This window comes from Snodgrassella sp. B3800 (genome assembly GCF_026535865.1).
In the GTDB taxonomy this organism is placed as follows: domain Bacteria; phylum Pseudomonadota; class Gammaproteobacteria; order Burkholderiales; family Neisseriaceae; genus Snodgrassella; species Snodgrassella alvi_E.
This window is the reverse complement of the sequence record NZ_JAFNPH010000002.1, coordinates 230,686-288,356: the sequence shown is the minus strand read 5'-3', so window position 1 is coordinate 288,356 and position 57,671 is coordinate 230,686. Positions and strand designations below refer to the sequence as shown.

General features: G+C 44.4%; 53 protein-coding genes and 2 tRNA genes (1 of these 55 running past the window's edge). 37 read left to right on the top strand and 18 right to left on the bottom strand.

Annotated elements, in window-relative coordinates; translation table 11 throughout:
* The 10 genes from J3U64_RS05385 to accD form a co-directional block, all read left to right on the top strand.
* A protein-coding gene (locus J3U64_RS05385) for a FimV/HubP family polar landmark protein (protein ID WP_267408551.1) crosses the window boundary here: on the top strand, positions 1–1,590 show its 3' portion. It extends 822 nt beyond the left edge of the window; the window shows 1,590 of its 2,412 coding nt (coding positions 823–2,412); its start codon lies beyond the left edge, outside the window; its stop codon occupies positions 1,588–1,590.
* 169 nt (positions 1,591–1,759) lie between these two features.
* Complete coding sequence (locus J3U64_RS05380) at positions 1,760–1,897, top strand: hypothetical protein (protein WP_267392128.1); 138 nt, start codon at positions 1,760–1,762, stop codon at positions 1,895–1,897.
* Positions 1,898–2,014: 117 nt separating this feature from the next.
* Positions 2,015–2,866 (top strand): tRNA pseudouridine(38-40) synthase TruA, encoded by an 852-nt coding sequence (gene truA / locus J3U64_RS05375; RefSeq protein ID WP_267408550.1) that lies wholly within the window; start codon positions 2,015–2,017, stop codon positions 2,864–2,866.
* A 39-nt stretch (positions 2,867–2,905) separates the two neighbouring features.
* On the top strand, positions 2,906–3,550 hold the full coding sequence (locus J3U64_RS05370; protein ID WP_267408549.1) for a phosphoribosylanthranilate isomerase: 645 nt from the start codon (positions 2,906–2,908) through the stop codon (positions 3,548–3,550).
* 723 nt (positions 3,551–4,273) lie between these two features.
* The gene (trpB, locus tag J3U64_RS05365; protein WP_100157328.1) at positions 4,274–5,476 is read left to right on the top strand and encodes a tryptophan synthase subunit beta; all 1,203 of its coding nucleotides are present in this window, start codon (positions 4,274–4,276) and stop codon (positions 5,474–5,476) included.
* 47 nt (positions 5,477–5,523) lie between these two features.
* Positions 5,524–6,705 carry an MFS transporter gene (locus J3U64_RS05360; RefSeq protein WP_267408548.1) on the top strand — a complete coding sequence of 394 codons (1,182 nt, stop codon included), beginning with the start codon at positions 5,524–5,526 and terminating at the stop codon, positions 6,703–6,705.
* Between the two features lie 51 nt (positions 6,706–6,756).
* Entirely contained in the window at positions 6,757–7,032 is a 276-nt protein-coding gene (locus J3U64_RS05355) for an ACT domain-containing protein (protein WP_100140493.1), read from the top strand.
* A 9-nt stretch (positions 7,033–7,041) separates the two neighbouring features.
* The gene (locus tag J3U64_RS05350) at positions 7,042–8,403 is read left to right on the top strand and encodes a PFL family protein (protein ID WP_100140492.1); all 1,362 of its coding nucleotides are present in this window, start codon (positions 7,042–7,044) and stop codon (positions 8,401–8,403) included.
* Positions 8,404–8,562: 159 nt separating this feature from the next.
* Positions 8,563–9,348, top strand: coding sequence for a tryptophan synthase subunit alpha (gene trpA, locus J3U64_RS05345; RefSeq protein WP_267392132.1), 786 nt, complete (start codon positions 8,563–8,565; stop codon positions 9,346–9,348).
* Positions 9,349–9,415: 67 nt separating this feature from the next.
* A complete protein-coding gene (gene accD / locus J3U64_RS05340) occupies positions 9,416–10,288 on the top strand; it encodes an acetyl-CoA carboxylase, carboxyltransferase subunit beta (RefSeq protein WP_267392133.1) in 873 nt (290 codons plus the stop codon).
* A gap of 948 nt (positions 10,289–11,236) precedes the next feature.
* On the opposite strand, the gene J3U64_RS05335 is transcribed toward accD, so the two are convergent.
* On the bottom strand, positions 11,237–11,593 hold the full coding sequence (locus tag J3U64_RS05335; protein ID WP_267408547.1) for a DUF488 domain-containing protein: 357 nt from the start codon (positions 11,591–11,593) through the stop codon (positions 11,237–11,239).
* Positions 11,594–11,796: 203 nt separating this feature from the next.
* Positions 11,797–12,648 carry a DsbC family protein gene (locus J3U64_RS05330; RefSeq protein WP_267408546.1) on the bottom strand — a complete coding sequence of 284 codons (852 nt, stop codon included), beginning with the start codon at positions 12,646–12,648 and terminating at the stop codon, positions 11,797–11,799.
* Positions 12,649–12,973: 325 nt separating this feature from the next.
* On the opposite strand from J3U64_RS05330, the gene J3U64_RS05325 reads away from it, so the two are divergent.
* The 3 genes from J3U64_RS05325 to J3U64_RS05315 all read left to right on the top strand — a co-directional run bounded on the left by J3U64_RS05325 (position 12,974) and on the right by J3U64_RS05315 (position 15,606).
* Positions 12,974–13,774, top strand: a complete 801-nt coding sequence (locus J3U64_RS05325) for a 3'-5' exonuclease (protein WP_100157322.1) — start codon at positions 12,974–12,976, stop codon at positions 13,772–13,774.
* A 64-nt stretch (positions 13,775–13,838) separates the two neighbouring features.
* Positions 13,839–14,735 carry a prephenate dehydrogenase gene (locus J3U64_RS05320; protein ID WP_267408545.1) on the top strand — a complete coding sequence of 299 codons (897 nt, stop codon included), beginning with the start codon at positions 13,839–13,841 and terminating at the stop codon, positions 14,733–14,735.
* A 475-nt stretch (positions 14,736–15,210) separates the two neighbouring features.
* The gene (locus J3U64_RS05315) at positions 15,211–15,606 is read left to right on the top strand and encodes an ACT domain-containing protein (protein WP_267392138.1); all 396 of its coding nucleotides are present in this window, start codon (positions 15,211–15,213) and stop codon (positions 15,604–15,606) included.
* A 425-nt stretch (positions 15,607–16,031) separates the two neighbouring features.
* Here the strand turns inward: J3U64_RS05315 and J3U64_RS05310 are convergent, their stop codons facing one another.
* Positions 16,032–16,535, bottom strand: coding sequence for a phenolic acid decarboxylase (locus J3U64_RS05310; protein WP_267408543.1), 504 nt, complete (start codon positions 16,533–16,535; stop codon positions 16,032–16,034).
* Between the two features lie 121 nt (positions 16,536–16,656).
* Between J3U64_RS05310 and J3U64_RS05305 the strand changes: the two genes are divergently transcribed.
* Positions 16,657–17,532, top strand: a complete 876-nt coding sequence (locus J3U64_RS05305) for a LysR family transcriptional regulator (protein ID WP_267408542.1) — start codon at positions 16,657–16,659, stop codon at positions 17,530–17,532.
* A gap of 44 nt (positions 17,533–17,576) precedes the next feature.
* Here the strand turns inward: J3U64_RS05305 and J3U64_RS05300 are convergent, their stop codons facing one another.
* On the bottom strand, positions 17,577–18,041 hold the full coding sequence (locus J3U64_RS05300; RefSeq protein WP_100140483.1) for an Lrp/AsnC ligand binding domain-containing protein: 465 nt from the start codon (positions 18,039–18,041) through the stop codon (positions 17,577–17,579).
* Positions 18,042–18,220: 179 nt separating this feature from the next.
* Here J3U64_RS05300 and J3U64_RS05295 point away from each other — a divergent pair, with 179 nt between their 5' ends.
* The 10 genes from J3U64_RS05295 (at position 18,221) to metG (ending at position 29,691) form a co-directional block, all read left to right on the top strand.
* On the top strand, positions 18,221–19,477 hold the full coding sequence (locus tag J3U64_RS05295; protein ID WP_100151806.1) for a D-amino acid dehydrogenase: 1,257 nt from the start codon (positions 18,221–18,223) through the stop codon (positions 19,475–19,477).
* A gap of 147 nt (positions 19,478–19,624) precedes the next feature.
* The gene (locus tag J3U64_RS05290) at positions 19,625–20,533 is read left to right on the top strand and encodes a hypothetical protein (protein ID WP_267404148.1); all 909 of its coding nucleotides are present in this window, start codon (positions 19,625–19,627) and stop codon (positions 20,531–20,533) included.
* A 30-nt stretch (positions 20,534–20,563) separates the two neighbouring features.
* Positions 20,564–21,622, top strand: coding sequence for an alanine racemase (gene alr / locus J3U64_RS05285; protein ID WP_267404150.1), 1,059 nt, complete (start codon positions 20,564–20,566; stop codon positions 21,620–21,622).
* Positions 21,623–21,743: 121 nt separating this feature from the next.
* Positions 21,744–22,901, top strand: coding sequence for a succinyl-diaminopimelate desuccinylase (gene dapE / locus J3U64_RS05280; protein ID WP_416384981.1), 1,158 nt, complete (start codon positions 21,744–21,746; stop codon positions 22,899–22,901).
* Between the two features lie 10 nt (positions 22,902–22,911).
* Positions 22,912–23,910, top strand: coding sequence for an ornithine carbamoyltransferase (gene argF / locus J3U64_RS05275; protein ID WP_267408541.1), 999 nt, complete (start codon positions 22,912–22,914; stop codon positions 23,908–23,910).
* Between the two features lie 34 nt (positions 23,911–23,944).
* Positions 23,945–25,168, top strand: a complete 1,224-nt coding sequence (locus J3U64_RS05270) for a multidrug effflux MFS transporter (protein WP_267404154.1) — start codon at positions 23,945–23,947, stop codon at positions 25,166–25,168.
* A gap of 67 nt (positions 25,169–25,235) precedes the next feature.
* The gene (gene pheA / locus J3U64_RS05265; RefSeq protein ID WP_267404156.1) at positions 25,236–26,312 is read left to right on the top strand and encodes a prephenate dehydratase; all 1,077 of its coding nucleotides are present in this window, start codon (positions 25,236–25,238) and stop codon (positions 26,310–26,312) included.
* Positions 26,313–26,375: 63 nt separating this feature from the next.
* Positions 26,376–26,981, top strand: coding sequence for a TIGR00730 family Rossman fold protein (locus J3U64_RS05260; protein ID WP_267408540.1), 606 nt, complete (start codon positions 26,376–26,378; stop codon positions 26,979–26,981).
* Positions 26,975–27,538, top strand: coding sequence for a ubiquinone biosynthesis accessory factor UbiJ (locus J3U64_RS05255; RefSeq protein WP_267408539.1), 564 nt, complete (start codon positions 26,975–26,977; stop codon positions 27,536–27,538). Before J3U64_RS05260 ends, J3U64_RS05255 begins: the two co-directional genes overlap by 7 nt.
* A gap of 95 nt (positions 27,539–27,633) precedes the next feature.
* The gene (gene metG, locus J3U64_RS05250) at positions 27,634–29,691 is read left to right on the top strand and encodes a methionine--tRNA ligase (protein ID WP_267408538.1); all 2,058 of its coding nucleotides are present in this window, start codon (positions 27,634–27,636) and stop codon (positions 29,689–29,691) included.
* A 135-nt stretch (positions 29,692–29,826) separates the two neighbouring features.
* Here the strand turns inward: metG and J3U64_RS05245 are convergent, their stop codons facing one another.
* The 4 genes from J3U64_RS05245 to J3U64_RS05230 all read right to left on the bottom strand — a co-directional run bounded on the left by J3U64_RS05245 (position 29,827) and on the right by J3U64_RS05230 (position 32,909).
* Positions 29,827–31,116, bottom strand: coding sequence for a dicarboxylate/amino acid:cation symporter (locus J3U64_RS05245; protein WP_100140473.1), 1,290 nt, complete (start codon positions 31,114–31,116; stop codon positions 29,827–29,829).
* Between the two features lie 331 nt (positions 31,117–31,447).
* Positions 31,448–31,524: transfer RNA gene (locus tag J3U64_RS05240), tRNA-Pro, on the bottom strand.
* A gap of 84 nt (positions 31,525–31,608) precedes the next feature.
* Positions 31,609–32,322 carry an SAM-dependent methyltransferase gene (locus J3U64_RS05235; protein WP_267404162.1) on the bottom strand — a complete coding sequence of 238 codons (714 nt, stop codon included), beginning with the start codon at positions 32,320–32,322 and terminating at the stop codon, positions 31,609–31,611.
* Entirely contained in the window at positions 32,319–32,909 is a 591-nt protein-coding gene (locus tag J3U64_RS05230) for a Maf family protein (protein WP_267404164.1), read from the bottom strand. Before J3U64_RS05230 ends, J3U64_RS05235 begins: the two co-directional genes overlap by 4 nt.
* 51 nt (positions 32,910–32,960) lie before the next feature.
* Between J3U64_RS05230 and J3U64_RS05225 the strand changes: the two genes are divergently transcribed.
* From J3U64_RS05225 to fabG, 8 genes are all read left to right on the top strand, one after another.
* The gene (locus J3U64_RS05225) at positions 32,961–33,464 is read left to right on the top strand and encodes a YceD family protein (RefSeq protein WP_267392152.1); all 504 of its coding nucleotides are present in this window, start codon (positions 32,961–32,963) and stop codon (positions 33,462–33,464) included.
* A 31-nt stretch (positions 33,465–33,495) separates the two neighbouring features.
* Positions 33,496–33,675, top strand: a complete 180-nt coding sequence (gene rpmF / locus J3U64_RS05220) for a 50S ribosomal protein L32 (RefSeq protein ID WP_100140470.1) — start codon at positions 33,496–33,498, stop codon at positions 33,673–33,675.
* Between the two features lie 163 nt (positions 33,676–33,838).
* Complete coding sequence (locus tag J3U64_RS05215; protein WP_100140469.1) at positions 33,839–34,366, top strand: phosphoribosyltransferase; 528 nt, start codon at positions 33,839–33,841, stop codon at positions 34,364–34,366.
* Positions 34,367–34,369: 3 nt separating this feature from the next.
* On the top strand, positions 34,370–35,395 hold the full coding sequence (gene plsX / locus J3U64_RS05210) for a phosphate acyltransferase PlsX (protein ID WP_267392154.1): 1,026 nt from the start codon (positions 34,370–34,372) through the stop codon (positions 35,393–35,395).
* Positions 35,396–35,471: 76 nt separating this feature from the next.
* On the top strand, positions 35,472–36,434 hold the full coding sequence (locus J3U64_RS05205) for a beta-ketoacyl-ACP synthase III (RefSeq protein WP_267392155.1): 963 nt from the start codon (positions 35,472–35,474) through the stop codon (positions 36,432–36,434).
* 22 nt (positions 36,435–36,456) lie between these two features.
* Positions 36,457–37,320, top strand: coding sequence for a hypothetical protein (locus J3U64_RS05200; protein WP_267404168.1), 864 nt, complete (start codon positions 36,457–36,459; stop codon positions 37,318–37,320).
* Positions 37,321–37,358: 38 nt separating this feature from the next.
* The gene (fabD, locus tag J3U64_RS05195; protein WP_267408537.1) at positions 37,359–38,303 is read left to right on the top strand and encodes an ACP S-malonyltransferase; all 945 of its coding nucleotides are present in this window, start codon (positions 37,359–37,361) and stop codon (positions 38,301–38,303) included.
* 8 nt (positions 38,304–38,311) lie between these two features.
* Positions 38,312–39,058 (top strand): 3-oxoacyl-ACP reductase FabG, encoded by a 747-nt coding sequence (gene fabG, locus J3U64_RS05190; protein WP_180295831.1) that lies wholly within the window; start codon positions 38,312–38,314, stop codon positions 39,056–39,058.
* 71 nt (positions 39,059–39,129) lie between these two features.
* Here fabG and J3U64_RS05185 read toward each other — a convergent pair whose 3' ends face one another.
* Positions 39,130–40,080 (bottom strand): LysR substrate-binding domain-containing protein, encoded by a 951-nt coding sequence (locus tag J3U64_RS05185; RefSeq protein WP_100140464.1) that lies wholly within the window; start codon positions 40,078–40,080, stop codon positions 39,130–39,132.
* Between the two features lie 465 nt (positions 40,081–40,545).
* On the opposite strand from J3U64_RS05185, the gene J3U64_RS05180 reads away from it, so the two are divergent.
* Together J3U64_RS05180 and J3U64_RS05175 are read left to right on the top strand one after the other, a co-directional pair.
* A complete protein-coding gene (locus J3U64_RS05180) occupies positions 40,546–41,274 on the top strand; it encodes an OmpA family protein (protein WP_100140463.1) in 729 nt (242 codons plus the stop codon).
* 327 nt (positions 41,275–41,601) lie between these two features.
* Positions 41,602–42,441, top strand: a complete 840-nt coding sequence (locus J3U64_RS05175) for a hypothetical protein (RefSeq protein ID WP_267404198.1) — start codon at positions 41,602–41,604, stop codon at positions 42,439–42,441.
* A gap of 279 nt (positions 42,442–42,720) precedes the next feature.
* Here the strand turns inward: J3U64_RS05175 and J3U64_RS05170 are convergent, their stop codons facing one another.
* The 4 genes from J3U64_RS05170 to ychF all read right to left on the bottom strand — a co-directional run bounded on the left by J3U64_RS05170 (position 42,721) and on the right by ychF (position 47,829).
* The gene (locus tag J3U64_RS05170) at positions 42,721–43,398 is read right to left on the bottom strand and encodes a phytanoyl-CoA dioxygenase family protein (protein WP_267408536.1); all 678 of its coding nucleotides are present in this window, start codon (positions 43,396–43,398) and stop codon (positions 42,721–42,723) included.
* A 329-nt stretch (positions 43,399–43,727) separates the two neighbouring features.
* Complete coding sequence (gene argG / locus J3U64_RS05165) at positions 43,728–45,080, bottom strand: argininosuccinate synthase (protein WP_267404200.1); 1,353 nt, start codon at positions 45,078–45,080, stop codon at positions 43,728–43,730.
* A 40-nt stretch (positions 45,081–45,120) separates the two neighbouring features.
* On the bottom strand, positions 45,121–46,386 hold the full coding sequence (tyrS, locus tag J3U64_RS05160) for a tyrosine--tRNA ligase (RefSeq protein WP_267408535.1): 1,266 nt from the start codon (positions 46,384–46,386) through the stop codon (positions 45,121–45,123).
* A 351-nt stretch (positions 46,387–46,737) separates the two neighbouring features.
* The gene (gene ychF, locus J3U64_RS05155; protein ID WP_100157306.1) at positions 46,738–47,829 is read right to left on the bottom strand and encodes a redox-regulated ATPase YchF; all 1,092 of its coding nucleotides are present in this window, start codon (positions 47,827–47,829) and stop codon (positions 46,738–46,740) included.
* Positions 47,830–48,084: 255 nt separating this feature from the next.
* Between ychF and J3U64_RS05150 the strand changes: the two genes are divergently transcribed.
* Positions 48,085–48,161 (top strand) — tRNA-Met (locus J3U64_RS05150).
* 333 nt (positions 48,162–48,494) lie between these two features.
* Here J3U64_RS05150 and cysE read toward each other — a convergent pair.
* The 4 genes from cysE to sppA all read right to left on the bottom strand — a co-directional run bounded on the left by cysE (position 48,495) and on the right by sppA (position 53,396).
* Positions 48,495–49,289 carry a serine O-acetyltransferase gene (cysE, locus tag J3U64_RS05145; RefSeq protein ID WP_267408534.1) on the bottom strand — a complete coding sequence of 265 codons (795 nt, stop codon included), beginning with the start codon at positions 49,287–49,289 and terminating at the stop codon, positions 48,495–48,497.
* A 29-nt stretch (positions 49,290–49,318) separates the two neighbouring features.
* Complete coding sequence (rng, locus tag J3U64_RS05140) at positions 49,319–50,815, bottom strand: ribonuclease G (protein ID WP_267392165.1); 1,497 nt, start codon at positions 50,813–50,815, stop codon at positions 49,319–49,321.
* Between the two features lie 284 nt (positions 50,816–51,099).
* The gene (locus tag J3U64_RS05135; RefSeq protein WP_267392166.1) at positions 51,100–52,152 is read right to left on the bottom strand and encodes a quinone-dependent dihydroorotate dehydrogenase; all 1,053 of its coding nucleotides are present in this window, start codon (positions 52,150–52,152) and stop codon (positions 51,100–51,102) included.
* A 284-nt stretch (positions 52,153–52,436) separates the two neighbouring features.
* Complete coding sequence (gene sppA, locus J3U64_RS05130) at positions 52,437–53,396, bottom strand: signal peptide peptidase SppA (RefSeq protein WP_267408533.1); 960 nt, start codon at positions 53,394–53,396, stop codon at positions 52,437–52,439.
* 453 nt (positions 53,397–53,849) lie between these two features.
* On the opposite strand from sppA, the gene J3U64_RS05125 reads away from it, so the two are divergent.
* Together J3U64_RS05125 and galU are read left to right on the top strand one after the other, a co-directional pair.
* Positions 53,850–55,496: a dihydroxyacetone kinase subunit DhaK gene (locus J3U64_RS05125; RefSeq protein WP_267408532.1), complete on the top strand. Its 1,647-nt coding sequence runs from the start codon at positions 53,850–53,852 to the stop codon at positions 55,494–55,496.
* A gap of 156 nt (positions 55,497–55,652) precedes the next feature.
* On the top strand, positions 55,653–56,534 hold the full coding sequence (gene galU / locus J3U64_RS05120) for a UTP--glucose-1-phosphate uridylyltransferase GalU (protein ID WP_267408531.1): 882 nt from the start codon (positions 55,653–55,655) through the stop codon (positions 56,532–56,534).
* Between the two features lie 34 nt (positions 56,535–56,568).
* On the opposite strand, the gene J3U64_RS05115 is transcribed toward galU, so the two are convergent.
* Positions 56,569–57,558, bottom strand: a complete 990-nt coding sequence (locus J3U64_RS05115; RefSeq protein WP_267408530.1) for an RluA family pseudouridine synthase — start codon at positions 57,556–57,558, stop codon at positions 56,569–56,571.
* Positions 57,559–57,671 lie beyond the last annotated feature (113 nt).

The following is a 57,671-nucleotide window of genomic DNA, read 5'->3' as shown; positions in this document are numbered from 1 at the left end:
GAATCTATAGCTCCAACTAAGCCAGAAGTAGCTAAAACGCAAGATGCAGGTAAAACTGAAGCCGTTGCTGCCTCCGCATCTGCGCCAGCCGCTTCTGCTGCTTCTGTAGTGAAAGCGAAACCAGTGCAGCCTAAGGTCAATCCAACTCCAGCACCTGTACAGCCTGTAGAACCTACACCAGAAGAATCGTTGTTGCCATCCTGGTGGCCTTATGCTTTGGTTGGTCTCGCTGGTGTGCTGCTGATTGCCGCATTTATATGGCAGAGACGTAAAAAACGCGATGCTGAGGAAGCTGAGGAATATTATTCATCTGATGATGAAGACGATGATGATGTGGTATTCAATGATGAACCACCGAAACTTCAACAGTCAGAACCGGTATCGCCAGTTGCAACTAATCAGGCATCTACTGCAGTGGCAGCCTCATCAGCGTCAGCCGATGCAGATGATTGGTCGTGGCTAAATGATGAGTCTTCTGACAGCTCCGAGAAAGCTGACGCGCCGGCTGACAATGTTTCCGAATCTGCCGTTGTTACTACTCAGCTTCCCGAATCAAAACCAGAGGCTGCTGCAAACAAGCCTGAAGAAGATGATATTGACTGGCTGAATTTTAATTTCACCGATGATACGCCAGCTGCTCCTGCAGATACAACAGCCCCATCAGTAGCAGAGATGGATAATGGCGACGATTTATCTTGGCTGGATCAAATTGATGAAACTGAACAGCCGGAAGTGCTGACTTCTAAAGAATCTCCTGTAATTGAGCCGGAAAAAGAAGAAGCAGACAGCGCGGATTTTGAATGGGTGGTGGCTGATGATGCTAGTAAAGATGAGCATGAATCAGCTGCGCATTCTGATGCAGTGATGGAAGAGCAAACAGCCACAGATACTGATGATTTGCCATCATTAGATATGAATTTCAGCCCAGAGGAGGAGCCTGCTGTTGTTGAGCCGGAATCTAAACCGGCGACAGCTGAAGTGGATACACTTAATGCTCTGGCTGATTTGCAATGGGACGAGGACTTTAAGTTTGATGAAGAGTCCAAAAACGAATCTGCTGCTGTGGCAGAGGATACATCCTCTACAATTGATCAGGCTTTGTCATCTCAGGATCAACATGAGTTTGTTGCTGAAGATGAAGCGATTTCAAATGATATTGATTGGGATGCATTAAGTATCAGTGATGAGCATGAGGATTCACAAGCTGCTCCATCTACTTCAGCACAACCGACTGATGCTGATGTGGTGGATGTTTCGTCTATGGACTTTACGCTGGATGATAATCAGGCAGAATCCACAGCTAATGAAAGTAGCGCTACTCCTTCTTCTGCCCCAATTTCTTCTTTTGCAACTGGCAACGGTGCACAGGATTGGCTAGAACAGTCGGCCGAAGAGGAAGAAGAAACTGATAAGCCATTGACACCTGAACAGCAGGCGATTCCGTTACAGGCCAAGCTGGAGCTGGCTAAGATGTATCTGGAGATGGATGATGCGGTGACTGCACGCCAGACTTTACGAGAATTGGTTGATGAAGCTAATGGCGCAGTGCTGGCGGAAGCTCAGAATCTGTTACAACAGCTAGGTGGCTAATCTGTACAGAACATGCTAAATGCAGTTCATATTTGGTAAAGACTGAATCCTGTATCAGGATTCAGTCTTTTTATTTCGAGTTTGTATCTAGATTTGATTTATATGACGATATTTTGGAAGTAGTAAAAATGCTGTATTTAGATAGATTATATGCGGCAGGTGTTGAAAAATGTATTTGCAAAATCTTTGGTATGTTATCCAACTGCTATTGTCTGTAAACAGCTTTTTGCTAAGTCTGGTAACAAAAACGGATACTATCATCAATCAGCATCTGTCTAATGATTTGGATGAGTGTGCCGGCCGCTAAATTGTTTGTCTTACCTGTTTATTTGGTAAGCTACTCGTTATAAATATGAACGCAAATGATGGCTATGCGATAATAATGCCATATAACAGTGTGTATTAGTGTGGATTTGGAAAAGTAATGGTAGGTATTGTGGGAAAGCGTCCAGAAAATATGCAGGATGATATTGGCTATAAGCAGCGCTGGGCATTAACAATTGCTTATGATGGTACGGCTTTCCATGGCTGGCAGAAACAGCCAGACGGACTATATACCATTCAGTCGGTGTTGGAAAAAGCAATAAGCTCTGTAGCGGCGGAAGAAATAGAGGTGGTGGTGGCAGGGCGCACTGATGCCGGTGTGCATGCTACCGGTCAGATTGTACACTTCGACACGCATGCCAGACGAAGTGCAGAGGCATGGCTGCGTGGAAGCAATACGGCAATGGATAAGAATATCCGGATTCTTAAAGCCCAGATGGTTGCTGCTGAATTTCATGCACGGTTTGATGCTTGCGGACGGCGTTACCGTTATATGCTTGAATCCAGTCGTGTCCGAATGCCGCAGCTGCGTGGCCGCGTCGGCTGGACTCATTATCCTCTCAATATGGAATTGATGCGTGAAGCAGCTGCATTGCTGGTTGGTGAACACGATTTTTCCAGCTTTCGCTCCAGTGACTGTCAGGCTAAATCACCAGTAAAAACTTTGTATGCACTGAGACTCAGTGGTAGTCCTGAATTGATGGCAATAGATTTCCATGGCAGTGCATTTGTCCATAATATGGTGCGTAATATTGTAGGTGCGCTGGTGTATGTGGGAGCGGGTAAGCTAAGTGTGTCTGGATTTGCACAATTGCTGGCGGCAAAAAGCCGGCAACTGGCTCCGCCAACATTTATGCCGGACGGGCTGTACCTTACCGGTGTTGATTATCCCGCTCAATGGGATGTGGATACGCAGCCATTGCCGCTATGGCTGTGGCCGGATCTTGATTAGTTTAGGTGAGCACTAGCTGGCAGTTAAAAAAGGTGAAATATGAATATTCGTACGAAGATTTGTGGCATGACGCGGGTTGAAGATGCACAGTTTGCTGCACAATTAGGGGTAGATGCCATTGGGTTGATATTTTTTGCTGGCAGTAAGCGCTGTGTCACGATTGCGCAGGCTCAGACGATAGTGCGTGCAATAGCACCTTTTGTTACGGTGGTTGGGCTGTTTGTGAATGCACGGGCTGCTGAGATAGAGGATGTACTGGCGAAGGTGTCGCTGGATGTGCTCCAGTTTCATGGTGATGAAAATGCGGAATTCTGTCGCCAATTCCAGCGTCCATATATTAAGGCTGTACGGGTACAAAACAGGGCTGATATTGAAACGGCTGCTGCTGTGTATACGGACGCACGTGCTTTATTGTTTGATGCTGCGGTCAGTGGACAATATGGCGGTACTGGGCAGAGTTTTGATTGGCAAATTTTGCCGTCTACGTTGGTACGGCCATGGGTGCTTTCCGGTGGTTTGAAACCGGAAAATATTGTCTCTGCAATCAGACAAAGTAATGCACTGGCCATTGATGTGTGCAGTGGTGTGGAGCAGTCACCCGGTGTCAAGGATAAGCAAAAGATGCAGGATCTGATGTCTGCAATTAGTACTTTTTCTACTTGGAGTGTTGATTCTAGGTGCTAATAATACCTTTGTTTGTACGGTATGATAATATTATTTTTATAAAACAATTAGTTATTTAAATAAATTTTGCGAACGTGGAATTTTTATTTTGGGCTTTAAAGATTTCCAAATCTGTGCTGATTTTGACTTTTACTAGCGATGGTATTAAGGAGTTTCGGTTAAATTAGCTGAAATGGATGATGCTTTAAAGCTGAATTTTTCTATCAGACTAAAATAAAACGAATGTTTTCTTTTAATAGAACGATATTTACCTGTCTGTCTGAGTATTGTGTTTTATTTCAGATTTTGATGGAAAATTTCAATGTAATAAGCTCGTTGTTATGTGTGAATGGTATGGTACAAGATTTTCAAAGTGGTTCTGATGTCTAGATACGAAAAGTAATTTACTAAAAATATGATTTTATCGTGTCGCTACAATCAATTTATCTAACGATGGTTTTTCATTATTCATCATAATTGAATAAACGAACATTCTTATATGACGTTTTTTTCTGATACTGCGAAACAGGTTATTCAGAACACAAGTCTGCATCGGCGTCATTTTGGTAATTATTTATGTTTGTTTTTTTTATACCCGAAATTGCGACATAGACAGATGAAAGCAAAGTTTTGAGTGCAATTATTCTGTAGGTTAGACGGTTTACAGGATAATGTATTTAAAAAATGTTAATATGGCCGAATAGTTTTATTCTCTAGGTATTTAGTCGCTCAATGGAAAAAAATATGGAAAATTATCATTATCCGGATGAACAGGGATTTTATGGTGAGCATGGCGGGCTGTTTGTATCAGAGACACTGATTACGGCTCTAACTGAGTTAAAACAGGCTTATTATGCAGCGAAGGCTGATCCGGCGTTCTGGGCACAATACCATGAAGATTTGAAATATTATGTGGGACGACCTAGTCCTGTGTACTATGCCCGCCGCCTAACTGCCCATCTGGGTGGGGCACAGATTTATTTGAAGCGGGAAGACCTGAATCATACCGGTGCGCACAAAATCAACAATACGATTGGTCAGGCTTTACTGGCACAGCGCATGGGTAAAAAGCGAGTGATTGCCGAAACCGGCGCTGGCCAGCATGGCGTGGCGTCAGCGACAGTGGCAGCACGATTCGGCATGGAATGCACAGTGTTTATGGGCACAGAGGATATTCAGCGTCAGGCACCGAATGTGTACCGGATGAAACTTTTAGGTGCAAAGGTGGTAGGTGTGGATTCAGGTTCATGCACGCTGAAAGATGCCATGAATGAGGCTTTACGTGAGTGGGTGGCACGGGTAGATGATACTTATTATATTATTGGTACTTCTGCCGGTCCGATGCCCTACCCAGAAATGGTACGCGATTTTCAGTGCGTGATTGGCAATGAGGCCAAGCAGCAGATGCAAGAGGCAATCGGGCGACAGCCGGATGTAGCTGTAGCCTGTGTTGGTGGTGGTTCGAATGCGATCGGGCTATTTTATCCTTATATTAATGTCCCTGAAACGCGTCTGGTGGGAGTAGAGGCCGGTGGTCTGGGTCTGACTGGACATCAGCATGCTGCGCCCATCAGCTCACATAGTCCGGTAGGGGTTTTACACGGTTTCCGCAGTTATTTGATGCAGGATGAAAACGGGCAGGTGGTTTCCACGCATTCAGTTTCTGCCGGTCTGGATTATCCAGGAATCGGTCCTGAACACAGCTTGCTGCATGATATTGGTCGTGTTCAGTATGAAGCTATGGGTGACGAGGCAGCGATGGAAGCGTTCCATCTGCTCTGTCACCAAGAGGGAATCATACCAGCGCTGGAATCTAGCCACGCTCTGGCATGGGCTGTGGCCAATGCACCGAAAATGAGTCCGGATGAAGTGATTCTGGTGAATCTTTCCGGCCGCGGTGATAAGGATATCAATACGGTTGCCCGTTTGGATGGTATCAGCCTGTGATTATGCAGGCCACTGTGCTGTAATTATTTGAATATTGTTTGTGGTGTATGAATAATCGTATCAGGCTGTCTTCTGTACAGATTTTTGTGATGGCGTTGGCCATCGGTCTGGCGGTAGCTAGTAATTATTTTGTTTTTCCGCTGATTGAGGTCATGGCTCGCTATTTTGGGCTGGATGTGGACAGTAGCGGAATGCTGATTACACTCACACAGTTGGCCTATGCGCTGGGTCTGATGTTTCTGGTGCCTTTGGGTGATTTGCTGGATAACAAAAAACTAATAGTTTCTCTGTACGGTGTAGTCAGTATTAGTGCACTACTCATTGCACTGGCGCCGAATATATATTTATTTGTAGCCGGACTGTTGCTGGTGGGTGCTTTTTGTACGGTTGCGCAGATACTGATGCCGCTAGCAGCCAGCCTAACTGATCCTGAGCAGCGCGGGCGTGTAATTGGTACGTTGATGAGCGGTTTGTTGCTGGGGATTCTGCTGTCGCGCACTTTTTCCGGTTTGGTGGCTCATTGGTGGGGCTGGCGCATGGTGTATGTATTGGGCGCGGTCATGCTGATGTTGATGACGCTGACTTTGCAATGGAAGTTACCGCATGTACACCGTGAGCGCAGCCGATCTTTTGGCTATTGGCAGACACTAGTATCGGTGTGGTCTTTGTTGTGGCGTACGCCGTTATTGCGTCAGCGTGGTGTGCTGGGGGCGCTGGATTTTTGTCTATTTTCTGTGTTGTGGACGCCGCTGACGCTGTTGCTCAGTAACGCTCCGTATCATTTCAGTTTAAGTACGATTGGTTTGTTCGGACTGTTTGGTGCGCTGGGTATATTCGGTTCCAATGTCGGAGGCTGGGCAGCTGATAAAGGCCGCAGTTATGCAATGACTGTGGTGTGTGCGCTGCTGTTTCTCTTCAGCTGGGTACTGCTGTATGCCGGTGGCCACTATCTGTGGGCGCTGATTGGCGGGGTAATACTGCTGGATTTTGCTATTCAGGCTTTGCATATCTGCAATCAGTCGTTAATTTATCGTTCTGATCCGGCGCTGAAAGGCCGTATTGCATCGGGCTATATGAGTATGTATTTTATCGGCGGTGTACTTGGTTCGCTGGCTTCCGCTATGGCTTATGCACATGTCGGCTGGAATGGAGTGGCAATGCTTGGGAGCGGAATTGCTTTTTTAATTCTGCTGTGTGCGCTTTTGTTTAAATGTGAGCAAATGTCTTAAGGCTGTTTGCGCTCTTCTGATTTGAAATCGTTATTGTGAATAGGATTGAGTATGTCTAGTCATGCTGTGATGACAGTAATTGGTAAGGACCGTATTGGTATTGTTGCTGAAGTTGCCACTTTGCTGGCAGAACATCAGGTAAGCATTATGAATATTAGCCAGCAGCTTATGGATGATTATTTCACTATGATTATTCTGCTGGATACGGAGCGATGCACAATGCCGCGTTTGCAGTTCAGTGAATTTCTGGACAGTGAAGGTGAAAAGCGGGGTTTGCATATCCGTGTGCAGGACGAAGCTCTGTTTAATGCTATGCATCGGATTTAGGAGTTGTCTATGTCGTTTTCTATTCAGAATAATGAAATTCTGGAAACGGTGCGTATGGTCTCTGACCAGCATTTTGATGTGCGTACCATTACCATTGGTATTGATCTGCATGATTGTATTGATACAGATATTAACCGCCTCAATGAAAAGATTTTTAACAAGATTACGCGGGTGGGAAAAAATTTGGTGCAGACGGCAACAGAACTTTCTGCCAAATATGGTGTGCCTATTGTAAATCAACGCATTGCGGTCACACCGATTGCACAGATTGGTGCTGCCACTGGTGCGGATTCCTATGTATCAATTGCGCAGACGCTGGATAAGGCTGCCAAAGCCATTGGTATTTCATTTATTGGTGGTTTTTCCGCTCTGGTACATAAGGGTATGAGTCCGGCCGATGAGGTATTGATTCGTTCTATTCCTAAGGCAATGGCCTGTACTGATGTGGTGTGTAGCTCGGTAAATATCGGTTCTACACGTGCCGGTATTAATATGGATGCCGTTAGGTTAATGGGCGAAACCATCCGTCAGACTGCTGAAATCACGCCAGAGGGCTTTGGCTGTGCCAAACTCGTTGTGTTTTGTAATGCTGTGGAGGATAACCCATTTATGGCCGGTGCTTTTCATGGTGCCGGCGAGGCGGATTGCGTGATTAATGTGGGCGTGTCCGGACCGGGTGTGGTTTGTGCGGCATTACAGAATACGCAGGGACTTTCTCTGACCGAAGTGGCCGAGCTGGTGAAGAAAACTGCGTTTAAAATTACTCGCGTAGGTGAGTTAATTGGGCACGAAGCCAGCAAAATGCTCGGTATTCCATTTGGTATTCTGGATTTATCACTGGCGCCTACTCCGGCAGTGGGTGATAGTGTGGCACGCATTTTGGAAGCAATGGGGTTGAGTGTATGCGGTACCCACGGTACCACAGCCGCACTGGCCTTACTTAATGATGCCGTGAAAAAAGGCGGTATGATGGCATCTAGTGCTGTAGGCGGTCTGAGTGGTGCATTTATACCGGTATCGGAAGATGAAGGTATGATAGCCGCTGTAGAAGCAGGTGTATTGACACTGGATAAGCTGGAAGCGATGACCGCAGTGTGTTCGGTAGGTCTGGATATGATTGCGGTACCGGGCGATACACCGGCGAGTACGCTTGCCGGTATTATTGCTGATGAAGCGGCAATCGGACTAATTAATAGTAAAACCACGGCAGTGCGGGTGATTCCTGTTAGCGGTAAAGATGTTGGTGATTACGTAGAGTTTGGAGGTCTGCTGGGACGGGCGCCGGTGATGCCGGTAAAATCCGGTTCCTGCGAGGTGTTTATCAATCGCGGCGGTCGCGTGCCGGCACCAGTGCAGTCGATGAAAAATTAAAGGATGTGCCGTGGTGCATGCTATGATTAAGTTGAGATTATCTGTACAGCGGGTATTGCAGTCTAGCAGGAATCCCGCTGTTGCTAGAGGCAGCTAGAATAGATGTCCGTCTGGTGTCACAGCAGCATTGGCACACTCCGAAAAGGGTAGATAAGAAAAATGAGTAGAATTCAACAGACGTTTGAGCAGTTGCATGGTCGTACTGCTCTGGTATCGTATATTACCTGTGGCGATCCTGATCCGGTTGCTACAGTAAAGCTAATGCAGACGCTGGTTGCCAATGGTACGGATATTATTGAGCTAGGCGTACCTTTCTCCGACCCGATGGCAGATGGGCCGGTTATTCAAGCCGCATCAGAACGGGCTTTGCGTCAGCATGTGTCACTGACAGATGTATTGGCAGTGGTGGCACGGTTCAGACAGGATAATCAGACTACACCGGTGGTATTAATGGGCTACCTGAATCCAGTCTTTCATATAGGCTATGCATCGTTTGCCCGTGCGGCTGCTCAGGCTGGTGTAGATGGTGTGTTGACTGTAGATTGTCCGGCAGAGGCAATTGATGATTTGCATGAACAGCTGAAATTACACGGACTGGATTGTATTTTTCTGATTGCCCCGACTACAACTGATGAACGGATTAAACTGATTGGCAGTAAGGCCAGTGGTTTTGTTTATTATGTGTCACTAAAAGGTGTGACTGGTTCATCACAGTTGGATACAACTGAAGTTTCGCGTAAAATTGATCATTTACGCCAGTTTATTAAGGTGCCTGTTGGTGTGGGTTTCGGTATCCGCGATGCTGACAGTGCCCGCCGTATCGGTGCAGTAGCTGATGCAGTGATTGTGGGCAGCCGCTTTGTACAGACGATTGCTGAGCATGCAGGCCATGAAGCTGAGGCGCTCGCACCGGTAGTGGCCGAGCTGAGACAGGCGCTGGAATAATCTGCGTGCAATCCTAATTCTGCCGCCCGTGAGAAGTATGCGGACGGTAATAACCAGGAATGAAAGTATGAGTTGGTTAGATAAAATCCTGCCACCCAAGATTAAAAAAGATCCTGTGGCCAAATCCGGCGGTATTCCTGAAGGTTTATGGCAAAAATGTCCGTCTTGTGCGGCGACTTTGTATGCCACGGATTTGAAGAAAAACATGGAAGTGTGCCCAAAGTGCGGCTACCATAATCCGGTTTCAGCGCGTGAGCGTATTCACTTGATGCTGGATGAAGGTAAACAGTATGAAATTGGTGCTGATATTAAACCGATTGATATTCTTAAGTTCCGAGACAGCAAAAAATATACAGACCGTCTGAGTACTGCTCGCAAACTGACGCAAGAGGATGATGCGCTGGTGGTGAAGCGTGGCACTATGAATGGCGTACCGGTTGTAATAGCTGCTTTTGAATTCAATTTCATCGGCGGGTCTATGGGCTCAGTTGTGGGTGAACGTTTTGTGCGTGGTGTGCGTGAAGCGGTAAAACATAACTGTACTTTTATCTGTGTGGCTGCTTCTGGCGGGGCACGGATGCAAGAAGGCTTGAATTCGCTAATGCAGATGGCCAAAACCTGTGCTTCTCTGCATCTGCTGACGGATAAATCGCTGCCGTTTATTTCGGTATTGACCAATCCTACTATGGGTGGTGTTTCTGCGAGCTTTGCCTTTATCGGTGATGTGGTACTGGCGGAACCGAATGCACTGATTGGCTTTGCCGGTCCGCGTGTGATTGAACAGACAGTGCGTGAGACTTTACCGGAGGGATTCCAGCGGGCAGAGTTTCTGCTGGATAAGGGTGCCATTGACCAGATTGTCGACCGGCGAGAAATGAAAGAACGTATTGTGCGCCTGATTCAACTGTTACGTTCACAGCCTAGTGCTAATGCAGCCTGAGCGACGGAACTTAATATAAGAATATTAATTTAATACCCGGTCAGAAAGTAATTTTCGGCCGGGTATTTGTTTCAGACATAGGTTATTTATGTTTCACATGAACTGATTTCCCGAATATGTCAATAATAATATCTGATCTGTCACTGGGAAAAGGTACCACAGTTAAGCGGTTCAGATTGCATTTTTTCCAGTTTTTCATAGATATAACTGTATTTTGATGCAAATTCGACTTGTCATTTTATACATCTATACAAAATGAAGATTGATTATCCATTAGAAATTAATTGTCATTAAAACTTTATCTTTGTTTGATATTAAAAAATTAGGTTTTTTTCTAACTTTTCTTTAATCAAATGAAAAAAAGAATTGGCTGCATCTTAAGAGTCTATACCTTGATTATGCCTATTGATATATAATCAATAAGCCCATGAATATAATAATAAAATGGCAAAGGAGTATTTGTATTAAGGCAATGACATAATCTACAGCAACTACGCCGTAATAAATTTCGCATTTCAAGATTAGTTTTAACAAGAATTTTTTATAAACATACTTCAAATCCAAGAAACTATTTGGAATCAACCCCATATCTTATGAGGTATTAACAAAATTCTTTTTTCTTATTTCTTTATTCAATTTGCTCAATATTTTATTGATGTAAAAAATTTTATTTTTTCTTATAAAATCCCAGTAAATATTTTCTTAATGGGATTTATTCTAAATTATTGATCTTCATTTACTAACACAATATTTTTATGGTCTTCTTTCAGATTTTTGAGTCTGTTTACTCATGTTTGAATCTGCTCAGCATGACGAACTGAAAACCATCTGGAATCCCAAAGCCTGTGTGTGAAATTACTGTTGCCGCCCAGTGAATTTCTTTTGAAATCTCACGACAATCTTGGATCAATGGCGGTGTCCATATATCAGACAGCTTTTTACTGTTTTCTAACTGTCTCTATTCTGTAATTGTGCCAGTAATATTGGTACATGGCTGTGGGTAATATCTTTAACAGCGGTTAGCAGCCATAATTGCTGGTGCTGCTTATGCAGTTGTTGTAGCTTCTGCAAGTCTTGTTGCTGTTGTGGCTGCTTCAGTTCCTGCTGGTAGCGTAAGCAAAATTCACCATAGCGGGTATCGGGCTGCTGATGTAGCCACTGTCGCAGCTGGCTGGAAGGTGCAACGGTTTTTAGCCATAAAACATTGTTCATTCTGGTTTTGCTGATACCACGCGGCCACAGGCGGTCAATCAATACAGCTGGCTGTTGTTGCTGATAGGTGTAAACCCGCTCAATGTTATACATGGTTGCTGAAAGAGAAGCTAAATTTAATTAATAATAGATATAATAGCTTGTTTTGACAAGATGATGTGCTAGCTTTGATTAGAGTAAGATCTGAGTGTGCTCACTGCTCTTTTCAGACTGTTTTGCTGAATAAATGGATACTACTTTTTCAAAACAGAATAAAAAAGCAGCCGTTTACGGCTGCTTTTGCGTGTGACCAGTTTTTATTTCTGATTTTTGATTAATTCCTGCTCCAGTTCATTTTTACGCATTAGGCCGGAAATGGTTTTGCCGTTCGGAAATACCATGGTGGGGGTACCATCAAAACCAAATTTATTGCCTAATTTCATGGTGTCTTCTACGGGGTTGCTGCAATTGGCTACGCTGGCTGGTTCCTTGCCATGACGCATCCATTCTGTCCAGGCGGTGGTGCGTTCTTTCTGACACCATATTTGTACTGCTTTTTTCTGTGCGCCTGGATGTAGATCGGGTACCGGCATGAGGAATGTATAAACTGTGAGGTTATCAATCTGGGCGATTTCTTCTTCCAGTTTTTTACAGAAAGGGCAATCTGGGTCGGAGAATACTGCCATTACCCGTGTGCCGTTGCCACGTACTTCTTTGATTGCTTTATCCAGTGGTAACTGGTCAAAATCTATTTTTGATAAATCACTCATACGTTGCTCCGTCAGATTCTGATGGTGTTTGAGATCAATCAGATTACCCAGCATGATGTAATCGGCATTTTCATCAGTATAGATAATCTGATTACCGGTGATTACCACTTCATATATACCTTTAAATGGAGTGGTATAGATACTCTGAACGTTTAACTCTGAGCTTTTAAATGCTTTTTGCATGTTTTTGGACAGATTATCGCTAATTTTTTTATTGGTTGCGTCATCTACTGCCGCACCAACTGCAGCAGCTTTATTGGCTGATGCTGAGTCACTGATACCGGATTTGGCACTGGCGGTTTTGTCTATATTATGAACGGGAGTACCGTCGCAAGAAGCGAGGACAGGTATGGCCAGTAAAGGAACAAGCCATTGCCATAAGCGGATTTTGTTTATCATAAATGTCTGAGAATGAGTTAATAAGGGGTTATTGATAATCTGTGGCCATTATGCCCAGCCTGAGAAGTATGTGTCAGTATGAGCGTGAAAAATGCTGCTATTTTGTTGCTAAAACAGGCTTAAATCATACGGCAAGTAAATCTGTTTGGCTGCTAGAAAAATGATTCTGAGTTTAGGGTTTTCTGCATTTTTCACTGGTTCTGACTGATTGTGAGTATAAAACAATCCTGACCGTGTTGTAATACTGTTTTGAGGCTAAAACGTATGGCGCGTCTTCTTGCTTCATGCCACAATACTCTTTCGTTAATCAATGTGAACCATTGCCATGAATCCGATTTTGGCTTTCGATATTGAAACCGTGCCTGATGTGGCCGGTATCCGGGTACTTCATCATTTGCCGGCGGAAGTAAGTGATGCCGATGTGGTGGAGTTTGCTTTGCAGCAGCGAAGGGCAAAAACTGGCGGTAATGATTTTATGCAGCTGCATTTGCAGCAGGTAGTAGCCATTTCATGCTGTATGCGCTGGGGGGCAGAAAAAATTCATGTTGGTAGTATTGGCACGCCAGAAGATAGTGAAGAAACGCTGATTGCACGTTTTTTTGAGTTGATTGAAACACATACGCCGCAATTGGTGAGTTGGAATGGTGGTGGATTTGATTTACCGGTGTTGCATTATCGTGCGCTAATTTATGGTATCAGTGCCGCCCGTTACTGGGATATGGGGGAAGGGGATTTTGGTGACAGCCGAGATTTCAAATGGAACAACTATATCAGCCGCTATCATGCACGTCATTGTGATTTGATGGATTTGCTTTCTCTCTATCAAGCGCGAGCCTGTGTTCCGTTGGATGATATGGCTAAGCTGTGTGGTTTTCCAGGTAAGCTGGGGATGGATGGTAGTAAGGTCTGGGCTGCATATCAGCAGGGAGAATTAACCCAGATTCGGCAGTACTGTGAGACAGATGCCGCTAATACTTATTTAATGTATCTGCGTTTTAATCTGTTGCGTGGTTTTCTGAATGCCGATGAATACGAACAGGAAATCCGTGGTCTGAAGGTTTACCTGAAAGGATTGCAGGCGCCGCACTGGCAGGAATTTCTGGATGCATGGGGACGGCCACTCTGATGATGAAAGCTGATAAGCCGGACACGGTAATGATGTTGTGGATAGAATGATTGCTGAGATAAGTATGCATAGGCTGGTGCTGATTGGGGTAGGGCTGATAGGTGGTTCGCTGGCACTGGATTTAAAACGGGCGGCACGGGTGGAAGAGGTGGTTGGCATTGATATTGATGCTGACAATCTGACGCGGGCTTTAGAGCGACGTGTAATTGATTGTGCCTACGAATGCATTAATGCAGAAAGTATGGCTGATGCCGATATGGTACTCATCGCTACGCCAGTTAATACTTTGCCGATTATCTGTCGCCAGCTTGCGCCATTTTTGCCAGATAGATGTATTGTCACTGATGTGGGCAGTACTAAGCAGCTGGCATTGCAGGCTTTTGCTGCTGAGTTGCCACAGCATTATGAGCGCTGTGTGGCGGCACATCCGATTGCTGGTTCCGACCGTCATGGGGCGCTGGCGGCACAGTTTGGCTTGTTTGCTGCAAAAAAATGTATTATCTGTGCTCATGAGCAGCAGGATAAAACGGCTTTGCAGGCTGTGGAAGCAATGTGGCAAGCGGTGCAGGCGCAAATTTATCATCTGGATGCAGCCAGACATGATGCGATTTTTGCTGCTGTAAGCCATTTGCCGCATATGCTGGCTTATGCCTATGTGCATCAGCTGGCGGAAGCAGCTAATGCGGATGAGCTGTTACAATTTGCTGGTAGCGGTTTTCGGGATTTCACTCGAATTGCTGCCAGTCATCCGCAGATATGGACGGATATTTGTTTGGCGAACCGACAGGTGCTGGCTGGTCTGCTTGAGAAACAACAGCAGGAGCTGGCATATTTGAAGCAATGCCTGCAAGATGGTGATGCGCAGAAGCTCACGGCTTTTTTTGCAAAGGCTCAGAAAATCCGTGAAAGCTGGCAAAATGAGCAAATTCAGGCTACAGCAGGTGTGCCGGCAGGCAGATAATACCTTGGTATAGCTAAGTGATAGTAAGATAAAGTCTTTTTTGATATTTTTTCAGCACAAGTTAGATGCAGTTAATGAATTTTGCGGTATTTTTAATTAAAATAACCTTATTTTGTCGAATTAATACAAAATATGACTTGCTATGCAGGCGTAGTTGAGGCATAATTCGCTTCGTTAAATCAGCTCCTAGTTGGTTTAACAGTTTCTCCTCTATTTCTCCTTTGTAGACTTGGCGCACACTTAACCGTGTGCGCATTTTTTTATCTGTTTTTTATTATGCTAACGGAATTTTTATAAGTCATATTCGACTCGCCTCTTAGCTGTATTTTGTTTGTTACTAAAGAGGTGCATTCCGGATATTTGGTTTTAAATAGCGAAGTGTTGTCGGAAAGCCAGAAAAATATACGCCTAAGCTTTTGTTGGTATATGAATGCTGTTAGGATAGTTGTTTTATATTTAGACTCAGGGGAAGATTATGTCTGGTGAAAGTAATTTGCATGTTTTGCTCCAATCGGCAGCGCCGCAGCATAATGCGGGCAAATATGTGTTCTGTACCGTAAAGCAGCCGGTGGCTGAATTGCTGTCTGCTGCTGTGGCTACTGTGCAGGAAAGTGAGGGAACTACGCTGATTCTGCCTCAGGCTGTGGCTGATGAGCATCAGCTAAGCTATGACTATGTTGCCGGCTGGATTACCTTGAAGGTGCATTCATCTCTGTCTGCTGTAGGACTTACCGCCGCTTTTTCTCGCGCTCTGGCACAGCAGAATATCAGCTGTAATGTTGTGGCCGGCTATTATCATGATCATATTTTTGTTGCAGAAACTGATGTAGCACCGGCTTTGGATATTCTCAATCATTTGGACAAAGCATAATAATAATATATGACCGGCTTAAATCATGATTTTGCGTTGGCAAAAATCATGATTTGACTATATTTCGATTTTGTTAATTTGTTAACATAGGTCGGGTTTATCAATATTTTTAGTTGCTTGAAAATAGTTATATGGATTGCTTAATTTCATTCTCAATTTCAAGGCTTTGTCTCGGCCTTAGTACAATTTCATTCTGATTTACATACTATTTGATAAAAATTAGGTCTGCTATGTGCTGAAGCTTCTAAATCTATATGTTCGATATTTGAAAGCATGTTTTACCAGCAAAAATAAAGTAGTGTGCAGTGTGATGGAGATGTTCTGAATATTTAAAAAAAGTATTGCTGCGAATGGTTGTTACTGGCTTGAGGATGAAAAAAAAGGGCGGAAAATTTAATTTCCGCCCTTTTTTCTGAAGATATTAATTAAAGATTATTCGGAAAATTGGCTGGCAGTTCGCTGGCAGGACAGTTAATGATGCTTTCATCATTTTCACCACAATCACGGATGAAGGTAATGGTGGCAAATTCATCAATTACTTCCGTAGGATAGGCCGGACCAGCTTCTCGGTAAGCTTCCATTTGTGGAATATGCTCATTCTGGAAGCAAACGGTTTTTTCCGGATTGTTGATTACCCAACGTGGGAAAAAGATGGTGCCGTGGAAGATTTTGTCGGCCAGGTTGACGCTCAGGCTGACGTCGGTACCGGTTGGTTCGGTCCATGAGATTTTGTATACATTTTCAGCCAACCGTACTAGATAGACTTTTTGACTTTTTACCCAACGATTGCCCACTATGCCACTGTGAATGCGGTAATCGATTGTGGTGGCATTTTTCACGTATATTTCGTAGTTCCAACCATTATCATAGGTGTAAACCAAATGTTTTCCTAGAATATTGCTCAGATCGTTTTTATCAAATACAGACATTTTTTTCCTTTCAATTAAAAGATATTTTGATTAAATGGATAAGTGAAGTTTAAACAGGTATGGACCAGATGAATAACGTTATTTTTGAGATAAAATGTTCTAAAATTTCGATTGATTCGCGATGAAAACAACACTGGAACAATGGCAGCTTTTACAGGCTGTGGTGAGCTATGGCAGTTTTGCCCGTGCTGCGGAAGCCTTTAACCGTAGCCAGTCTTCCCTGAGCTACCAGTTGACGTTAATGCAGGAACGGCTGGGTGTAACGTTGCTGACTATTGTTGGCCGCAAGGCAGAGCTGACAGCGTCTGGTCAGCAGCTACTGGCACAGGCCTTGCCTCTGTTGCAGGGGTTTGAGAAGCTGGAAAACCGTTCCCGTGCGCTGCAACGCGGTGAGCGGGCACGGCTAGATTTGGTGGTGGACAGTATTTTTCCTAAAACGCGTCTGTTTACAGTTTTACGCCGTTTTCAACAGGTTTATCCCTCTACCCAAATTCATCTGACTGAAGTGCTACGAAGTGAAAGCTGTGCTGTGCTTCAACAGCAACAGGCGGATGTCTACATCATCACGCCGAGCGCAGAAATGATACGTCAGGGAAAGTTATTGCTGGAGGTGAACTTTGTAGCTGTGGCGCAGCGTGAGCATCCGCTGCTGACTTTGCCGGCACCACTGGGTCAGGATGTGCTGGTTCGCTATCCGTTGATTGAGATTGTTAGCCGCGAACAGCAGCAGCTACCCTACCGGCAAGTAAGTGCAGCAGAAAACTGGACGTTTACCACAATTGAAACGGCTATTGAGGCTGTAACTCAGGGTGTAGGCTATGGCTGGCTGCCGGAAGATCGGATTCAGGTGCAGTTGGCCAGTGGGGAATTACAGGTCTTACCATTAAAATATGGTGCACGGCGTGCTACGCCGGTATATTTGTTTTTGAATCAGGATGAGGCTCAGCTGGACAATGAAACAGCGTTATTGGTCAGTCTGATTCAGGATAAAGTATGAATGCCGACCGATTATTCAGTCTTAGAATAGCTAGTGCTGTGATTTTATTCTAGGTGTAGTAGTTGTTCTTCTTTTACTTCCTCCATTACCACATAGCTGCGGCTTTCGGCTGCCGCAGGTAGCTGGAGCAATATATTGCCCAGCATATTGCGGTAGGCGTGCATATTGGGCAATCTCACTTTAATTAGGTAATCGTATTCGCCAGATATGAGATGGCATTCCAGTACTTGCGGAATGGTCAAAACTTCTCGCCGGAAATCCTCGAAGATGTTGCCGGATTTAGAACGCAGTTTGATTTCGACAAATACCAGCAGGCTTTGATTCAGGGCACGTGGATTCAGACGAGCGTGATAGCCCGTAATGATGTTTTCACGTTCCAGCCGCCGTACTCGTTCGGTAACCGGAGTGGTAGACAATCCTACTTTATCGGCCAGTTCGGTCATGGTGGTGCGGGCATTTTTTTGCAGTAAGGACAAAATCTTCATGTCCACTTTATCAATCTGGTGCATGATTAATTTGTAGTTTGAATGTGATAAATTATTAAAATACACCTTTTTTTGGTAAAAATAAAGTGAAATTCACTATCATTCTTTGTTTACACTAGGAGAAGTTACTAAACAGTTTATTTTCAGGATTCTGCCATTAAACAGCCGCGATATTCCGGTTTGATTTTCAGGGAGCTAATGTAATGAAAGTTCTGATTATGGGGGCAGGTATTGTTGGGGTAAGCACTGCCTGGTATTTAGCCAAGGCCGGTCATGAGGTAACAGTGCTGGAGCGAGCTGATCAAGCAGCAATGGAAACCAGTTTTGCTAATGCCGGCCAGTTATCCTATGGCTATACCACGCCGTGGGCTGCACCAAGTATACCAGCCAAAATAAGTAAGTGGTTGTTTAAAGAACATTCCCCGCTGCTGATCAGGCCTGATGGCAGTCTGTTTCAGCTACGCTGGCTGTGGCAGATGTATCGCAATTGCAATGCGCAAAGCTATGCGACCAATAAAGAACGTATGGTTCGTATTTCAGAATATAGCCGAGAAATGTTGCGGCAGCTGGAAGCTGAAGAGAATATTCAGTACGAAGGACGCCGGCAGGGTACGTTGCAGATTTTCCGTACCGAAAAAGAAGTGATTGATTCGCGTTCGGATATTGCTGTTTTACAGGATTTTGGTGTGCCGTTGCAGATACTAAACAGCGTGACGGAATGTACGCAGTATGAACCGGCATTGGCTCATATGGCCGGCAGGTTAGCTGGTGCTCTGTATTTGCCTCAAGACGGTACTGGAGACTGTCATTTATTCACCACCCGTCTGGCTGAGAAATGTGAGGCGCTGGGGGTAAAATTTCTGTATCGGCATGCGATTACTGATATCCGGCAGGATAAGTGTTCGATTAAAGGGGTAGAGGCAAATGGTCAGTGGTTTAATGCGGACCATTATGTTTGTGCTTTGGGAAGTTTCAGCCGCAGTATGATGCGTAAACTGGGAATAAATTTGCCTGTTTATCCGGTAAAAGGTTATTCACTGACAATTCCTATCATTGATAAGGATAAAGCTCCTGTTTCTACGGTGATTGATGAAACCTATAAGGTGGCTGTGACACGTTTTGATGAACGCATCCGTGCTGGTGGAATGGCTGAATTATCGGGTTATCGTATTCATTTAAATCCGGCTCGCAAGGTGGTGTTAGATTTAGTGGTGAATGATCTGTTTCCTGGCAGTTGCCATACATCGGAAGCTTTTTTCTGGAGCGGCCTGCGGCCGATGACGCCGGATAGTACGCCGATTATCGGTGCCAGCCGGTTTGTGAATCTGTCGCTGAATACCGGCCACGGTACGCTGGGTTGGACGATGGGGCTGGGTTCGGGAAAAGTTTTGGCAGATATCATTAGCGGAGTGAAGCCGGAAATTGAAACTGGTGATTTGTCGTTAGCTCGATATGTGTAGATATGTCAGATAGTTCGGTCTGGTTAACAGTCTGTGGCATACACAGGATGTAAAAAGTTTTATCATTACGGTTAATATATTATTAATCTGACAGGCTCCAATTTTCCGGCCGGAAAATGTAGGTTATCCTGTTGAAAAGGTTTGTATATGGCTGACGATAAAATTTTGTTGCTGGAAGTTGCACCTGTTGGCAGGATAATCGAATTCAATCCTCAGACGGGAGCACACCAGATTCTGGCTGATGAGCTGCATGATTTTCCAGATGGAATTGCTGTTGATATCCACCATCAACGATTGTTTTATTCTAGTATGGGTCGAATAAAAGAACCGGATTCTCTGGAATTTTTTCAGGCCGATGGAATGATTGCTGAAGTTTCGCTCGATGGACAGCAGCGGCATGAGCTGGTTGGACATGGTTTGTTTGTTACCGGCAAGCAACTGGTGTTTGATGAAGATGAGGGTCAGCTTTACTGGTGTGACCGTGAGGGAATGCGTGTCTGCCGCTATGATTTGCGAAGCGGAAAAACGGATGTACTGGTACAAACTGGGTTATATCCGCGAGATGCGCATGATTATGCGCGTCATTGTGTGGGCATTGCATTGGATAAGCAGCATAATTATTTTTACTGGACACAGAAAGGGCGGCCGAAAGGCGGAGAAGGTCGCATTCTGCGAGCCCATCTGCAGCCGGAAGCTGAATTTGATGCTGCGACCCGCTGCGATATTGAGACGGTACTGGATAATCTGCCCGAACCTATTGATCTGGAAATAGACCATGTCAACCAGATGCTGTACTGGACGGACAGAGGTCTCGATGCTGCTGGGGGAAATAGCCTGAATTGTGCAGCCATCTGTGCAGACGGGCTGAGAGACCATCAGGTATTGGCTACCGGTTTACAGGAAGGAATCGGGCTGGCTGCGGATTTTGTCCATTCGCTAATCTATATTACCGATTTGGGTGGTAATCTGTGGCGTTATGATATACAGCAGCGCGGGCCTTTGTGTAAACTGGCACAGTTTGGTCCGCTTACCGGCATTGCTTTACTGAAACAATAATATGACAGACATCAATACAGGGGATCAATAATGCGTCCGTTAGTTGCGCATATTCGTTTAAATCATTTGCGTGATAATTTTCTGGCTCTGAAACAGATGCATGGCGGCGGCAGAATGCTGGCTGTGGTGAAGGCCAATGCCTATGGCCATGGGGCGGTACGTTGTGCACAGGCGCTGGCTGATGTGGCCGATGGTTTTGCAGTGGCTTGCATCAACGAGGCGGTAGAGTTGCGTAATGCGGGTATAGAAATACCTATTGTTATGCTGGAAGGTGTTTTTGCGCAGGAAGAATATGCACTGGTTGATCAATATCGATTGTGGCCGGTAGTGGGTAATTTATGGCAGCTGGAATCATTGTTGGCGCACAACTGGCAAAAACCGGTAACGGTATGGCTGAAAATGGATTCGGGCATGCATCGTACTGGTTTTTTTCCGCATGATTATGCACCGGCCTATCAGGCACTGGCTCAAAGTGATAAGGTAGCTGAAGTGGTTAAAATGACTCATTTTGCCTGTGCTGATGAACCTATGAAAACCATGACTGCAGAACAAATTCACACGTTCGAGATGGTATGTGCCGATTTGCCTGGAGATGTCAGTTTGGCCAATTCTGCCGCGATTATGGCGTATCCGCAAACCCAATGCGGCTGGGGACGTGCTGGTTTGGCGCTGTACGGAATTTCGCCGATGGGTGGAACTGACAGCCGCTTTAAGCCGGTGATGCGGCTGGTAAGTAAAGTATTTGGTGAGCGTGTTTTGCAGATGGGAGAGCCAATCGGCTATGGTGCCAGCTTTGTGACTTCACGTTCAACCCGCGTCGGGTTGGTGGCTTGCGGCTATGCTGACGGTTATCCGCGTCGTGCGGCAACGGGTACACCTGTGGCCATAGATGGAGCACGTAGCTGTGTTTTGGGGCGAGTTTCTATGGATATGATGACAGTACAGCTGGATGACCACCGCCAGTCTCTTGGCAGCGAAGTTGAATTATGGGGGGATGTGGTGAATGTCAATGAGGTGGCTGCTGCTGCCGGCACTATTTCCTATGAGCTGCTGTGTAATGTTAAACGGGCTGAAATGGTATATGAATAAGATGACATGGTTTGTCAATTTTTAAGTAAATGTTTGGCAAGACAGAAAATTTGGTTTATAAAGATGTAATATGTTTTCAGGCAGCTGTGCAAGCTGCCTGAAGTTATTTTTTATTGAGTTTATGATAATGGAAATAGAAACACTGAAACTGGCCAAGGCATTGATTGCACAGCCGTCTGTCACACCAGATGATCATGGCTGCCAGCCTCTGCTGATGAGCAGGCTCAGCGCACTTGGTTTTAACATTGAAACCATGCGTTTTGGAGAGACCGATAATTTTTATGCGCGATGGGGCAATCAGGGGCCGCTGATATGCTTTGCCGGACACACCGATGTGGTACCGGCCGGTGATGAAAGCCGCTGGAACTCGCCTCCATTTACGCCGACAGAGCGTGAAGGCAAATTATTTGGCCGCGGAGCTGCTGATATGAAAAGCAGTGTCGCGGCTTTTATTACTGCCTGCGAACGCTTACTACTGCAACAGCCGGATTTGCCACTGCGTTTGGCTATGCTGATTACTTCAGATGAAGAGGGTGACGGACACGATGGCACCAAACGTGTGGTCGAAACCCTGAAACAGCGTGGTGAACTGATTGATTATTGCATTGTTGGTGAGCCTACTGCTGTAGATACACTGGGGGACATGATTAAAAACGGCCGGCGTGGCTCCTTATCTGGCACATTACGGGTGCACGGCCGGCAGGGACATGTGGCTTATCCGCATCTGGCCGCCAACCCTGTCCATTTAGCAGCGGCAGCACTGGCTGAACTCACTGCCATGCACTGGGATGATGGTAATACCTATTTTCCTCCTACCGGTTTTCAGATTTCCAATATACATGCCGGTACTGGTGCCACCAATGTGATTCCAGGCGAGCTTACTGTGCAGTTTAACTTCCGTTTTTCCACTGAATCCAGTGCCGAAAATCTACGTCAGCGTGTACACACTATCTTAGATAAGCATAATTTACACTATGATATAGACTGGACATTGTCCGGACAGCCTTTTCTAACGACTGCCGGTCGTTTAACCGACGTAGCGCAGAAAGCCATCAAGTCTGTTTGCGGTGTAGATGCCGAGCTGTCTACCACGGGCGGTACTTCTGATGGCCGTTTCATTAAAAACATAGCTCGGGAACTCATTGAGCTAGGGCCGGTTAATGCGACCATTCATCAGATTGATGAGTGCGTGGATATTACTGCGCTGGCACAGTTATCGGCAATATATGAAAACATGCTTCAGCAGCTGGCTTGGCCTGATGCCTGCCTACATAAATAAGGAGAAAATAATGAGTACGGTGAACCAGAAACATTTTTTAAAACTGCTGGACTATACGCCAGCTGAAATTCACAATCTGCTCGACCTAGCGGCGAGACTGAAAACCGAAAAGAAAATCGGTGTGGAACAACCCCGTCTAAGCGGTAAAAACATTGCTCTGATTTTTGAGAAAACTTCTACCCGTACCCGTTGTGCCTTTGAAGTGGCAGCACACGATCAGGGAGCACATGTAACTTATCTGGACAGTAGCGGCAGTCAGATTGGTCATAAGGAAAGCATTCGTGATACCGCACGTGTTCTTGGTCGCATGTATGATGCGATTGAATACCGAGGTTATGGTCAGGAGATTGTCGAGCAGCTGGCAGAATTTGCCGGTGTGCCGGTGATTAACGGATTAACCAATGAATTCCATCCGACACAGATGTTGGCTGATTTGCTGACTATGAAGGAAAACTGTAAAAAATCTCTAAACCAGATTGCTTATACCTATGTGGGTGATGCGCGTTACAACATGGGTAATTCTTTGCTGGTAGCCGGTGCCAAAATGGGAATGGATGTACGCATCGGCGCACCACGTGCTTTCTGGCCAAACGATGATTTAGTCAGTCAGTGTCGTAGTATAGCTGAGCAGACTGGAGCGCGGATAACTTTAACCGAAGATGCAGCCGCCGCAGTCGATCAAACCGATTTTATCCACACTGATGTCTGGGTATCGATGGGTGAGGCCAAAGAAGTGTGGCGGGAACGGATAGAGCAGCTAAAGTCTTATCGCGTAGATTCACAGTTACTGGCTGCTAGTCACAATCCCAATGTTAGATTCATGCACTGTTTGCCCGCTATTCACAATCGTGATACCGGCATAGGTCAGTGGCTCTTTGAAGAGTTTGCTCTGGATGGTGCTGAAGTGAGTGAGGATGTATTTGAAAGTAATGCATCTATCGTATTTGAGCAGGCAGAAAATCGTATGCACACCATCAAAGCTGTACTGGTGGCATTACTGAGTACCTGAAAGGTTTAGCCTGCTGTCAACGGAGAGAATGGTTATGAAAGCAACCTCCAATCAGTTATTAATCAATCCGCATCATTTGGCTTTTTTATTGTCAGTGATGGTGGCCATTATGCCATTTTCTACAGATATTTATTTGTCTTCTGTGCCGGAAATGGCTTCTTCTCTGCATGCACCTATCGATCAGATTGAACGCAGTTTGGCCAGCTTTATGTTTGGCGTGGCACTGGGACAACTATTTGGGGGAGCAATATCCGATATTAAAGGACGTAAGGTCATTGCCATGATTGGCCTGAGCGTTTACCTGCTTTCAGCCATTGCCATTGTATTCATTGATTCAGCAGATGAGCTGCTGTTTTGGCGCTGGATTCAGGCCATTGGTGGCGGCATGGCTACGGTTACTGTTGGCGCAACCGTGCGTGATTTTTTCCATGGAAATGAAGCAGCAAAAATGTTTGCCACCATTGGTATCATTACCCTTGCTGCTCCGTTAGCTGCACCGATGCTGGGTACGGCGCTGGCGGCATTAGGTGGGTGGCGTGTTATTTTTATCTTTCTGCTGGTTTATGCTCTAATTGTGCTGCTATGCGTGTGGCGCTTTATGCCGCAGGTCAAAATGGATATTCAGCCGTTAGATAGTCAGGTATTTCATAAGATAAAACAGAATTTTTCAATGGTTTTCCATGAGCGCGAGGCATTGGGGTTCATGTTTTTTCAGACTGCTGCGTTTGCGGCAATGTTTGTTTTTCTCACCGAATCGTCTTTCTTATACATGAATATCTACGGCCTGAGTCCGCATGAGTATTCATGGGCATTCGGTGCTAATGTGATTACCATGATGCTCTTTAATCGGATCACAGCTTACCGTCTGCGTACGACGCCGGCACGCAATATTCTGCTTAGTGGTGTGCTGCTACAACTAGGCTGTAATTTACTGCTGACCATCGTGGTGTGGAGCATGAACCGGCCACCATTTTTTCTGCTATTGGGTCTGATTATGTTTTCCATCGGTTCACAGGGTTTAATTGGTTCCAATACTCAGGCTTGTTTTATGAGCTATTTCCGTAAAATCGGTGGCAGTGCCAATGCTGTACTCGGAACCATGCAATTTTTGATCGCCGCTACTGTTGGCTGGCTGACTACCTTGCTGCATAATGGTTCGACTCATGTGATGCCCACCATGATGCTGATTTCTACTAGTTGCGGTGCCATTTTACTATGGGCTCTGTCGCGCACTGCGTGGCAGAAAAAGCACCGTTGATTATGGGCAGCCGCAGCAGGCTGCCTTTTTCATGTTTTTCTGAACAACAATTAAAACACTACTAATTATGTCTGATAACGATAAACTCAAACCACATCGCGATGCCATAGACCAGATAGACAGCGAAATTTTGCGCTTACTGAACCAGCGTGCCAGCCACGCTCAGGCTATCGGTACTTTAAAAGGAGAAGGAATCGTCTATCGTCCTGAACGCGAAGCAATTGTTTTGCGCCGTATACAGGAGCAGAATCCTGGACCACTATCCAGTCAGGCGGTTGCCCGTTTACAGCGAGCCATTATGAGTGAATGTTTGGCGCTGGAACGACCTTTGACCATTGCTTATCTTGGTCCGCAGGGTACCTTTACCCAGCTAGCAGCGATCAAACACTTTGGTCAGGCCGCGCAGACACAGCCATGCACTTCAATAGACGAAGGATTTCGTCTGGTAGAGGCACAACAAGCCGATTATGTTGTCACGCCAATTGAAAATTCGACCGAAGGTTCCGTCGGGCGCAGCCTAGATTTGTTGGTAACCACTCCATTAAAAGCTTGTGGTGAAGTTAATCTACGCATTCATCATCAATTATTGCGTATCATCGATTCCACAGAAAACATTACTAAAGTTTATGCGCATGCGCAGGCACTGGCACAGTGCCGAAGCTGGTTGGATAAAAATCTGCCCGAGCAAACAGCTCGCATTGCGGTTGCCAGTAATGCCGAAGCAGCACGGCTGGCTGCTGCTGACAGTAGCGCTGCCGCCATTGCTTCTCTAATGGCAGCAGACCATTACCAGTTGCGGATACTGGCTCAGAATATCGAAGACGAACCCAACAATACAACCCGTTTTCTCGTACTTGGGCGCAATGTCACCACTAGCAGTGGGCGCGATAAAACCTCATTGATTGTAGCTGCACCCAACAAAGCAGGTGCCGTACATGATTTGCTCCAGCCTTTTGCAGACCATCATGTATCCATGACCAAACTTGAAAGCCGCCCCAGTCGTGGTGGATTATGGGAATATGTTTTCTTTATTGATATTGAGGGCCATCAGCAAGATGCTGATGTAGCCGCCGCATTGACTGCCTTACAGCAACGTTCAGCATTCCTAAAAATAATCGGTTCTTATCCGCAGGCAGTAATATGAATGTAAAGCTAATAATTGATACTAACTGATAATATTCGCCTCTGACTTGGAGACAAAACAAGCATGAAAAATATCGTTGTCTATTGTGGTTCCAATCTGGGACAGAATAAAGCCTATTTCGATGCAGCCCAGCAACTGGGCAAAGAAATGGCACAACAAGGCTATCGTCTAGTTTACGGAGGTGGCAATATCGGTCTGATGGGTACCATCGCTTCATCTGTGCTCGACCATGGCGGAGAAGCCATAGGCGTAATTCCTGGCTTTTTGAAAAATCTTGAAGGCGCACATCCGGGGCTAAGCGAACTGTATGAAACTTCTAATATGACAGAGCGCAAAAACAAAATGATAGAACTGGCTGATGCCTTCATTGCCATGCCCGGTGGACTGGGTACCTATGAAGAATTATTTGAAGTCTTATCACAGGCACAGCTCAAGCTGCATCCGCATCCAGTAGGAATTCTGAATGTAGCCGGTTTTTTTGATCCATTGATTCAAATGTTGCAAAACACAGTTGCCGCTGGTTTCATGCCGCCAGAAAACATGGATTTACTGTGTAAAGCCACAACACCTGCAGCGTTATTAGATCAGTTACGCCACTGGCAGCCACGTGATGCGGTGAAATGGGTGACTCCGCAATGGGCGCAGCAGATAAGAGATACATTATGCTGACTTTGGCAGTACTGAATCACCTTATTCAGCAAAATGTTGAACTGAAAGCCAGCTGGCAGCAATACCAGCAACGGGTAGTAGCACTGGTGCTACCAATGCTGACACTCAAAGGTCGCATCGATGCTCAGGGTTTCTGGCAAGAAGACAACGCTGAAGCTGAAACTATCATTACCATTGCTTCCACTGCTTTGACTAAAATGCTTATTGGCCAACAACCGGGAGTTGGTGATGTTGCCATTACTGGCGACCATGCATTGGGCATGGCCATTCTGCCGTTGATACAGGCATTACAGTATGACTGGCGTGATGATTTGGCGCGGCTCTTTGGCGATGCCATCGGCGGGAAAGCAGCGCTGGAGCTGGAAAATCTATATCAGCAGGGGCGTGGCATCAGTCAGAGTATTGCAGCACAGATTGCTGACTATGCGCAGGAGAGTGATGCAGTGGTTGTGAGCAAAGTTCAGTTGCAGCAGTTTGCCGCACAGATTGAAATGCTGCGCGACGATACTGCTCGCCTTGCAGCCCGCATCAGCCTTTTGCAACAACAGGCGAAATAATATCCATTTAACCGCCAGTGGTCATTACTGTTGCAGCAAAAAGGCTCTGGTATAATTTCAGCAGTTTTTAGTGAATTTCAACGATACAGCAAATCATGACACAACAACGCAAAATACTGGTTACCTCAGCTTTGCCGTACGCCAATGGCAACATACATCTGGGACATATGGTAGAACACATCCAGACCGATATCTGGGTACGTTTTCAAAAAGCACGTGGCCACGAATGTTATTACGTCTGCGCCGATGATACTCACGGCACTCCGGTAATGTTGGCGGCACAAAAGCAAGGCATCTCGCCAGAAGAAATGATTACCAGAGTACGGGAAGACCATCTGGCTGACTTTAGTGGTTTCGGCATTGGCTACGATAACTATTACAGCACCCATTCTCCAGAAAACGAAGCTTTATCACGCAGCATCTATCTGGCCTTAAAAGCCAATGGCAAAATTGAAAGCCGTACGATTGAACAACTATTCGATCCAGAAAAAAATCTTTTTCTGCCAGACCGCTTTGTAAAGGGCGAATGTCCAAAATGCCATGCAAAAGATCAATATGGTGATAATTGTGAAGTCTGCGGCACGACCTATAGCCCAACTGAGCTAATTAAGCCGTATTCAGCAATTTCCGGTGCGACACCGGTACTGAAAGAGTCAGAACACTTCTTCTTCAAACTTGGCGAGTGTGCTGATTATCTGAAGCAATGGACTTCCGGCAGTACTCAGCTGGCAGATGGCCGCATGCAACCGCACCTACAGGCAGAAGCCCTGAATAAAATGAAAGAGTGGTTGGATGATGACAATCTGAGTGATTGGGACATTAGTCGGGATGCTCCTTATTTCGGTTTTGAAATTCCGGATGCACCGGGCAAATATTTTTATGTATGGCTGGATGCCCCAATTGGCTATATGGCTTCCTTTAAAAATCTGTGTAATCGTATTGGCGTTGATTTTGAGCAATGGTTCCAACCTAATACCGATACCGAAATGTATCATTTCATTGGCAAAGACATTCTCTATTTCCATGCACTATTTTGGCCGGCTACATTGAAATATGCCAATCTGCGCGCACCAACCGGTGTGTTTGCTCATGGTTTTCTTACCGTTGACGGGCAGAAAATGTCCAAGTCTCGTGGTACATTCATCACTGCACGTTCTTATCTAGAACAACGCTTGAATCCAGAATGGCTGCGTTATTATTTTGCTGCCAAACTCAACAGCAAAATTGAAGATCTGGATTTAAATCTGAATGATTTTATTGCCCGCGTGAACAGCGATTTAGTCGGCAAATATGTCAATATTGCCGCCCGCGCAGCTGGTTTCATCAGCAAGCGTTTTCAAGGTAAATTAACAGACGTCAGCACCAGCTCATTACTGCCGCAGTTGCAGGCACAGAGTGAAACCATTGCCGCAAGCTATGAAGCACGCGAATATGCACGCGCTCTGCGTGAAATCATGGCACTGGCTGATGTGGTGAATGAATATGTCGATGCCAACAAACCATGGGAACTGGCACGGCAAGAAGGGCAGGAAGCACGGTTACAGCAGGTATGTAGCGAGCTGATTAATGCTTTCCGTATCCTAACAGTGTATCTGTCACCTGTATTACCGCAACTGGCCACTGAAGCGGCAGCCTTTCTTAATGTGGCTCCGTTAAACTGGTCTGATAGTACTTCTGTATTACCTGCCGGACACAGCATTAATACCTATCAGCATCTCATGCAGCGTGTTGAACAAAAACAGATAGATGACCTAATTGCCGCCAATCGTCAGAATATCCAGCCGACAGCAGAGGTTCCGGCAGCCTCGTATGAACCCGTGGCTGCCACCGCTTCATTTGACGACTTCATGAAAATTGATATGCGCGTCGCCAAAGTAATGAGCTGTGAAAAAGTGGAAGGTAGCAGCAAATTACTGAAATTTCAGGTAGACCTTGGTTTTGAACAACGCACCATCTTTTCTGGTATCGCGGCCAGCTATCCAGAGCCGGAAAAACTGGTCGGCCGCATGGTTATTGTGGTGGCCAATTTCGCAGCTCGTAAAATGGCCAAATTCGGTATGTCAGAAGGCATGATTACTTCTGCCGCCGGAAATGGCAAATTGTTTTTACTGGATGTGGATAGTGGTGCCCAACCCGGTATGAAAGTCGGTTGATTTAAGCTATAAAAAAAGACCCGTTTAATTTAACGGGTCTTTTTTTATTGGATGTATTAGTATAAGTGACGAAATACTTATTCCATCACTTATTACCTACTATTGTCTGACATGAGCCGTGATGCTCCGAAAGAGCTATTTGTTCAATACCTCATGTAGGCGTTCTGAATCCAAACTTTTTTCCCAGCGAGCCACCACAATCGTGGCACAGGCGTTTCCTACTAGATTAGTTAGGGCGCGGCATTCAGACATAAAGCGGTCAATACCTAGAATAAGCGCCATGCCTTCTACCGGTACAGATGGTACAACAGATAATGTAGCAGCTAGTGTAATAAAGCCAGCGCCAGTCACCCCCGCTGCGCCCTTAGAGCTGAGCATGGCTACAAGCAGCAGTAGAACCTGCTGTTCCAGAGTAAGATCAATATTACATGCCTGTGCAATAAACAGCGCAGCCATTGTCATATAAATATTGGTACCATCAAGATTAAAGGAATAGCCCGTTGGTACCACCAGCCCCACGATTGATTTCTGACAGCCGGCTTTTTCCATTTTCTGCATCAGTGTAGGTAAAGCCGCTTCGGAAGAACTAGTACCCAGTACCAGCAGCAGTTCTTCTTTAATGTATTTCACGAGTTTGATAATCGAAAAACCGTTGTAACGTGCTACTGCACCCAACACAATCAGAATAAACAACACCGAAGAAATATAGAAAGTCAGAATCAGATAGAGCAGATTACCAATCGAACTAATACCGTATTTACCGATAGTAAACGCCATGGCACCAAACGCACCTATTGGAGCCGCACGCATCAGAATAGACACCATTTTGAAAACCGGAGCCGATAAATCCTGAAAGATATTAATCAGCGGACGGGCTTTTTCACCAATCAATGCCAGTGAAATACCAAACAGAATGGCAATAAACAGAGTTTGCAGAATATTGCCATTAGTAAGCGGACTCATCGCTGTAGTTGGAATGATGTCCATCAGAAAACCAGTCAGGCTGGATTCATGTGATTTCTGTACATATTCATGTACTTTTGCACTTTGTAAAGAACTCGGGTCAATATTCAGACCATGACCTGGCTGAGCAATATTGGCCACAATCAAACCGATAGCCAGAGCCAGCGTAGAAAAGGTCAGAAAATAAACCATGGCCTTGCCGGCCACTCGTCCCATGGTTTTCATATTGGTCATCTCAGCGATGCCGGTTACCACAGTAAGGAAAATAACCGGTGAGATGATCATCTTAACTAACTTGATAAAAGCATCTCCCAACGGCTTCATGCTTTCGCCAACACTGGGGAAAAAATTGCCAAGTAAAATACCAATAATAATGGCAATTATTACCTGTACATAAAGAACCTGATACCACCGCTGTTTTTTCGGTGGCGGATTCATTTCCTCAATTTCGAGTGGTAACATACTGATCTTTCGATGGTTTGTGTTTAAAAACTACAGAGTATAGAATTTATTATGAGCCATAAGAGACATAATTTGTTGATTATAAAGCCAACATAACTTAACAGAAAAGCATTATTAATTACTAAATGACAGTTATATGCTACTCAAATAGAATGGGTGATAAATAGTAATTTAAAAACAATAATTTGAAAAAATTTATTACCATACAGCATAATATAATTTACTTTGGTATAGATAGAAGGATTAATTATTCACAATAAAAGTACAATAGCATATATTGTAGTGTATATAAAAAACCGTCTGTACACTGGTACAGACGGTTTTAGAAATCTGGTCGGAGTGAAAGGATTCGAACCTTCGACCCCCTCGTCCCGAACGAGGTGCGCTACCGGGCTGCGCTACACTCCGAAATAAGTTGTGCATTATAGGCAGCGATATGTACCTTGACAAGGGTAGTGAAGAAATAATTTGATAAAAAATGTCTATCAGCTATCAGCCCGCATACAACACAAACAAACAGGGTCTTTTTTTCAGCACTGGCAAGGTTTTCATGCTGCGCCACTTAGCAATATTCTGACTAATAATAGTTTGAGTAGGCAGCGTTAAATCCGCGGCAATACACAGACGAGTTTGAGGATGCAGGCTGGCAATAGCATCAGCAAGCAAAGCATCGTTACGGTAAGGCGTTTCAATAAAAAGCTGAGTTTCATTTTCCTGCCGTGAACGGTTTTCCAAAACGCGCAACCGTTCAATCCGCGCATTTTTTTCAGCCGGCAGATAACCTTTAAACGCAAAACACTGACCATTTGCTCCTGAAGCCATCAGTGCCAGCATAATACTGGAAGGGCCTACTAGCGGTATGACCGTAAAACCAGCCTGATGAGCCAGTGCAACCAGTTGTGCGCCCGGATCGGCCACAGCTGGACAGCCGGCCTCACTAAGTAAGCCCATACTACGCCCAGCCTGTAAAGGCTCCAATAAAGCAGCAATATCGCGTTCTAGGGTGTGTTCATTTAAAGTACGCAGATTCAGCTCCCGAATCGGCGTATGTACACCAAACGCTTTTAAATGTGCCCGTGCAGTTTTTTCTGCTTCAACCACAAAATCAGTCAAATCAACAATATATTCCCGTTCATGTGCCAGCAGGCAAGGCGTATCTGCTGTACCCAATGGTGTAGGAATCAGATAAAGCACCGGATTACTCATAGAACTTTAATTCCTTCTGCCAGCAAAAAATCCACCAGACGAAAAATTGGTAAACCAATCAATGCATTTGGGTCAGTGGTTTCAATCTGTTTAATCAACAGTGCTCCCAGTCCTTCGCTTTTTGCCGCTCCTGCACAGTACACCGCATCTGCTTCCAGTGTTAAATAATGATTAATTTGTGTATCAGTCAGTGCGCGCATTTGTACGCGAGTTTCATCAATATGCTGATGCTGACGCTTTTCAGCTACATTCAGCAGAGTTAGCGCACTATAAAATATCACTTCCTGACCACTTAAATATTTCAGCATCTGTTGTGCTTTTGCCACGGTCAGAGGTTTGCCTAATTGCTGTTCACGGCACCAAGCTACCTGATCGCAGCCGATAATCAGTGCTTCCGGATAAAGCTCAGCCAGTGACTGTGCTTTACCTCCAGCCAGACGCAATGCAGTCTGTGGTGCGGTTTCTGCCGCAAGTGGTGTTTCTTCAAAATCAGGTTTAACCGCTTCAAATGGGATATTCAGCTGCCTAAGCTGCTGCTGTCGAAAACATGAACTTGAAGCCAGAATCAGCTTTTTCTCATTCGGCATAAGTGCGAACTCATTGACATGATAAAGCTTAAATTATATCATCCGCCGTTTATGTTAGACCCTATTTTGATTGATACGGCGACGTTCACACGTGAACAGCAACAACTCAGCGGTCAATTGCAGCTTCAAGCACTGGATCGGCGGGTCTGGTCACATGAACTTTTAGCACAACGCGATGGCGTTATCCAGTATAAAGTCAGCGGAGGTATTGACCGTTGGCAGCGTCCTTTTATCGATATCAGTATAGAAGGTGAACTAAAACTGGTGTGTCAGCGCTGTTTACAGGCTGTTTCCTGGACGCTGAATGACCAGTCGCGTGTGGTGCTGTTTGCCAGCGAACAGCTATTGGACGAGGCCATGGCCGCTGATGAAACACTCGAAGGCGTGGTATGGAGTGCAGAATATAATCTGACTGCGCTTCTGGAAGACCAGATTTTAATGGCCATTCCGGTAGCTCCGCGACATGAAGACTGTGATCACACTCTGGCAACCAAAACCAATCAAGACGCTGGCAATCCATTTGCCAAACTGGCAGGACTGAAAAGCGGCCACTAACGAATTTACCTAATTTTCCAGGAGCTTTAACATGGCAGTACAACAGAACAAAAAATCACCTTCAAAACGTGGTATGCACCGTTCCCATGACGGACTGACCGCTGTACAGGTGTCTACTGACACCGCTACCGGCGAAGTACATCTGCGTCACCACATTTCCCCAAACGGTATGTACCGTGGACGCAAGGTAATTAAAGCCAAAGGTGAATAACTCACATCTGTGATTATTCAGAGCGTATGAAAGCCAGACATTGCTTGTGCAATCACTGGCTTTTTTGTATCCATAATTAGCAGGATATATTTTCCAGCTAAAATAATACTTTCACTTTACCAGCAGCCATCAGCGGCCTGCTGTATATTGACTCGAGTTTCCCATGAAAAAAATCTGGTATAACTACGAAGACATACATCGAGCCATCAAGCAATTGGCCGAAAAAATTCAGAAATCAGGACAATCATTCGATGCAATGATTGCTATTGGCGGCGGCGGATTCATTCCGGCACGTATCTTACGTAGCTTTCTGAATATTCCTGTTTATACCGTTACATTGTCTTATTACGATATCAATGACCGTCCAACTGACTGTCCGCAGAAAATTCAATGGACAAATGGCTTTGACGAGAAAATGAAAGACAAGAAACTGCTGATTGTTGACGAAGTAGACGACAGTCGAGCCACGCTCGAATACTGTGTTCGTGAATTACAGCATGAAGGATTTCAGCAGCTTGGTGTAGCCGTGCTGCATGAAAAACGCAAACCCAAAAAAGGGGTGTTGCCAGCAGATTTACCTTTTTACAGTGCCATTCAGGTTGATGACTGGTGGATTAACTATCCATGGGATGCCCTTGATATTGATGAGCATTATGAAAATGTAGCTGCGCAGACAACTCCTGAGGCATAGGTTATGACCTTAAAAACCATCGCAGTAGATGCAATGGGTGGTGACTTCGGATTGGATGTGACCATTCCCGGAGCGCTGACATTTTTACAGCAGCAGACTGATGCAGCCCTGATTCTGGTCGGAGATGAAACCAAAATCAGAAATGCTTTGATCAAAGCCAATGCTTCACTGGAGCGGATTACAATCTGTCCGGCCAGTGAAGTCGTCGGTATGGATGAAGAGCCAACTTCAGCACTTAAGAATAAAAAAGATTCTTCCATGCGTGTGGCCATCAACCAGATTAAAGAAGGGCAGGCGCAGGCTGCTGTGTCAGCCGGTAATACCGGCGCTCTGATGGCAACTGCGCGCTTTGTCCTGAAAACCATTGCCGGTATTGACCGGCCGGCAATAGCTAAGTTTTTACCTGGCCGCAACAACCACATGACACTGGTGCTGGATTTGGGCGCCAACGTTGATTGTAGCAGTGCTCAGCTTTTACAGTTTGCCATTGTAGGTAGCCAGCAAGTAGCCGCTCTTTCGCCTGAAAACACTCGACCGCGGGTGGGATTGCTCAATGTGGGCACAGAAGATATCAAGGGTAATGCCACGGTAAAGGAAACGCACCAGCTAATACAGCGCAGCGATTTGAATTTTGTTGGCAATGTAGAAGGCAACGCTATTTTTACATCTGAGGTGGATGTGCTGGTTGTCGATGGCTTTACCGGCAATGCCATGCTTAAAAGCATTGAAGGTGCGGTTAAATTTGTTGGTACAGTCGTTAAGGAAGAATTCACTCGGAGCATATACAACAAACTGGCTGCGTTGATTGCTTTACCTACCCTCAAAGGATTTAAACGCCGCCTCGACCCGCGCCGCTTTAACGGTGCTATTTTTCTGGGTCTGCGTGGCGTGGTAATCAAAAGCCATGGTGGTACCGATGCTATTGGTTTCTGTTTTGCCTTGCAGGAAGCTTACAAAGCCATTAAAGCAGATTCAATCACCAAAATTCAGGCTGGTGTGGCGCAGCAGCTGGCTGCACTGGAAGAATAATCACTCTGTGACAAAGGCAGACAAGTTAAATGACTTTGTTTAAAATGTGGCCTTTGTTGTAAATAAAGACTATGCCATGCTAAATGCTCATATTCTGGGTACAGGCAGTTATCTGCCTGCACGCCGGCTGACTAATGATGACCTGAGCAAAATCGTCGATACTTCTGATGAATGGATTGCTACCCGAACAGGAATTAAAGCGCGCCATATTGCCGCAGAAAATGAACAGACCAGTGATTTGGCCGTTGCTGCAGCCAAAGCAGCGTTGGCCGATGCAGCCATAAGTGCAAAAGACATTGATCTGATTATCGTGGCTACTTCTACACCGGATATGACATTTCCGGCTACCGCTTGTATCGTACAAAACAAACTTGGTATTGCCGGCTGTCCGGCATTTGATGTTCAGGCAGTTTGTGCCGGATTCATGTATGCCATGGCTACAGCCAACGCTTATATCAGAAGTGGAATGGCGAAGCGCGCACTGGTAATCGGAGCCGAAACATTTAGCCGGCTGCTGGACTGGAATGACCGGCGCACTTGTGTTCTGTTTGGTGACGGTGCCGGTGCAGTGATTCTTGGTGCTTCCGAACAGGAAGGTGGTATCATTAGTACCAAATTACAGGCAGACGGCAGTTATAGCCAAATTCTGCAAACACCGGGAAAGATTGCTGCCGGTTCTATAGAAGGTTCGCCATATCTCTACATGGATGGACAGGCAGTTTATAAATTCGCAGTTAAAGCACTGGCCAATGTGGCTAGAGAAGTGATCGAAGAATCCAATCTGCAACCAGCTGATATAGACTGGATTATTCCGCATCAGGCTAATCTGCGTATTATCGAATCCACAGCACGCCATCTGGGAGTGCCTATGGATAAAGTAATTGTTACGCTGTCAGAGCAGGGTAATACTTCAGCAGCATCTATCCCACTGGCTCTTGATGAAGGTATTAGAAGCGGACGAATCCGCCATGGCCAGACATTGCTGCTTGAAGGAATAGGAGGCGGATTCGCCTGGGGAGCCATTACCCTGAAATACTAACCTTGTTTTTCAGAGTCGGATTATGCTACCTCAAACTGCATTAGCAAGTATGTATCCAGTTGTCATGTCTCCCAGCCATGATGGCCGTTACTTCGGCAATTATGTGCAATCGTTACTGGCTTTAGTGGATACACATAGTCGTGCCGGTTTTCCCCTTCAGGTATTCATGCATCAGGGTGAAAGCCTGATTACACGAGCCCGTAATAACTGTGTTGCTGAGTTTATGGCTCATTCCGAATGGACGCATCTGTGCTGGATAGATACGGACATCGGATTTTCAACCGAAGCATTTCAGCGCCTGCTTCTGTCTGATCGTGATATTGTTGCCGGTGTGTATCCGCTCAAGCGGGAATCTTGGCCGCCTGATGGTATTGATGCGCATATGACCCAGCAGCAGTTTAATGCTGCTTATACACGCTATACCATTAATATCACTCGCGAAGATGAGAATCGTGAAGTGCATGTAGAGGTTGATGACGAAGGGTTTATTGAATTACCAGAAGCACCGACAGGTTTTATGGTGATAAAACGTCAGGTTTTTACCCGTCTGATGGAAGCTTATCCCGAGCTGCAATATCAGCCTGATTCGCTTGGTGTAGCCAATCAGGGCTATCACTACCGTTTTTACGATTGTTTGGTTGATCCGCAGACCAAACGTTACTTATCTGAGGATTTCAGTTTTTGCCGTTTATGGAATCAGCTAGGCGGCAAAGTCTACATAGATGCGCAATCTAATCTCACTCATATGGGCAATAAAATCTATAAAGGGCCGTTTACCCAGACTCTAGAAGCCAATCTGGCTTATGCAATAGGTGCACCGGCTGGAGCAAAAATGTATCTGCATCATAATCAGCCTCTGCAAGCCAACCTACCGCCACATTTATAATTAATCAGAAGTCAGTTTTATTCATATCAAGGAAAACAATGAGTATTGCTTTTTTCTTTCCCGGTCAGGGGTCTCAAAGTCTCAATATGATGGCCGGTTTCAATGACATGCCTGTGGTTAAAGAAACATTTGACCAAGCCTCAGCAGTGCTTGAGCAGGATTTATGGGCGCTGATGAATGGCGAAGATACTGCTGCTCTGAATGAAACCATCAATACCCAGCCACTGATGCTGACAGCAGGTATCGCTACATGGCGTGTTTATCAGCAGCTGCATGGCCAAAATCCTGTTATGCTAGCTGGCCATAGTCTGGGTGAGTATACAGCTTTGGTTGCAGCCAGTAGTCTGGCCTTTGAAGATGCTGTAAAACTGGTGCGCCTGCGTGCCGTGCTGATGCAGGAAGCTGTACCGAACGGTGAAGGTGCAATGGCCGCTATACTAGGACTGGATGATGATGAAGTACGGCAAGTATGTCTGCAGGCACAGACCGAACTGTCCGGATCTGTTGTCGAAGCAGTGAACTTTAACTCGCCCGGACAGGTAGTGATTGCCGGTAGCACTGAAGCAATTAACCGCGCTTGTGAACTGGCTAAAGCAGCTGGCGCTAAACGTGCTTTGCCATTACCGGTTTCTGTACCATCACATTGCAGTCTTATGAAACCTGCTGCGGCTAAACTTGCTACCGCGTTGGCACAAACAGAAATCAAAACGCCAAAAATTCGAGTATTACATAATGTGGATGTGGCTGTGCATAGTGAGCCGGAAGCAATCAGGCAGGCATTGGTGCAACAGTTGTATTCACCGGTACGCTGGACAGAAACCGTGAGCAAACTGGTCACAGAGGGTATTACTGAATTTGCAGAATGTGGTCCGGGTAAAGTACTGGCCGGTCTGGCTAAGCGTATAGATAAAAGTGCCAGCTGTACTGCATTTACGACTGTTGAGACCATTGAAAATTTTATTACTGCACATGCAGCTAGCTGAAAGAAAAAATAATGAATCAGGATTTAACAGGAAAAGTCGCACTGGTAACTGGAGCTACTCGTGGCATTGGAGCGGCAATTGCCCGCTTTTTGGCAGAAAAAGGTGCAAAAGTCATTGGTACTGCCACATCTGCTTCAGGAGTAGCCAGTATTAATCAAGCACTGTCTAAATTCGGTGGAGAAGGGCGTGAATTACGCATCGCTGAAGAAAACAGTATTGAAAATCTGATAGCAGATATCGAAAGTAATATCGGCAATATCGCCATACTGGTAAATAATGCCGGTATAACTCGTGACAACCTTATGATGCGCATGAAAGAAACCGAATGGGATGAAATCATGCAGGTCAATCTCAAATCTGCTTTCCGTGCCAGTAAAGCTGTCACTCGCAGCATGATGAAAGCCCGCTGGGGACGTATTATCAATGTGACTTCAGTAATCGGTTTCACCGGCAATGCCGGTCAGACAAACTATGCGGCGGCCAAAGCTGGTTTGGTCGGATTTAGTAAATCATTGGCACGGGAAGTCGGTTCGCGTGGTATTACCGTAAACTGTGTGGCTCCAGGCTTTATTGAAACCGATATGACACAGGCACTGCCACAGGAACAACGAGATTCCTTTGTCGCACAAACTGCATTACATCATTTCGGTACTGTTGAAGATGTTGCTGCAGCGGTATTGTTTCTTGCTAGTGAAGAAGCACGCTACATCACAGGACAAACTATACATGTCAATGGAGGCATGCTGATGCCATAATCGCTGATTATAGTGATTGAAAAGCCATTTTGTACATTCTGTATAAAATGGCTTTTATTTTAAAAAATTGATTAAATTGAAAAATCTTCTTCAAAAGGTGAATAAAGCGCAGACTCAATCAGTGAGCGAGTAAGCCGCGGTGCATACAGAGTCAGAAACTCGTAGCCAAAGCCTCGAAGATAAACATCATGTCTGAGAATAATCTGTGAAAATGAAGGCTCAAATAGATGTTCGGCACTCAGTATCTGTAGTCCTTGATCCTGTAAGCTGTCAAAAGCCATACTGGCGATCAGTCCAATACCCAATCCTTGTTTAACATAGGTTTTGATTACATCGGTATCAGCCGAAGCCAATGCTACTTTAGGTATATTACAGCCTTCCTGAGTAAAAGCGCGGGCAATTTTAGATTGTTCACTAAACGCAATATCATAGGTAATCAAAGGATATGCAGCAATGTCTTCTAGCCGTAATGGTCGGTTGAGACTCAGCAGCGCATGATTATCTGGAACAATTACACTGCGATTCCATGCTTCACAACTTAGTTTACGAAGTTCAGGGTGTTCAACTTCCATTTCCATACCGATGGCAAAATCCACTTCGCCATCCAATACCATATGGCTAATAGCTTTCGGACTAGCAGTATGAATACTCAGCTGTACCTGAGGATAGCGTTCAACAAACGCCGCTACAACTTTTGGTAATGCATAACGTGCCAAAGTATGAGTGGTGGCAATCGTAAGAAAACCAATATTTTGGTCAGCAAATTCAGTACCGATGCGTTTGATATTTTGTACTTCACGCAATACCCGCTCGGCGGTTTCCAGTACAATTTTGCCCGGAGCTGTTACCGCCACCATGCGTTTACCATGGCGGATAAACAGTGGCACGCCCAGTTCTTCTTCCAGCATGCGAATCTGTTTTGAAATCCCTGGCTGGGAAGTAAACAGTACTTCTGCTGCTTCCGATACATTCAGATTCTGACGATATACTTCTACCGCATAGCGCAACTGTTGCAGCTTCATATTGTTTCTGCCCCTTTAAGTTTGGCATTATTTACTGTCGCTCAAATACAACAAAAAAGCTTCTTTATCTGCATCATAACTCAATTTACCCATTCTGACATGAGACACTTTTATTGCTGGCTTAACAATTTCTCAGCTTAATCCGTTTGCTGCGGCCTATCAGGCAGGCTATGGCTTCCTTGTTGTTTTAATGCAACTTAATTAGCGTAATGGTGTGAATTTGGTTGTAAATAAGTGACACAAAGTTGTTTTTTAGGCATGATGCACAGTTAGGAAGCGGGTCGTCTAGCAGCTTAGCCTTGGTAGTTTGCATATTGACAGTTTATGCTGCGGTTTTTTATAGTATAGACCTGATTTACCAAGCTACCCGCCCGGTTTGAGCGGCCTGTAAATGGTATTTGTGTATTGATCAGGCTTATTTCTGGCTGAATCAACACATAACAAATTTTTTGATGAGGGAATAACATGACCAAACAGCTAAAATTGAGCGCATTGATTGTTGCTATGGCTGCTTCAACTGCCGCTTTTGCCAATGGTGTTGTACCGGGTGCCGACTGGACCGGTGAACCTGCTGGTGCTTACAATGGCTATACTACCAGTTCTGCTCCTGAAAAAGGTACTGGCGAAATTCTTGTCACTCGTGAAAATGGTGCTGATGGCACCCCTGAGTGCGTGAAAAACCGTTTCAACGACGATAAAGATCCTACTCTGGGTAACAACTGTGGTCACCCTGTAGTTCAGGCTGCTCCAGAAGCACCGAAATTTGTTGATGAAACTGTTTCTTTATCAGCTAACTTCTTGTTTGGCTTTGATAAATTTACACTTCGTCCAGAAGCTATTGATACTCTGAATCAATTGGCTACCCGTCTGGCTGACAGCAGCGTACAGGTTGTACGTGTTGAAGGTCACACAGACTTTAAAGGTTCTGAAGCTTACAACAAAACTCTGTCTGATCGTCGTGCTCATGCTGTTGCTGAATATCTGGTTTCTAAGGGTGTTCCTGCTGAGAAAATCTCTGCTGTTGGCTTGGGTAAATCCGAAGCTCGTATGACCGAATCTTGTCAGGCTGAAGTAGCTAAACTGGGTAAAAAAGTTTCAGCTGCTAAGAAACGTGCTGCTTTGATCGAATGTATCGCACCTGACCGTCGTGTAGACGTTAAAATCCGCACCATGGTAGCTAAAAAAGTTAAATAATTTTAGCTTCTTTGGTAACAAAAAACCCTGCTATGAGCAGGGTTTTTTGTTTGAGTTTGAACTATGCAATAATGTTCTAACGATAAAAAAATGATCTGTTCAACCATCTTTTGAGAAAAATCTTATTGGAACTAATGCTTGCAGTGAATCAAAATATTTATGTAAATATATGTTATTATGAAAAGGGAAATAATCAGTATTTACTAAGAATTGATAGATTTTAATTGTATTGTTTAAAAGTATTATTCAGATTGGCTTTGATCAAGCATAAATATTGGGGAAGTAGCATTGATAAGTAATGCTTCAGGAACAATTCTGCGCATCATAATGGCAAATTTAAAACAAAAACTATATGTAATCTGTTCTAGACTCAAACAATCAAAATTGCTGTTTTTATGTATTTGCTGTTGTGTGCTGGCGGCGTGTGCGGCACAGTTTCAGCGAGTTCCTGATGCAACAGGAGATAAAAAACATGTAGCAGTAAAGTTTCAGCGCCAAAATACGGCTCCACAAACTGGCATAGTTCTAGTGCAGCCAATGGATTTGCAAGTGGGTGATATTTTATTTTCCGCCGATTCCAGTTTTAATTCGCGCGTACTACGTCTATTTGGTAATACATCGATTAGTCATGCCTTTCTATACTTGGGAGAGGGTGAAATTGCCGAAGCTGTTGGCAGTGGTGTGCATATTATGTCACTTGCAGAAAGTGTGGATGAAAGCCCCTTACTGGTGGTTTATCGCCATCCGCAATTAACCGAGTTGCAGGCAGAAAAAATTCGTGCTTTTGCTCAGGCTGAAGCGGGTAGTAAATACAATTATCTAGGTATTGCCAAACAGACCCCATATACTATTACTCGCAAAGTATGTGAGCTGCCCGTTATACCTCGTGCCTTTCGCCATTTATGCTTGAATACCATGGCAGTGGTGCAGGTCACCCCTTTTTCTTCTGACCGCTATTTCTGCTCCCAATTTGTGGTAGCAGCGTATCGTTATGCTGGGCTGCCGCTAACCAATACGCCTGCTGAATGGGTAGCGCCTGCAGATTTACTTCATATGCGTAGTGGTGATATACCTTCTGTCGTACCAATTTATCCTTTGCATTATGTTGGCCATTTACGCTGTAAAACATCATTATGGCAACGCACTTGTACCCTAGCGGATATCTAAAAATTTATGCTGTTATGGTTAATCCAGAAAACAATGGGCTGTTCTGAACCCATCTAAAGATGAAAGATACTGCGGTTGTAAATAATTTATCAGCAATGGTGTATCTTTGTTGATTAGCATACTCAAATTGTATTTTTGAAATAAATATAATATTTTTGCTTAATCAAGGCTGATTAAGTAGAGTAGAAAATAAATAAAAGAATGGGTCTGGTATTTACTGCACAAAAATCAAATTTTATTGCATTAATTTGGTTGCTTTATTTTGTGATTAATCAATGCTCAGACACAGAATTGAAACGGAATGGTTTCAGCCAGTGTGGCGGGCGCAAATAAAAAATGTAACACCCTTCTTCCATTGGTCTGGATTGCTTTAGAAGATGAATGTAAGATAAGTGGACGCATGATTACCGCATCTCCTTTCACTACTGTACATTCCTGCTCACCTATTTGGTCGCGAATCCGAGGCAAATCTGCTTCTGCTATTTTTCCATCACGGTGTGTACCTGCAACCACTTTCAGTGGCCCATGCTCATGTAAGCAATCGTCAATATGTACCCTCACTGCGACCAATTGTTCCATATATTGTATGGGCGGTTGTACAAACAGCATATTCTGTTTGTGAGACCAGCCGCTAAACCCTTCTGCGGATAAGTAGTGTCTGACAGGAATGCTTAAATCCTGATGTAAAGCCACCAACCAGTTTTTTTCAGCCGTTTTTTTAAAATATGTACATTGTATGGCTACAGTATTTATTGGCAGCAAATGCGCAAGCTGAGCATTCATTTTTAATGTTTCAGCTAGCTGCTGGCACCACGGCTGGGTGAGTAATTCCCGGCTTCCAGCATTAGTTAATTTAAATTGTATTAGTTGCTGTTCGATTTGAGATAGCTGGTCTTCTGTAATCAGCCCTTCGATGATGGTAAAGCCATGGCGACTAAAATTATCTGTTTTATTCATTAATCAACTCATCATTATGTATTTATACAAATAATATAACGATTCATACGGTAATGATACATATCTATCATTATTGATAATGCTTCGTTCTGAAGCGTAATTTTCTCTTTATCTCTCTAATGTAAGTCTATAAGCTTATGAAGTGCTGCAAGCTTGATTTTAAATATTTACTCACAGAAATTGATCGTCTTAATGTATTAAAAACAAAATTTTTATATCTTCAAATTATGTTGGTTAAGATATTAGGTTCTATCTTGGTGCAAATGATTGCAGGTAAAAATAAAACCGGATAGTGAACCAACACTATCCGGTTTAAAGCTTAATAAATATTACAACGTGTCTTTTTTATCGGTTAATTGCGGCAGCAATGCATCTTGATTAACTGATAACAACCCACTTTGTGTATAAATACCGAGTTTATTGCGTGTATCGATAATATCCAGATTGCGCATAGTGAGCTGGCCGATACGGTCGGCAGGAGAAAAAGCGGCATTATCAACTTTTTCCATGCTAAGCCGTTCTGGCTGGTAGGTAAGGTTCGGAGATTCGGTATTGAGTATGGAATAATCGTTGCCGCGACGTAGTTCCAATGTCACTTCACCAGTAATGGCTTTGGCTACCCAACGCTGAGCTGTTTCGCGCAGCATAAGTGCTTGTGAATCAAACCAGCGCCCTTGATACAGTAATCTGCCTAAACGCAGACCATTAATACGATATTGTTCGATGGTGTCTTCGTTGTGAATACCCGTCAGCAGGCGTTCATAGGCAATGTGCAGCAAAGCCATTGCCGGTGCCTCGTAGATGCCGCGTGATTTGGCTTCTATGATGCGGTTTTCAATCTGGTCGGTCATACCGAGACCATGGCGCCCACCAATACGATTGGCCTCCATAATCAGTGCTACAGGATCATTGAACTCAATTCCATTCAATGCCACTGGTACGCCTTCTGCGAAACGAACACTTACTTCTTCAGGTTTAATTGTTATCTGTTCATCCCAGAATGCTACGCCCATAATGGGCTGCACAATTTTCATGCTGCTGTTGAGCATTTCCAGATCTTTGGCTTCATGGGTTGCGCCCAGCATGTTGGAATCAGTGGAGTAGGCTTTTTCTACAGACATTTTGTAGTTGAAGCCCTGAGCTATGAGAAATTCAGACATTTCATGTCGTCCGCCCAGCTCGTCTATAAACTGTTGATCTAGCCACGGTTTATAAATGCGTAAAGCAGGATTGGTTAACAGTCCGTAGCGATAGAAACGTTCTATATCATTGCCTTTGTAGGTTGAACCGTCTCCCCAGATATGCACTTCATCTTCTTTCATGGCCGCTACCAGCATGGTACCGGTCACGGCACGCCCTAATGGTGTGGTGTTGAAATACGGCATACCGCCGGTGTGAACATGAAAGGCACCGCTTTGAATAGCGGCGATTCCTTCATGTGCCAGCTGTGTGCGGCAATCAATCAGGCGAGCCTTTTCTGCACCATATTCTAGTGCCTTTTTAGGAATGGCATCATAATCATCTTCGTCCGGCTGTCCTAGATTGGCTGTATAGGCGTAAGGTAATGCGCCTTTCAGTTTCATCCACAGCAAAGCTGTAGAAGTATCCAGCCCGCCGGAAAAAGCGATACCGACTTTCTCGCCAACGGGCAGGTGTTGCAAAATGGTGCTGTGATTACTCATATTGACTCCCTTGAGTGATGTGCTTACTGAAGCTGTAGAATTATTGCCATATCAGCAAGGCGTGGTTGCGTTTGCCGCGGCGTACAATGGTGTAGCGGCCGAAACGTTTGTCGCTGTCACTGAAAATATAGTCAGCAGTGTTGATTTTTTGTCCGTTTACCATTACCGCTCCTTGGCTGATGAAGCCGCGTGCTTCATTGTTGGATTTGGCCAGTTCTGTTGTGGTTAATGCCTGTACGATATTGATGGATTCACTGATTGTATAAGTGGGCAAACCGTCCAGAGATAATTGCTGAAAATCGCTTTCTGTAAGCGCACTTTGGTCTTCGGCAAATAAGTTTGTTGAAATTCGCTCCGCTGCTGCCAGCGCTTCTTCCCCGTGAATCAGTCTTGTCATTTCTTCAGCCAGAATGCGCTGAGCTTCCGGTTTGGTACCGCTGGCCTTATCTTGAGCTTCAATGGATTCTATTTCGGCCACACTGAGGAAAGTAAAGTATTTGAGGAATTTGTAGACATCGGCATCAGCAACTTTCAGCCAAAACTGGTAGAACTGATAAGGAGAGGTTTTTTCTGCGCTGAGCCATACTGCGCCACCTTCAGTTTTACCGAATTTGGTACCGTCGGCTTTGGTAACGAGAGGTAGGGTTAATCCGTAAACGGTAGCTTGATGCAGACGACGTGACAGATCGATACCGCCTGTTATATTACCCCACTGGTCTGAACCGCCAATTTGTAATACGGCACCATGACGGCGATGCAATTCAGCAAAATCATAGCCTTGAAGCAAGGTATAGGCAAATTCCGTAAATGAAATACCGACATCATCACGGCTTAAACGCTGTTTCACTGATTCTTTATTCAGCATAGCATTCACAGAAAAGTGCTTGCCGATGTCGCGCAGAAAATCCAGACAGTTCATGCTGCCAAACCAGTCAAAATTATTGGCCATGATTGCCGCATTGTTGCCATCGAAACTGAGAAATGGTTCTAACTGGGCACGGATTTTGGCTACCCATTCCTGTACCGTTTCCAGTGTATTAAGTGAACGTTCTTGTGCTTTGAAGCTGGGGTCGCCAATCATGCCTGTGGCACCGCCTACAAGGGCGATAGGGGTATGTCCGGCAAGTTGAAAACGGCGCAGAACCAAGATAGGTAATAGATGGCCGATATGCAGGCTGTCTGCAGTGGGATCGAATCCGCAATATAAGGTGATTTTTTGCTGGTTTAATAAGTTATCAAGCGCTTCTGCGTCAGTGGTCTGAGCAATCAGGCCACGTTGCTGTAAATCGTATACAACACTGGTCATGGTAAAAATTTATACTTTCAAATAAAAGTTGTCCGAAACAGAAAAATGCTGGTTATCTGAAATTCGAAATGGCATATATCTTTAATCGAATATGCCCAGTTTGGCCAGACAGCCTGTTTTCTGATTAGCTGATTAATAATGATGCATTATTTTACACGATTTGTTTGCCAGTGCATTTGTGCCTACAATAAATTGATTATTCTTCAGTTGAGTATGATTGATAAAAGTATATTTCATTATTGTTGCTAGCGAGACATGTTAAAACAGCTAATGTCTATCTGATGGAACCGCATTTTAGCTGGTCGAAAAAACAGCCCTGACGGGCTGTTCGTGAATGGTTATGAATTCAGGTCAGACGTTGAACAAGAAATGGATAACATCGCCGTCATTGACGATATATTCTTTACCTTCGGCACGCATTTTACCGGCTTCTTTGGCTTTAGCTTCGCCGCCACAGGCAATAAAATCATCATAGGCAATGACCTGTGCACGAATAAATCCGCGTTCAAAATCTGTATGGATTACACCGGCTGCCTGCGGTGCTGTATCGCCTTTATGGATTGTCCACGCTCTAACTTCCTGAACGCCGGCGGTGAAATAAGTTTGCAGGCCAAGTAATTCATAGCCGGCGCGGATCAGGCGGTTTAATCCTGGTTCTTTTAATCCCATTTCAGCTAAAAATTCTACTTTATCAGCCTCATCCAAATCTGCTATTTCGCTTTCCATGGCCGCACATAAAACTACGACTGGTGCATTTTCTTCAGTGGCCAGTTGTTGCAGGCGCTGTAGATGGGGATTGTTTTCGAAGCCATCTTCGGCCACATTGGCCACATACATGGCTGGCTTAACCGTGAGCAGGCACAGAGGTTTAATCAGAGCTAATTCATCTTGATCCAGACCGGCTGCGCGTACTGGTTTGCCTTCTAGCAAGTGTTGCTGCAAACGTTCAAGGACGGCTACCAGTTTCTGTGCTTCTTTATCACCGGATTTAGCACGTTTGCTTTCGCGAACAATAGTTTTTTCCACACTGGCCAGATCTGCCAGTGCCAGTTCCGTACCAATCACTTCTATGTCAGAAATCGGGTCAACCTTACCGGCAACATGCACAATATTGTCGTCGTCAAAGCAGCGCACTACGTTCACAATGGCGTCGGTTTCGCGAATATTGGCCAGAAACTGATTACCCAGCCCTTCACCTTTGCTGGCTCCAGCTACCAGTCCGGCAATATCAACAAATTCTACAATAGCCGGCTGAGTCCGTTTCGGATTCACAATTTTGGACAGTTCAGCCATACGATCGTCCGGAACTTCAACGATGCCGACATTCGGTTCGATGGTACAGAAAGGATAGTTAGCAGCTTCAATGCCAGACTGGGTAAGGGCGTTAAACAGGGTGGATTTGCCTACATTGGGCAGACCCACAATGCCACATTTCAAACTCATGATATTCCTTGAAATAGCAGAATATAAAAATGGCTGAATTGTAACATAAAGCTTTGCTGCACTTATGCGGCACTGACCAGAATGGCAATGTCTGCTAAAACAAACAAAGCAAGAACTTTTCAGGTATAAGAAAATTTAAGCCTTTAAGCTAAATAAAATTATTTTTTAAAACAATAATTTGATAGTTTTTGCTTAAATGATGCTTGCGTGCGCAAAAAAATATCGTATAATTGCGTCTCTCTTAAAACGAGATACGGCGAATTAGCTCAGTCGGTTAGAGCAGAGGAATCATAATCCTTGTGTCCGGGGTTCGAATCCCTGATTCGCCACCATATTAATCGCAAACTCTATACAGTGTTTGCGTTTTTTTATGCTTTGCTTTTATTATACTAAATAAATATTTAAGGCTTAAATTTATCTAAATAAACCAGCTTTTATCATATACATTCATAAAATGAAAAAAGCTGATTTGATCTGGACTAACTGACATTTCCTCTCAATATATTTAATATTGACTATTCAAGTTCACTAAAGTGATTTAAGGAGGATCCTATAAATTTTTTTATATGAAATTCAAGTACCATCAAGGCAAAAACTAATCTAAGCCCATATTTTTTCGGATAATTATTATCGTCTAAGCAGAACAAGGCCTAGTAAACTGAAAATTAAATCCGCTGATCCATTTCCTGTGCTGGACTCTCATGATTATCGGTTTTGCTAATAACCCGTGCAGGTACGCCAACAACGGTAGAGTATTCAGGTACATCGTTGACTACCACGCTGCCAGCACCGACTTTGGCACAGGTATGTACGCGAATATTGCCTAATACTGATGCATTGGCTCCTATCATTACCCCATCACTGATTTTCGGATGCCGGTCACCGCTTTCTTTACCGGAACCACCTAGTGTGACGCCATGTAGCAAGGAAATGTTATTCCCGAGCACAGCCGTTTCACCAATTACCACTCCGGTTCCATGGTCAATCATAATGCCATAGCCCATTGATGCTGCGGGATGGATATCCACTCCTAGTACTTCTGAAGCTCGGTTTTGCAGGAAATAGGCAAGGGTGTGGCGGTTTTGCTGCCAGAGCCAATGATTTATCCGATGTGTTTGAATGGCATGAAAACCTTTGTAATATAGTAAGGGTAATGAATAGGTGTCGCAGGCTGGATCGCGCTCATAATAGGCTACGATATCCGCCAATGCTGCATGAATAATGGCCGAATCCTGCTGTAAGGCTTCCAAATATATTTCGAACAATGCACGCGCATCCATCACCGCACTGGACATTTTGGTGGACAGATGAAAAGCGAGCATGCGGGCAAAGTTTTTATGTCGCAATACGCTCAGATGCAGAAAGCTAGCCAAAATTGGTTCGTTGCGTACTGCATGTTCAGTTTCTCGACGAATAGTTTGCCACAGGGTTTCTGCCTGTTCAGCGTCAGGTAAGTTCATACTTCTCATTTCTCGTTTGCAGATTAATTCTATTGCAGAACAATATCATATTGTTCCTGATTATATGTGGTCTCTACAGCTAGCGTAATCGGTTGGCCGATGAATTTACTTAAGCATTGTAATGACTGTGCTTCTTCATCTAGAAACAGATCAATTACACTTGGAGCGGCCAGTATACGTATCTCCTGTGCATTCACGCGTCGGGATTCCCTTATAATTTCCCTCTGAATTTCATAGCAAATAGTTTGTGCGGTTTTAAGGCGGCCGCGCCCTTGACAGGTAGGACAAGGTTCACACAGGATTTGTGCCAGATTTTCACGCGTGCGCTTACGTGTAAGTTCTACCAGTCCCAGACTGGTAAAACCATTCAGAGTGACACGGGTGCGGTCGTACGCCAGTGCTTGTGCTAGCTCAGTGAGAATTTCCTGCTGATGTGCTTCATCAGCCATGTCAATGAAGTCTATGATAATGATGCCACCTAGATTGCGCAATCTCAGTTCGCGTGCGATAACATGGCAGGCTTCAAGATTGGTTTTGAAGATAGTTTCTTCAAAATTGCGTGCACCGACAAATCCGCCGGTATTTACGTCAATAGTGGTCATGGCTTCGGTAGGCTCAATAATGATATAACCACCAAAGTTAAGGTTAACGCGTGGCTGCAAAGCCTGTGTGATTCTTGCTTCAATATTGTAAGCTTCAAACAAGGGGCTATCATTCTGGAATAATTGCAGTTTATCCAGTGCACCTTGAGAATAATTGGTAGCAAATTCACACATCAACTCATAATTGACTCTCGAGTCAACAATTATTTTATCAATATTGTCGCTGTACATGTCACGTAGTACACGCAGTGACAAAGGCAGATCCTGATATAACAATGTTTCGGGCGCACTGGTTTTAGCCAGTTGCTGAATATTTTGCCAGCGTTTGGTTAAATAATTGATATCAGACTGCAATTCTGCATCAGTAGCGTTTTCTGCACTAGTACGGATAATGTAGCCATGACCGGCACCATCTGGTAACAAATTTTCCAAACGTTCTCTTAATTGATTACGTTCTTCTTCATCCTCAATGCGCTGTGAAATACCGATATGCTGATCCTGAGGTAGGTGTACAAGAAAACGTCCAGCTAATGATATCTGTGTGGACAGGCGTGCTCCTTTGGTGTTGATAGGGTCTTTGATAACCTGTACCACTATATTCTGACCTTCATGTAACATATGTTCGATGCGTAAAGGTTGTTCAGGTTTCTGGCGCTGTTCCAGTACATCGACAATATGCAGAAAAGCTGCTCGCTCAAGGCCAATGTCAATAAAAGCACTTTGCATGCCAGGTAATACGCGGCGCACAATTCCTTTATAAATATTACCAACCAGGCCATGACCACAGTTGCGCTCAATGTGAATTTCACACAAGCTGCTTTCTTCCATAACGGCTACACGGGTTTCTTTCGGAGTAATATTTACCAATACCGCTTCAGCCGGCCGCTGGATATCCTTCGGCAGCGATATGTCGCTGTTATGCATGATAGGGCTTTCAATTTAATCAAATCACTTTGTACAGTCCTGATAATTGTCTACAGGACTGTGCAAAGTAATCTGGGCGAATACTTGCTTATGACTAATATCATAGCGCAGCACAAGCGTCATGCCAAACGCAGCTGCATAAAGATAGCTATCAGCAAATTCAATGCACGAAAACGACATAATTCTGTAATGGGGCAGAGCAGGTTTTCGTGATCATGCTTTACCAACATGTAAAACAAGAATACAAATTGAAGCGAAATAGATAATATTAATCTGTTGGGTCTCTAATTTAGCTTACTGCACGCACGAATACATTCATTGATGAGCTTGGGGCCACGAAATATCAGGCCGGAATACAGCTGTATTGCAGTGGCACCAAGGCTGATTTTTTCAGCTGCATCGGCGCCAGTGTTAATTCCGCCTACACCGATAAGAGGAATCTTCCCTTCAAGCAGCGCAGATAGGTGGCGTAATACCTGATTACTTTGTGGTTGCACTGGACGACCGGATAATCCTCCAGTTTCTTGTGCATATCGATGCTTACCCAGCATCGTTTTATCTATAGTGGTATTTGTGGCAATAATGCCGTCAATCTGGGTGGCTAATGCTACATCTGCTAATGCAGTAATTTGGTCTTCAATCAGGTCTGGTGCAATTTTAACAGCAATAGGGACATAACGACTGTGACGCGTTGCTAGCTGCGCCTGCCGGTTTTTTAAATGATTCAGGAGTCTGTCCAATTCGCTGGCACTTTGCAGACTGCGTAAATTGCGTGTATTGGGAGATGAGATATTTACAGTTATATAACTAGCATAAGGATAGGCTTTTTCAAGACAGATTAGATAATCATCAGTGGCTTTGTCTATGGGAGTGGCAGCATTTTTTCCAATGTTAATTCCTAGTATGCCACGATATTGGCTGTTTACAATGTTATCAATCAGGGTATCGATACCATAGTTATTAAAGCCCATGCGATTAATGATAGCCTGATGTTCTGGTAACCGGAATAAACGAGGTTTGGGGTTGCCTGCCTGTGGTAGCGGTGTAACGGTGCCAACTTCGATAAAGCCAAAACCCAACATTGACAGTGCATCAATATACTCACCATTTTTATCCAGACCAGCCGCTAATCCTACCGGATTGGGTAAAGTCAAACCCATTAAGTCTATTAAATTGCTGTCTGTTCCGGTGCTTTGATTGTTATTGGCAGAAGCTTGTCCGTCTCTCAGCAAAAAACCGCAGTGATAACGATGTAGCAGCTGTAAACATTTCAATGACAGATAATGGGTCTTTTCTGGATCCAGTCGGAATAACAAAGATTTTATAAGCGAATACATGATATTGATGCTGGATAAGGTGGAGAAATATTATAACCAACAACTCTATCAATTCGAGTGGAAAACAATTAAATTCAGTATGTGTTGGTGAAATAAATCATTTAATTAGGTATATTTCAAGTTAGCTGGCTGGTGATACAAAGCGCATGTTTGAAAAAGAAATTGCCTATTGTATTAATCAGGATACGCTTAAAAAATTGCCCGTTTATGTTTATCAATAGTTGTGGCGAACATAAACGGGCATAATTTATTTACAAAAGATTTGCTATTATATCTAATGGCATTTACCAAGGCTGATCAGTCATGCCGCGGATGTTTTGCAGCATAGTGCTGCCAATACTTTTGCTAAAACGTTTTTCCCAGCTGGTTTCAGCAGTGTAATCTACTAAATCAGGTGCACCGATTACATCACGTGCGACAGTATAAACATTGCCAAAATCGTCTATCAGTCCCACTTTTTTGGCTTCTTCTCCAGTATACGCACGGCCACTGAAGATATCTGGGTTTTCAGCAATTTTCAAACGTTTGCCTCTTCCCTGTTGTACAGCCTGAATAAACTGTTCATGGATGCTGCTCAACATCTGTTGCCAAATTTGTGCCTGTTCCGGTGTTTCGGGAACAAAAGGGTCACCCATATCTTTATTACTGCCGGCAATTTTAACTCGGCGTTTAATGCCCAGTTTATCAATCAATCCCGTAAAATCAAAACTGCTGCCAATTACTCCAATACTGCCGACCAAACTAGCCGGGTCTGCATAGATTTTATCTGCGGCACTGGCAATGTAGTAACAACCAGAAGCACACATATCCTCAGTTACAACATATAATGGTATGCTGGCATGTTTGGCTTTAAAATATCGAATTTCTTCATATGCGATGCTGGAAATAACCGGGGAGCCGCCGGGGCTATTAGCACGAATAATAATTCCTTTGACATTTTTGTTTTTATACACTTCTTTCAGGCTTTTACGTAATAAATCGGCCTGATTATTGTCACTGCTGATGGTGCCTTCCAAATTAATAACCGCTGTATGGGCACCGGTTGGTTTGCTGCTGCCAGAAGAAGCAATAATTATCAAGATAAAAATCAGAAGCCATAGAAGACGCCAGAACCAGCGCCAGATTCGATTACGCCGCTGCTCACGATATACTTCAAGCAATAGTTTTTCTAGTAAATTGCGTTCCCAGCTGCTGCCCTCAGGCGTTGAACCAGCTGGTTCTGATCCTTTAATATTGATTTTCATCTGTTTATTCTCAGGTTTTGGTGCTGATGTATGTGTAGTTAAATGATTAGGCTAAGCCGTTTCATTCACTATTATCCAATCATTTAAATCAGTTATAAGTAAAATTATAGCCGAATTTTATTTTTTTAGTATGCTTTTGTCGTGTTTGGATTGCAGGCTAAACTTTATCCTGCTATCGCCGTACATTATAATAGTCTTGCAAACAGCGTGTCAGCACAGTTAAATTTGGAACCGCCGCTTAAAAAAGGCAATATAAATTAAAGCAAGATACTACTGTGGCAGAAAAAAATGGATTCAGTATATTAAATTTATATATCTATCTTTGATAAGAATCTTGCTTTAAATGCCGATGAAGTTTGATATAAGGAAAGCAGTAAATATTTTTTTCGACCTTATGAATTTTTTGATTCGAATATTGCCTGTTGTCTATACTCATAATCATTTTGGAAAATCATGTCCAGATTCTTTTTTAACAATCGTAAACAATTAATTGATGAAGCCATTGAAGGTTTGGTGATTTCTGCACCACATGGCAATCTTGTCAAGCTGGATACTGATCCGGCTATCAGAATAGTGGCTCGCAATGACTGGGATAAAAGCCGTGTAGCTGTAATTTCCGGCGGTGGTTCGGGACATGAACCGGCTCATGCTGGGTTTGTGGGCAAAGGTATGTTAACGGCGGCTGTATGCGGTGATTTGTTTGCTTCCCCGAGTGTTGATGCTGTGTTTAACGCCATTGTAGCTGTCACTGGTGAACAGGGTTGTTTGCTGATTGTGAAAAATTATACTGGGGACAGATTAAATTTTGGACTGGCAGCAGAAAAAGCCAAAAGCCATGGCTTGAAAGTGGAAATGGTCATTGTGGCTGACGATATTTCCCTGCCGGAAAATCGCCAGCCACGCGGTGTGGCAGGCACGGTGCTCGTTCACAAAATTGCAGGCTATGCTGCTGAGGAAGGAAAGTCACTAGCACAGGTTCGCGCATTGGCTCAACAGGCTTGTGATAATCTTTGGAGTCTGGGTCTGGCCATGCAAACCTGTCATCTGCCAGACTATATGGAAGAAACACGGATCAAAGACGGGCAGGTAGAGCTTGGATTAGGTATACATGGTGAACCCGGTGCGTCGGTGGTTAATACTCAAAACAGCAAAATTCTTATCGATAATTTGGTGAAGTCTTTACAGCATTCGGCTGGTAAGGGGCGTTTTGCCGTTTTGATCAATAATCTCGGTGGAGTGTCATCTCTGGAAATGGCTTTGCTAACACGTGAAGTAGCACATTCCTCAATCAGTGGGCAGACTGATTGGCTGATTGGTCCTGCTTCGATGGTTACATCGCTGGATATGAAAGGTTTCTCCCTTTCTATACTCAGATTAAATGATTATTTTGTTCAGGCACTGAATGCTCCGGTAGAAACACAAGGATGGCAGAAGCCGGTTGCTTTAAAACCTTTAAAAAAGCTTGCCTGCCAGCCCGTATTAAAGCAGTCTGAATACAAGCCATCTGAAAATGCGTTGGCTGCTGCTTGTATTACAGCTATAACAGATAAACTGATTGGACTGGAAAGTCGACTTAATGCATTGGATGCTAAAGTAGGTGATGGTGATACAGGTACCACTTTTGCGCATGGTGCTCATGCTATAGCACAGCAGCTGACACAGCAGCAGTTACCACTTAACGATTTGTCCCAGTTATTACTGTGTATCGGTGAGCGACTTGCAATAGTCATGGGGGGGTCAAGCGGGGTGCTGATGTCGATTTTCTTCACTGCTGCCGGACAGCATTTACAAAAGGGAAATACGCTGATAGAAGCATTGTTAAACGGGCTGACACAGATGAAACATTATGGCGGTGCCGATTTAGGTGACCGTACTTTGATTGATGCTTTACAGCCGGCTTTGCAAAGCTGGCAACAACATGGTATTAAGGCTTCGGTACAGGCTGCTAGAGAGGGTGCTGATAAAACCGCAGATATGCATAAAGCCGGAGCTGGGCGTTCATCTTATGTTAACAAACAGAATCTAGTCAGTGTACCTGATCCGGGTGCAGTGGCTGTGGCTGAGGTGTTTACTGTATTGACTGAATTGGATAATAAATAGTCGAACTATATATATTTAACCGCGAAAAATTTTCAACCAATAAAAATTACTTATTATTCAGATAATATATAACAGTATTTATATTATAAGTTTAATACAAATCGTTATCCTCGTGAACGTCATATATGTGATTGATTTGCAAGAATGGAAAAAGAGATGAAAGCAGTTATCCCAGTTGCTGGTTTAGGAACTCGAATGTTGCCGGCTACAAAAGCCATCCCTAAAGAAATGCTAACGGTGGCAGACAAACCGTTAATTCAGTATATCGTAAAGGAGTGTGCACAAGCAGGAATTAAGCAAATTGTGCTGGTTAACCATGCTTCTAAAACCGCAATTGAAAATCATTTCGATACTGCGTTTGAGTTGGAAACGCAGTTACAGAACAAGGGTAAAACTGCGTTGCTGGCAGAAACCCGTGCCGTGCTGCCTCCTGATGTTCAAATTATTCAGGTACGACAAAGTGAAGCAAAAGGACTGGGTCATGCTATGCTGTGTGCGCGTTCTGTGATTGGTAACGAACCGTTTGCCGTCTTACTGCCGGATGTGCTCATAGATGAAAGTGCCTGCAATCTGGCAACAGATAATCTGGCAGCGATGGTAAAGCATTTCAGAGACACACAACGTAGCCAGATTATGGTTGAGCGCGTGCCGATGAGTGAAGTAAATAAGTACGGTATAGTGGATTGTCATCAGCAACAGGTCGAGGAGGGATGTAGTATAGCTATGACAGCCATTATTGAAAAACCTGCGCTGGAAGAGGCTCCATCTGATATGGCTGTCGTGGGCCGCTACGTGCTTTCTGCCAGTATCTGGCCGCTACTGGAAAAAACATTGCCTGGGGCTGGTGGTGAAATTCAGCTGACTGATGCTATAGCTGCATTAATGCAGCAGGAAGCAGTAGATGCATTTGTTATACAGGGCTATTCACATGACTGCGGCGATAAGCTTGGTTATATGAAAACATTTATAGAATACAGCCTGCGACATGACAAATGCGGTGCTCAGCTTAAAAATTGGTTACAACAGCAAACATTTTAAAAACCGAAATCGGTTTAAATGTGGGCGGATAATCCTAATCTGGAGCAGATGGTAAGCTAAGCAAAAACTGTTGTAACTCATCTGGTAAAGGGGCGATAAGGTGTAATATATCGCCACTGACCGGATGAGGAAGTGTTAATTCAGATGCATGTAAAAACATTCTTTTCAACCCTGCTTTTTGCAGGCGTTTGTTTATTTGATAATCTCCATAGCGCTCATCACCAGCAATCGGACACTGTTGCGATTGCATATGTACACGTATTTGATGAGTGCGACCTGTTTTCAACGTAGCTTCCATTAAAGTAAGAGATTTAATTCCTGTAGCGTATAGCTGCTGTCCTGCAAACCTTTGCAGTACACGAAACAGAGTATGTGCACGCTGACCTTCCTGATTATTGCCGGTAACACGTACCATTTTTTCACCCTGAGCCCCAGTGTATTTTATAAGAGGGAGTTTTACATGTTGTACTTTTTCTGGCCAAAATCCGACTGAAAGTGCCTGATAGACCTTGTGTGGATGGTTTTGTCTGATTGATTCGTGCAACTTAACCAAAGCACTGCGTTTTTTCGCAATCATAAGCAATCCGCTAGTGTCTTTATCCAGCCGGTGTACCAGTTCCAGATAACGTGCATCAGGACGGGCACGGCGCAGCTGCTCAATAACACCAAAACTAACGCCGCTACCACCATGAACCGCGACGCCGGATGGTTTGTTTATAACCAGCAAAACATCGTCTTCATAAATGATTTCAAATTCATGTGCTGGAATTGCTAAATAATCAGGGCAAGCCATTCTGTCGGCAACACGAATGGGTGGTAAACGGATTTCATCGTTAACGGCAATTCGGTCAGTTCCTTTGCAGCGTTTTTTGTTCAAACGAACCTCACCACTGCGGATGATGCGCTGTATATGACTCTTTGGCACACCTTTTAATTCCCGTATCAAATAATTATCTAGTCGCTGTCCAGCACTTTCGGCACCGACAGATAAAAACTGCACTGAATCTTTGCTTAAAACCGTCATATTGCTTATAATCCGTAAGCTTTTATAAATAAATAAAAGTCATCAGTTGTTTTCGCCGTAAGTATTCACGGCAAGCAAGACTGAACCATAAAAAGGCGCATTTGGCCCGGAGC

Bases quoted from the DNA above. Each gene is read 5' to 3' on its own strand.
- J3U64_RS05380 (WP_267392128.1), top strand. From the start codon at position 1,760: ATGTATTTGCAAAATCTTTGGTATGTTATCCAACTGCTATTGTCTGTA.
- truA (WP_267408550.1), top strand. From the start codon at position 2,015: ATGGTAGGTATTGTGGGAAAGCGTCCAGAAAATATGCAGGATGATATT.
- J3U64_RS05370 (WP_267408549.1), top strand. From the start codon at position 2,906: ATGAATATTCGTACGAAGATTTGTGGCATGACGCGGGTTGAAGATGCA.
- trpB (WP_100157328.1), top strand. From the start codon at position 4,274: ATGGAAAATTATCATTATCCGGATGAACAGGGATTTTATGGTGAGCAT.
- J3U64_RS05360 (WP_267408548.1), top strand. From the start codon at position 5,524: ATGAATAATCGTATCAGGCTGTCTTCTGTACAGATTTTTGTGATGGCG.
- J3U64_RS05355 (WP_100140493.1), top strand. From the start codon at position 6,757: ATGTCTAGTCATGCTGTGATGACAGTAATTGGTAAGGACCGTATTGGT.
- J3U64_RS05350 (WP_100140492.1), top strand. From the start codon at position 7,042: ATGTCGTTTTCTATTCAGAATAATGAAATTCTGGAAACGGTGCGTATG.
- trpA (WP_267392132.1), top strand. From the start codon at position 8,563: ATGAGTAGAATTCAACAGACGTTTGAGCAGTTGCATGGTCGTACTGCT.
- accD (WP_267392133.1), top strand. From the start codon at position 9,416: ATGAGTTGGTTAGATAAAATCCTGCCACCCAAGATTAAAAAAGATCCT.
- J3U64_RS05335 (WP_267408547.1), bottom strand. From the start codon at position 11,593: ATGTATAACATTGAGCGGGTTTACACCTATCAGCAACAACAGCCAGCT.
- J3U64_RS05330 (WP_267408546.1), bottom strand. From the start codon at position 12,648: ATGATAAACAAAATCCGCTTATGGCAATGGCTTGTTCCTTTACTGGCC.
- J3U64_RS05325 (WP_100157322.1), top strand. From the start codon at position 12,974: ATGAATCCGATTTTGGCTTTCGATATTGAAACCGTGCCTGATGTGGCC.
- J3U64_RS05320 (WP_267408545.1), top strand. From the start codon at position 13,839: ATGCATAGGCTGGTGCTGATTGGGGTAGGGCTGATAGGTGGTTCGCTG.
- J3U64_RS05315 (WP_267392138.1), top strand. From the start codon at position 15,211: ATGTCTGGTGAAAGTAATTTGCATGTTTTGCTCCAATCGGCAGCGCCG.
- J3U64_RS05310 (WP_267408543.1), bottom strand. From the start codon at position 16,535: ATGTCTGTATTTGATAAAAACGATCTGAGCAATATTCTAGGAAAACAT.
- J3U64_RS05305 (WP_267408542.1), top strand. From the start codon at position 16,657: ATGAAAACAACACTGGAACAATGGCAGCTTTTACAGGCTGTGGTGAGC.
- J3U64_RS05300 (WP_100140483.1), bottom strand. From the start codon at position 18,041: ATGCACCAGATTGATAAAGTGGACATGAAGATTTTGTCCTTACTGCAA.
- J3U64_RS05295 (WP_100151806.1), top strand. From the start codon at position 18,221: ATGAAAGTTCTGATTATGGGGGCAGGTATTGTTGGGGTAAGCACTGCC.
- J3U64_RS05290 (WP_267404148.1), top strand. From the start codon at position 19,625: ATGGCTGACGATAAAATTTTGTTGCTGGAAGTTGCACCTGTTGGCAGG.
- alr (WP_267404150.1), top strand. From the start codon at position 20,564: ATGCGTCCGTTAGTTGCGCATATTCGTTTAAATCATTTGCGTGATAAT.
- dapE (WP_416384981.1), top strand. From the start codon at position 21,744: ATGATAATGGAAATAGAAACACTGAAACTGGCCAAGGCATTGATTGCA.
- argF (WP_267408541.1), top strand. From the start codon at position 22,912: ATGAGTACGGTGAACCAGAAACATTTTTTAAAACTGCTGGACTATACG.
- J3U64_RS05270 (WP_267404154.1), top strand. From the start codon at position 23,945: ATGAAAGCAACCTCCAATCAGTTATTAATCAATCCGCATCATTTGGCT.
- pheA (WP_267404156.1), top strand. From the start codon at position 25,236: ATGTCTGATAACGATAAACTCAAACCACATCGCGATGCCATAGACCAG.
- J3U64_RS05260 (WP_267408540.1), top strand. From the start codon at position 26,376: ATGAAAAATATCGTTGTCTATTGTGGTTCCAATCTGGGACAGAATAAA.
- J3U64_RS05255 (WP_267408539.1), top strand. From the start codon at position 26,975: ATGCTGACTTTGGCAGTACTGAATCACCTTATTCAGCAAAATGTTGAA.
- metG (WP_267408538.1), top strand. From the start codon at position 27,634: ATGACACAACAACGCAAAATACTGGTTACCTCAGCTTTGCCGTACGCC.
- J3U64_RS05245 (WP_100140473.1), bottom strand. From the start codon at position 31,116: ATGTTACCACTCGAAATTGAGGAAATGAATCCGCCACCGAAAAAACAG.
- J3U64_RS05235 (WP_267404162.1), bottom strand. From the start codon at position 32,322: ATGAGTAATCCGGTGCTTTATCTGATTCCTACACCATTGGGTACAGCA.
- J3U64_RS05230 (WP_267404164.1), bottom strand. From the start codon at position 32,909: ATGCCGAATGAGAAAAAGCTGATTCTGGCTTCAAGTTCATGTTTTCGA.
- J3U64_RS05225 (WP_267392152.1), top strand. From the start codon at position 32,961: ATGTTAGACCCTATTTTGATTGATACGGCGACGTTCACACGTGAACAG.
- rpmF (WP_100140470.1), top strand. From the start codon at position 33,496: ATGGCAGTACAACAGAACAAAAAATCACCTTCAAAACGTGGTATGCAC.
- J3U64_RS05215 (WP_100140469.1), top strand. From the start codon at position 33,839: ATGAAAAAAATCTGGTATAACTACGAAGACATACATCGAGCCATCAAG.
- plsX (WP_267392154.1), top strand. From the start codon at position 34,370: ATGACCTTAAAAACCATCGCAGTAGATGCAATGGGTGGTGACTTCGGA.
- J3U64_RS05205 (WP_267392155.1), top strand. From the start codon at position 35,472: ATGCTAAATGCTCATATTCTGGGTACAGGCAGTTATCTGCCTGCACGC.
- J3U64_RS05200 (WP_267404168.1), top strand. From the start codon at position 36,457: ATGCTACCTCAAACTGCATTAGCAAGTATGTATCCAGTTGTCATGTCT.
- fabD (WP_267408537.1), top strand. From the start codon at position 37,359: ATGAGTATTGCTTTTTTCTTTCCCGGTCAGGGGTCTCAAAGTCTCAAT.
- J3U64_RS05185 (WP_100140464.1), bottom strand. From the start codon at position 40,080: ATGAAGCTGCAACAGTTGCGCTATGCGGTAGAAGTATATCGTCAGAAT.
- J3U64_RS05180 (WP_100140463.1), top strand. From the start codon at position 40,546: ATGACCAAACAGCTAAAATTGAGCGCATTGATTGTTGCTATGGCTGCT.
- J3U64_RS05175 (WP_267404198.1), top strand. From the start codon at position 41,602: ATGGCAAATTTAAAACAAAAACTATATGTAATCTGTTCTAGACTCAAA.
- J3U64_RS05170 (WP_267408536.1), bottom strand. From the start codon at position 43,398: ATGAATAAAACAGATAATTTTAGTCGCCATGGCTTTACCATCATCGAA.
- argG (WP_267404200.1), bottom strand. From the start codon at position 45,080: ATGAGTAATCACAGCACCATTTTGCAACACCTGCCCGTTGGCGAGAAA.
- tyrS (WP_267408535.1), bottom strand. From the start codon at position 46,386: ATGACCAGTGTTGTATACGATTTACAGCAACGTGGCCTGATTGCTCAG.
- ychF (WP_100157306.1), bottom strand. From the start codon at position 47,829: ATGAGTTTGAAATGTGGCATTGTGGGTCTGCCCAATGTAGGCAAATCC.
- cysE (WP_267408534.1), bottom strand. From the start codon at position 49,289: ATGAACTTACCTGACGCTGAACAGGCAGAAACCCTGTGGCAAACTATT.
- rng (WP_267392165.1), bottom strand. From the start codon at position 50,815: ATGCATAACAGCGACATATCGCTGCCGAAGGATATCCAGCGGCCGGCT.
- J3U64_RS05135 (WP_267392166.1), bottom strand. From the start codon at position 52,152: ATGTATTCGCTTATAAAATCTTTGTTATTCCGACTGGATCCAGAAAAG.
- sppA (WP_267408533.1), bottom strand. From the start codon at position 53,396: ATGAAAATCAATATTAAAGGATCAGAACCAGCTGGTTCAACGCCTGAG.
- J3U64_RS05125 (WP_267408532.1), top strand. From the start codon at position 53,850: ATGTCCAGATTCTTTTTTAACAATCGTAAACAATTAATTGATGAAGCC.
- galU (WP_267408531.1), top strand. From the start codon at position 55,653: ATGAAAGCAGTTATCCCAGTTGCTGGTTTAGGAACTCGAATGTTGCCG.
- J3U64_RS05115 (WP_267408530.1), bottom strand. From the start codon at position 57,558: ATGACGGTTTTAAGCAAAGATTCAGTGCAGTTTTTATCTGTCGGTGCC.